We start from the raw sequence: 54,205 nt of genomic DNA on the forward strand, positions 1-54,205 counted from the left end.
CTACAGGGTTAACCGTCATTGCATAACGATATGCTATAATAATGACATCCCTTCGGGATTACAGAATCAATATTTTGTTCACCCATAGTGTTTGTGGGCGAAAGTACGCTGAATAGTTACGAATTTTCAAGCCCTGACGAAAAATAATGGCCGTTGAAAACGGAACTGCATGTAACGGTTTGGCGCTTTGAAAAATAGATGCAGCGGGAATCCCCACAAAAATATACCCCGCAGCTCGGCCGAACGATCAGCGCCACATTCTCAAGGAGATAAATTGTTGCAGTTGCATAAAGGAAGCATCTTCGCCGTTTCGCTATCCGTGTGCGAATTTCTCAAGATTACAAAAAATTAATTTTGCGTTCATCCCCTGTTCATGCATGGTTTGGTATACTCAACCGTATAAAAACTGTGAAAAGAAAGCACCTTACAAGGGTATTGCAACCTGTTCTCTTTTGGTTCGGCACGCATTCCTTGTTTTGTTAACAAATTGAGACAGGAAGGATACCCCATTCAGGAGGCGACGTATTCAGCAGGAAAGGTCCGGATGGGACCGGTCTTAATAACTGCCATCACGGCGATTGCAGACGTGGTTCCCTTGCTATAGAAGTGCGTGCGATCAACAGCCCATAGCGATAGTCCTTATTGACGGCCTTGCCACTTCTGGAATCATCATTATCCTTGTCTTTCCTGGTGTGTATGGAATTATAAAAAATTTATTGAAGTCAGAAGCAGGAAGCCAAATGAAGAGTGTTGCTGATTCGCTCATGTTCAAATACAGGGGATTCGTTGGAGTTATTTGCCTGCTACCGGTAGGGATTGCTGTAATTTTTAGCACTCCCTTTATTGCGAAAAACGCTTACATTTATTTCATTGCAGATATTCTGGGATGGTTGTGTTTTGGGCTCTATGTAACCTTTCGCATATGGGCAACCTTGTATGTCGGCGGACGCAAAGACAAAGAATTGCAAACCCAGGGACCCTATTCGATCACCCGCAACCCGCTATACTTTGGGACATTTTGCTTTGCGTTATCCGTCTCATTCTTTTTGGAGAGTATTTCATTGGTGGCAGCAACGGTTATAACGATGATAATTTATTTTCGTTGGGTAGTTGCGGTTGAGGAATGCGTTCTCCTGAAAACTTTTGGGAGTGCGTATTCAAATTATAGGAAAAATACGCCCCGCTTCATTCCACGGTTTTCCCAATATTGTGCGGCAGGCTTTGTCCAGGTCAATCTTGGGGCACTAAAGACAGAAACAAAACGCTTATGGTTTGCAGCAACATTGCCGGTCATTGCCGAACGAATTATGTACCTTCGGGCTGCTTCGTGGTGGCCGCACTGGTTTACCCTTCATTAAAGGGGGGAAGACAGGTGTTCGGCACAACTATTTAGTTTTATAGATTACCGTGTAAAATCTCTCTTTTTTTGCGAGTTTTTACTACCTCTCGGCTTCGTCGTGATGGGTCGACAGGCTCACGATCACGACGAAGTCCATGCCACCCTGTAACCGAAAACATAACTTAAAACTTTAAAATTACGAACAACACGAGAGGGCATTTGTATATGAGAAGATGGAAATATCTTGTTGCATTTCTGCTGCTGATTCCCGGAATTGTTAGCACATTACGGGCAGAAACATCTGCTTCCTTATCAAAGACGCCTCCCAATTTCAAGGTTGCTTTTATAGGCGATCAGGGATTAGGAGAAAATGCAGAAGCAGTTTTGAAACTTGTTAGATCAGAAGGCGCACAGGCAGTATTGCATCAGGGAGATTTCGACTACGAAAACAACCCAGATGCATGGAATGCACAAATTAACGAAATTCTTGGTGAAGATTTTCCTTATTTCGCATCCGTGGGAAACCACGATGTAGAGAAATGGAATGGGAAGGATGGCTATCAACAATATCTCAAGAATCGACTTAATCGGCTAGGTGTTGAATGGGATGGTGACTACGGGGTAAAATCATCGTTGCAATACAAAGGCATTTTTATTATTCAGGTCTCACCGGGTGACTTAGGATCTTTTCATGCGGATTACCTGCGCGAACAACTTGCCAAAAATAGGTCAATTTGGAGAATCTGCTGTTGGCATAAAAACATGCGGCTTATGCAGGTGTCTAAAAAGACAGACGATACTGGATGGGATGTATATGAGGAGGCAAGAAAGGGCGGTGCAATTATCGCAACAGCACATGATCACTCTTACGGTCGCACACATCTTATGGATAGTTTCGAATATCAGACTGTTGCCAGTCAATCAAACACCCTAGTCATTACTGAAGGCAGGACATTTGCCTTTTTTTCCGGGCTGGGCGGCAAAAGTATTTATGGTCAGGAACTGAGTGGTACCTGGTGGGCAAAAATCTATACGAAAACACAAGACGCTCATTATGGCGCTCTTTTTGGCGTATTTAACGTTGGCGGCGTGCCAAATGCTGCGACGTTTTACTTCAAAAATATCAAAGGAGAGGTTGTGGACCGGTTCGATGTGATTTCCCGTGTTCATACCGGTAGTGCGGTTGAGCAACATCGCTCCTCGCGGTAATTGATTAGCGGAAATAAGGTTAAATAAAGGTTCATCAGAACAAGTAATGTTAGCCGTTGATTTTTTTAAATTATTTTGTACAATAGTTCGGCTTATTTTTTGAGTTATACCGGGATTTATTTATAGAATACAGAGCACAGCGTAGCCAAAATCAAATAATACCCCTTACCTCACTTTGCCTTGCTAAAGGATGCCAGGAGGGGCGAAGGGGGGGTAAAAAACCTGCAAAAAAAGAAAGATGTTACACGGTAACATTACAACGGTGTGCTCAGATTGCCCGGATGTTATTTTTTGATTTGTACATAACGGAGAAGCTATGAAGATCAGGGTTTTGCTATTGGGTGTCGGACGGTGGGGGGTAAACCATTTGCGATTGTTGCATTCGTTGCCTGTGGAGCTTTTTGTCGCAGAGATTTACCCGGAACGGCTTGCACAAGCCCGTGCACTGGGCATTCCTGATACTCACCTGTTTCATAATTACCGTGAAATTTCCGCTTCGGTAGATGCAATGGTGGTGGTGACATCTGCCAACACCCATTTTGAGCTCTGCCGGGAATTTTTAGAGGCGGGCAAGGACGTGTTTGTTGAAAAACCCATTACTTTGCAGTCAGAAGAGGCGCGTATCCTTGTGGCGCTCGCGGAGCGGCATAACCGCATCTTGCAAGTCGGACATATCTTTCGGTATGACCCTGCATCGCAATGGTTACGGAATTCGATCCAGCAAGGAAGTTTCGGAAGGATCAAAATTTTGCGCGGGAATTTCAGCGGCTTTAAGCGTCCCCGTAGCGATACCGGCGTAACTTTTGCCGATGCCATTCATTTCATTGATTTGTTTAACTATTTTATGGGGCGATCTCCTGCACGGGTTAATGCTATCCTAAAAGATTTCATGGGCCGCAGCATGGACGATGCTTCCCTGGTTACGATGGACTATGATGGTGATGACGGAACAACCTGGGCTACGGTGGAGAGCAGCTACTATCCTCCTGGTAAATACCGTGAGGTAGTCGTTGTGGGCGAGGAGCTGAGCGCCGTTTGTGATTACAATATAGCCCAATATAAGATTAAAACATTCGGGAACAAACACATAAAAGATGGTGGGGATTCCAAAGCCATAGAAGGGGCAGTGCATCAGATTGAGTTTCCGCCAGAAGAGCCGTTGCGCATGGAATTGCGGGCATTTATTGAGTCGATACAAACACGAAAACATCCCCTGGCAGACGGCAGATCAGGTTTCGAAGCCGTGCGTATTGTTGAGGCGGCTTTGAAATCTGCAAAAGAAGGGCGAACCATAGAATTAAACAGATAAGGGAGTAAAAGAACGTCATGCAAAAAATTTCGCTTTCAAAAAGTTTTGTAGATACCGAAGTCAAACAAGCAGCGCTAAAAGCCCTGGAGTCGGGGTGGTATATTCTTGCCAAAGAGTGTGAGGCATTTGAATCTGAGTTGGCTCAATATGTGGGCACGAAGCACGCAGTACTCAGTTCCTCTTTGACGGCGGGTATGTTTTTGCTGCATACGGTGATGGATTTGCGCCCGGGCGATGAGGTAGTGGTGCCGTCGCATACGGCCTTTGCAGGCATAGAACCGATGATTCACTGTGGGGCACAACCAATTTTTGTGGATGTGGATGAAACGTATTGCCTGGACATCGACCAATTAGAAGGTGCTATTACATCACGTACCGTGGGAATTATGCCCGTACATTTATATGGTCATCCTGCAAATCTGGATCGCTTGTTCGAGATTGCACGGAAACACCATCTATGGGTTGTCGAGGACTGTGCTCAGGCGCAGGGAGCGAAATACAAAGGCAAAATGGTTGGTTCGATGGGCGTAGCAAGTGGTTTTTCATTTTTCCCGTCAAAAAATCTGACGGTGTTGGGCGACGGCGGCTGTATTTGCACGAACGATGACATGATTGCCGACAAAATACGCATGCTTCGGAATCACGGGCGCAAAGAAAAATACACCCACGAAATGATTGGTTTTAATTTACGCTTTAACGAAATTCAGGCGGCTATCGGCCGGGTAGCCTTGCGACACCTTGATGCTTTCAATCTTAACCGGCGAAAAATTGCCGCACGGTACAATGAACGTCTCCGTGATATCGTAAGTACGCCTCTGGAAATGACGTGGGCAACGGCGGTCTATCATATGTATGTCATTCGCACCAAGAGACGCGACGAACTGGCGAAGTATTTACGTCAGCACGGTATTGACACCGGTATTCATTATCCCGTGCCGAATCATAAGCAACCTGCAATTACTCAAAAATATCGTAATTTGCCTCAATTACCAAATACCGAACGAATGGTTGATGAAATCCTATCGTTGCCTATTTATGGCGAAATGCCCCTCGAAGAAGCGGACATCGTTTGTGATTGTATCTCAGATTTTTTTGGCAAAAAATGAATCAGACACCACCCGAGATCAGCCTGGTTGTTCCTTGTTATAACGAAGAGGGTAATTTACAAGCCTTGGCAGATGCCATTACCGCCGCACTTGATCCGTTGAGTATTTCCTATGAAGTGGTAATTACCGATGATGCCAGCACAGATAGTTCCTGGACACTCCTTAAAAAAATAGCAGCAACCGATCCGCGTTTTCGTATCCAGCGGTTCAAAGATAATGGAGGCGAATCGGCCGCAAGCTGGGCAGGTATGAAGGCGGCGCGTGGCCGTTACATTATTACACTGGATGCAGACCTGCAAAATGATCCCAGAGACGTGCCAAAATTCCTGCAAGCACTTGATCAGTATGATTGCGTATGCGGCACCCGGGTTGCCACACGCGGCAAAGGAGACAACTTTGTCCGGATTGCCTCCTCACACATTGCAAATTGGGTTCGCAATAAATTATCAAATGAAAATATCAGTGATGCGGGGTGTACCTACCGGGCATTTCGGCGCGAGTGTCTCACAAACATAAAATTTTTTAAGGGTGCACACCGGTTTTTGCCAACCTTGATTAAAATGGAAGGGTTTCAGGTAACAGAAATTCCGGTGACCAACAATCCCCGATTCTCTGGTCAGAGTCATTACGGGGTATGGAATCGGTTATTCAAATCGTTCTACGATCTTCTCGCCGTGAGATGGATGAAAAAAAGGATGATACGGTATGAAATCGTTGAAAAACTCAATTAAATAAGGAGTCTGTGCATGTTTTGTCATATTGTGCTAGCCGTTACGTGGTTTGGTCAGGAACATCGTTTGTTTGGGCTGAATTGGAGCTATCTCACCATCCTTGGATTCCTTGGTAATGCGATATTTTCCACCCGGTTTTTAATCCAGTGGATTGCTTCGGAAAAGACAGGGAAAAGCGTAATTCCTGACTCTTTCTGGTATTGGAGTATAGCGGGGAGCGTAATTATGTGTATTTACTGGATCATGGAACGCAACCCGGTTGGAATCCTGGCCTATCTGCCAAACACCTTTATTTATATGCGCAATTTACACTTGATCAGGAAACATACAATCGCTGCGGCAGCATTGACGTCTACTCAAATTTCACATGAAAAGAGATGAAAGGTGATACAGAAGTCGAGACCGCTGATTTTACACAAATTTTGAGGGTGCCCGTTTATGTCAAAGGATGAAATATTCAGAGAAAATTTGACGACCATAGCAGACTTTAACTTTGGGAAGAAAGTCGTTTCGGTATTTGATGACATGCTGGACCGGTCCGTTCCGTTCTACCAGGAGATTCAAAGAATGCTTGTGGAAATGGCATCTGAGTTTGCCGTTGAAGGAACGAATATTTATGATCTTGGATGTTCTACCGGCACTACCCTGCTCAATTTGGGTCAAAATATCCCCGGTAAAGTAAAGTTTATTGGCATCGATTACTCGGAGGATATGCTTGCCAGATGTAAACAAAAACTTGCGGAGCACCCTTTTTCCAGGGAGCATGAACTGACCCGTGCCGATTTGAATCAGGGCGTGCACATCGAAAATGCATCGGTTGTGGTTATGGTTCTCACGTTGCAATTTATCAGGCCGTTGAATCGGGACACGCTGATCGGCAGTATCCTGAGGGGATTGAATGAGAACGGATGCCTGATCCTTGTGGAAAAAGTCTTAGGGGAAGACTCTCTTTTTAACCGGCTCTTCATAAAGTACTACTACGACTTTAAGAGACGAAATGGGTACAGTGAATTAGAAATCGCACAAAAACGGGAAGCCCTCGAAAACGTATTAATCCCTTACAAATTATTGGAAAACAGGGAACTCCTCATCAAAGAGGGGTTCCGGTATTGTGATGTATTTTTCAAGTGGTACAACTTCTGCGGGATGATAGCGGTAAAATGATGGTCAAAATAGGCGACTTCTTTTTTCGATACCGGAATGCCCTTTTTCCCTTTGTCTTTGCCTTGCTTTTTTTTGAGGGGACATGGCCGATATGTAACAAGGAGATTGTGGAGACGTGGGAAATGGTTGTCGGTATCCTTGTGGCGCTGAGCGGTCAGACATTGCGGGCGCTTACCGTTGGGCTTGCTTATATTAAACGGGGCGGCAAAAAAAAAACAGGTTTATGCGGAAAGGCTCGTTCAAAGCGGAATTTTTGCACATTGCAGGAATCCTCTCTATTTAGGGAATATTTTAATCCTTCTTGGGGTGGGGATTGCAGGAAATTCTCTCCCTTTTGTTTTGTTTGGAATTCCAATTCTTCTCTTTGCCTACGCAACGATTATATGCGCAGAGGAGAAATACCTGGAAAAAAAGTTTGGTCAGGAGTTCAAAGATTATTGCAAGCGAGTTAACCGTATTATTCCCAACGTTTCAGGGATAGGGAATACCATCAAAGGTATGGAATTTAACTGGAAACGATTGATTGTCAAAGAATATGCGACACCCTTTGCGTGGATAACGGGGTTATCGCTGTTGATCATGAAGGATGCATACCTGGACTACGGCTATGCGTCCAGTAAGTATATCACGTGGTCGTTGTCAATTCTGATTTTGATCGTTACCAGCGCATTTTTTACTGCCTGGTATCTGAAAAAAAATAAATACCTGCGATTGAACTGAGAGGACTAATTATACAAAGAGAGAGAGAGCCAAATGATCAGCAATTTTATCGAACGACGAACACAATTTTTTGATTTATTAGCGCTGATTGCGCTTTCCGCTGCGGTTATATTTCCAGCCATTGGTCAGAACACCCACCTTGCGAGTCGTGAGATCCACCACGCAGAGATTATTCGCGAAATGGTTGAAAGTGGAGATTACTTGATACCAAAACTATTTGGGAAAACCTATTGCGACAAACCACCAGTAATGCATGCAGCCGCTGCTTTCATCACTCGCATGGTAGGCGAACCAAGCATTGCTATTACACGCATACCCTCTGCTATTGCCGGCATACTGGGGGTGCTGGCCACCTATTGCGTGGGGCTATTGCTTCTCGACCGACTCTCGGCATTAATTGGAGCAGTAGCGCTACTCGGTATGCCTGGTTATAGTCTTATGGCGAGTCGCGCCAGGCCTGACATGATTCTGTGTGCCTCGATTTTATTCTCATGTCTTTGCCTTGGACTTGGAATGCGTAAGCAAGACCGACTACCAAGAATGTTTTACTTTGTGCTTGCAGGTCTATTTGCCGGTGTTGGAGCAATAACGAAAGGTCCCTATGGAGTGCTTGTCCCCATCTTTTTTATAGTTTTTGTACCATTCCGCAACCATGATTTTACTCGGCCTCGATTCGGTTGGACTGGTTTCTGCCTCGGGATCCTGACTGCTATAGCTATCTGGGCCACTCCGGCTTACCTTCGTGACGGCGGTGAATATCTCCGTGGCGTGTTATTTCAGCCGGATTTAGATGTACGCGAGGGAGGGGGGAGCGGAAAATCGTTTTTCTATTATATTCAGCATGGACTTCTACTTACATTACCACTTTCTCTTTTTCTCCCTCTTGCAATTATTGATCTGCGGCGCCGTGGCTATTCTGCACTACTTGCAATTGCTGGGGCTATTTTTATTGTTATCACGTGCATTCCCAAAAAACGACAACACTACCTTCTTCCAATCGACCCATTTCTGGCGCTCGGAATTACCGCATCGATCGTTCGCCATAGTGTAACAAGCCATATAATACGACGGACAGCTTGGATACTCATTCCAATTTCGGTAATTGCAATGCCATTCTATTTTATCATTATCCAACCAATAGTGCAGCCTTATAAAAACTCACAAATATTCTTTGCAAAAGAAGTATTTAAGGCTATCGAGCCAAACCCCCGTATATACACTGTGACTAGTATCGATGAGGTGCTGGCATGGGTAGAACGACGATATGAAGGAATTTACAAACTCGACCGCCAGGATCCCTCTGTAGACATGATTTTACGCAAAGCTGAAGCAGGGTCTTATCTGGTTATCAGTGAGCAGGACCTTGCGTCTTTTTTTAAAGGCAAAGAGCCGCTCCCGTGCGAGTTGATCCTTAGTTGCAAAGTCGATCATGAAAAAATGATGCTATTCCGCCTCAAGGGAAAAACATCTGAATTACCCAGAGAATGATAATGTATACGCATCCGGACAATTCAATATTTGAAGCACTTTATATTTATGAACTTCGGACCCATAAAATATCTGCAACACGTAATAGAATATGCTACAAATCTATCCATGATTGAGCGCCCCTTTGGTTAATATCGGTGAACTATACCTCGATTCCTTTAAAAAAGGGTTCTTCTCCCAATTAGTTTGCAAAAGCTTGTATAATTTTTAATGAAAAGTACCGTTCGTCATGAAATCCATAAGCTTTTCTTTTGATACCTTTGATCTTATTATTAACCCCTTCGAGTTTGCTGGTATGAATTTTATAGTCACCGTGATTCAAGATTCCGTAGCTGTATTTTGTAAGCATATTTGCAAACGTATTCATGACAGAATAGTTTAGCGTGGCTCCATTCATCAATGGCTTTTCTCGCCCACGTCCGTGAGGTATAGGTCCAAATATGTTTGAGCTTATCTTTAAGAATCAGAACGGTATTTATTGTTTCATTGAGCGACAAGAGCTGTTTTCGATGTTCTCGGTGTTTTTTCCTGCGAATATTTCGTTTGTTTTTTAACAAAAGATATTTTGAACCCTTGAGGACGTCCTTATCCTCCTTCGATGCTTTTTGGTATTCAGCATTTCGCACCTTGTCAATAACTTTACCAAAGCTTGAAACCCCATGAAACAGGTCAAAGACTATCTTAACATGAGGCACGTACTTTTTTACTGCATGAATATAAGGATCCCACATATCCATGGCAATGGCCTCAAGCGCCTGCCTTTGTTCCTCTGTCATACCCGCAAAGAAGGTTCCCGGGGTTTCTTTTGTTCTTTCCTTTCCCACCCGGACTACGCGGCCACTCCGATAGTCCAGAACAACGGTCAAATAGCGCTGTCCCTTCTTAACAGAGATTTCGTCTACTGCCCGTATGCGAAGATTCTGATACTCTGTCTGCGCGTATTGTCGTTCCAGAAAAAACGTATCGATTGTTTTTACGGTTTTCCAGTTAATTCCAAAATGTTTTGCAACTTCGGTTACGGTTAACACTTTACACCGTTCGTGAATATACGCTGCTAAACGATGCGTAACACGACTGTAGGGTTGAAAAAAACCCAAGTCTTCAACTACGATTCGATTGCATGGCTCACAGGCTATCTTACGATACGAACAAGTTATCCATACGCGAACGGAACCAAGATTCAGATCCCGCAAAGATCGTTTGTCATGACGGTAAATGCGCTGTGCTTTGCTGCCACACGCATGACATATTGGGCGAAATCGTTCATCGGGCACTGCAGTAAGCTGAGATATCTCAGCTTCAGGAAAAACACTTTGCTTCGTAATTCTTACCCGCTGAAAAGGAAAATAGGGTAATATACTTAACGTGGACATTGCTGGTCTCCTGTAAATAGTTTATATAGCGGTATATATCTATCTATAGGAAACACCGAATGTCCACTCTTTTCAATGATTGAAAGGAATTTCTTCTCAATTCTTATTGACTAATTGGGAGAAGAACCTTAAATTGTTTAACTGCATGCATCGGTTTTTGCCCACGCTGTTCAAGACGAAAGGGCTTGTCGTTGCTGAAATCGTCGTAAACCATTATCCCCGGAAATTTGAAAATCAAAGTACGGGATATCCAACAGGGCATTCAGGGCGTTTATAGATTTGTTGGCTGTGAGATGGATGAAAAAAAGGATGATACGGTATGAAATCGTTGAAAAACTCAATTAAATAAGGAGTCTGTGCATGTTTTGTCATATTGTGCTAGCCGTTACGTGGTTTGGTCAGGAACATCGTTTGTTTGGGCTGAATTGGAGCTATCTCACCATCCTTGGATTCCTTGGTAATGCGATATTTTCCACCCGGTTTTTAATCCAGTGGATTGCTTCGGAAAAGACAGGGAAAAGCGTAATTCCTGACTCTTTCTGGTATTGGAGTATAGCGGGGAGCGTAATTATGTGTATTTACTGGATCATGGAACGCAACCCGGTTGGAATCCTGGCCTATCTGCCAAACACCTTTATTTATATGCGCAATTTACACTTGATCAGGAAACATACAATCGCTGCGGCAGCATTGACGTCTACTCAAATTTCACATGAAAAGAGATGAAAGGTGATACAGAAGTCGAGACCGCTGATTTTACACAAATTTTGAGGGTGCCCGTTTATGTCAAAGGATGAAATATTCAGAGAAAATTTGACGACCATAGCAGACTTTAACTTTGGGAAGAAAGTCGTTTCGGTATTTGATGACATGCTGGACCGGTCCGTTCCGTTCTACCAGGAGATTCAAAGAATGCTTGTGGAAATGGCATCTGAGTTTGCCGTTGAAGGAACGAATATTTATGATCTTGGATGTTCTACCGGCACTACCCTGCTCAATTTGGGTCAAAATATCCCCGGTAAAGTAAAGTTTATTGGCATCGATTACTCGGAGGATATGCTTGCCAGATGTAAACAAAAACTTGCGGAGCACCCTTTTTCCAGGGAGCATGAACTGACCCGTGCCGATTTGAATCAGGGCGTGCACATCGAAAATGCATCGGTTGTGGTTATGGTTCTCACGTTGCAATTTATCAGGCCGTTGAATCGGGACACGCTGATCGGCAGTATCCTGAGGGGATTGAATGAGAACGGATGCCTGATCCTTGTGGAAAAAGTCTTAGGGGAAGACTCTCTTTTTAACCGGCTCTTCATAAAGTACTACTACGACTTTAAGAGACGAAATGGGTACAGTGAATTAGAAATCGCACAAAAACGGGAAGCCCTCGAAAACGTATTAATCCCTTACAAATTATTGGAAAACAGGGAACTCCTCATCAAAGAGGGGTTCCGGTATTGTGATGTATTTTTCAAGTGGTACAACTTCTGCGGGATGATAGCGGTAAAATGATGGTCAAAATAGGCGACTTCTTTTTTCGATACCGGAATGCCCTTTTTCCCTTTGTCTTTGCCTTGCTTTTTTTTGAGGGGACATGGCCGATATGTAACAAGGAGATTGTGGAGACGTGGGAAATGGTTGTCGGTATCCTTGTGGCGCTGAGCGGTCAGACATTGCGGGCGCTTACCGTTGGGCTTGCTTATATTAAACGGGGCGGCAAAAAAAAAACAGGTTTATGCGGAAAGGCTCGTTCAAAGCGGAATTTTTGCACATTGCAGGAATCCTCTCTATTTAGGGAATATTTTAATCCTTCTTGGGGTGGGGATTGCAGGAAATTCTCTCCCTTTTGTTTTGTTTGGAATTCCAATTCTTCTCTTTGCCTACGCAACGATTATATGCGCAGAGGAGAAATACCTGGAAAAAAAGTTTGGTCAGGAGTTCAAAGATTATTGCAAGCGAGTTAACCGTATTATTCCCAACGTTTCAGGGATAGGGAATACCATCAAAGGTATGGAATTTAACTGGAAACGATTGATTGTCAAAGAATATGCGACACCCTTTGCGTGGATAACGGGGTTATCGCTGTTGATCATGAAGGATGCATACCTGGACTACGGCTATGCGTCCAGTAAGTATATCACGTGGTCGTTGTCAATTCTGATTTTGATCGTTACCAGCGCATTTTTTACTGCCTGGTATCTGAAAAAAAATAAATACCTGCGATTGAAATAAAAGTTAAAATTCACACAAGTTCTATGCCATTTCCCGGAGTGTTGCCATTTCAGTTCAGCAATTATTAAAAACATGGAAATAAAATCGAATCCGCGGATAACAAAAAAGGACATTCCCTTTCTCTCATGCTTAGTTCTGTTTGGCTTGGTCTTGTTTCTCTGGTATACATGGGCTATACCGCTCATTGATCCTGATGAACCCCGTTATGCTGCTACAGCGAACGATATGGTGCGCAACAACCATTGGATTGTACCACACTTTAATGGCGCTCCGCGTATTAATAAACCACCTCTCTTTTATTGGACCATTGCCATAGTCTATAAAATTTTTGGGACAAACGAGTTCACAGCACGATTACCCTCAGCCCTGGCGGCCCTTGGCACGGTGCTGATTGTCTATCTGTGGGGGAAAAGGCTTGAAGACAGCAAAAACGGATTTTGGTCTGGCATGATGCTGATGGCCAGCCCGCTATTCTTTTTCATTTCCCGACTATGTATCACGGATATGCTGCTGACATTTTTTGTCTGTGCCAGCCTTTACTTTTTCTTTATCGAATATACGGGAGCTCACAGAAGCAACCTCAGGAGATTATTCCTTTACGTTCTCCTGGGGATGATCTTTCTCGTAAAAGGACCGGTAGGTATCTTGTTGTTTATTCTGATTACCATGGGTTTCCTCTTATGGATGCGCGACTTTCAAAACATCAGGAGGCTTTGGTATCTGCCGGGATTCCTGGTTTTTCTTGGTATTATCTGTTCCTGGGGTATTCCTTTCTGGCTATCCCTGGGTACAAAACAAATCGTTGCATTGCTTTCGCAGGAGATGTCCGGCAGGTTTGTCAGCGGTTATGCCCATCCCAAACCTTTCTATTATTACGTACCGGTATTTTTCATGGGATTTTTTCCCTGGTCGATGTTTATCTTTATCCCTTTTATCCATATTCTAAAACAAACACAGGGTATGTCGGGGGAAGAAAAGAGATCGGGGTATTTTTTTCTTTCATGGTTCATCCTTACGGTAACCTTTTTTTCTCTTTCACATTCGAAGTTGATGACCTATATCCTTCCCGCTTCCCCCTCCGTTGTTCTGCTAACCAGGTCATTTTCCCGATGGAAAACAGAAGACTCCTTTGGGAAAATATACGTATGGATAGTGTGGCTTATTCTGTTCGTGTCTGCAACGATTCCCCTGGCGCTCATTTTCGTCATACTAAAGGTGACGCCGGTCGTGCATGGTTTATCCACAGCTCATATGGTTATTCCGATCATTGTCCTTTTCGCCGGTGCAGTGGTATCGCTTTACACTTTTTTCAAGAGCAGACAGTTTCTCCACATAATAAAGATCTTTTGCTTCGCGAACTGCCTCGTTCTCGGAATAACCACGTCGTATGCAGCAAAATACCTGGGAACTTTTCGGTCAACAAAGGATATTGTGGGACACTGTCTTTCAGAAAAGAAGCATTATGTGCTTTACAGTTACGGAAGAACTGAGCCAAGCCTTGTCTTTTACAGCGGGAAAAAGGTGCTGGAAATAGAGGCGGATACCAGATTAGAAAAACTTATTTCTGACCATGAATGTTCTCTTTATATCGTGATGAGCATGCATGATTATCAGAAAAAGCAGGAATGGATTCATAAAAATGCGTTATATGCCGTATGCCAGAATAAAACGCATGTTATCTTAGAAAAAGACTGGTAATTTCACCCATTTTCGTTTAAACTATCCGTTTAAAAAAACCAGCATTTAAAATGCAATTTCCCATCATCTCCTACGATCCATCGCAGTTAATAGTCGTGTTGGTTTCGATCGGAATTCCTCCGGCAAAAATCCAGGACGAAGGCCGTTTGAGCATAGTTTATTGAGTTCCAGATTTATGAATAGAGAACAGAACACCTTAACTGAAAGATACGAGCGGCTCGATATGGCAATACTCGTCCTGGCCTGCGTGCTTGTATTCTTTGCCCTCGGCGGCCGCGCGCTTTGGGGCGCGGAGGGACGGTGGGCCACGATAACCAGAGAAATGATGCTCACCGGCGACTATTTTCATCCGACCATAAACGGCGAGCCGTATTTTGACAAACCGCTGCTCACGTACTGGCTCATTGCCGCGTTAGCCTTCGTTTCCGGCGCGTTGAACGAGCTTGTTGTCCGCCTGCCGAGCGCGATTGCCGGCGTAGCGGCGGTGTGGGCGACACTCAGGCTTGGCCGGCATCTGTGGTCGCCTGCGGTAGGCCGCATTGCCGCAATGCTGCTGCTGACAAGCTACGGCCTCATATCCCAGTCGCGTATGGCTGCGGCCGACACGGAAAATCTCGCAACTGTGATGCTGGCAATACTCTGGTACTGGTTGAGGCGCGACAAAAACAACTTCATCACGTTCATAGTTCTCTACCTTATCGTTTTTGTCGGTTCGCTCTGTAAAGGCCCGGTGGCGGCGGTTGTAACTGCCATAGCTATCTTGCCCGACGCCATAGCCGGCAAGAGATGGAAGGCATTCCTCCGTCCCGCGTCGCTCTTTGCTCTTGCCATAGGCATTGCAATTTACTTTGCGCCCTTCATCTGGTCGTCAGGGACAACCCCGGCGTCTTACGCTTCCAGCGGGCTGGCCCTTGTTTGGCAGGAAAACGTCCAGAGATTCTTCTCGCCCTTCGACCACAAGGCGCCCTTTTACACGTATATTCATTCGGTGCCTGTGCTTATCCTGCCGTGGGTGCCTCTCTTCATCGCAGCCCTCATCACCGGAGTGAAGTACTTTGCAAGACTGGACAAAAATACACACTGGCTGATCAAGGTCATTGCCCTGATATTCGTTTTCTTTACCCTTTCCGGTTCACGGCGTAGTTACTACATCCTGCCGATTATCCCTTTCTGTGCACTTCTGACCGCCGTTATCCTGACGCGCATGAAGGAGTTTCGTCCTTCATGCATTATTCCTGCAGGGTTCACTATCCAGAAGTGGATTCTCTTCGGCGCGGCAGCCCTTGAGCTGTTAGTATTCCTGGCGCTTCTTATAGTCCCACCCAGAAGCGCAGGGGTTTCGCTTGCTGGTATTAGCCTTGCCGGTATACTCGTAGCCCTGGCCGCAATAGCGGCTGCAATAGTTGCATCAATGGCCGCTCATCGCCTGGCCGTGCAGCCGGAAGAGAAGGCATTCCTCCCACTGGCGGTAGTGGCGTTTATTTTGATGGGCGGATTCTTCTGTGTACAGCAAAACGTTTTTGAGGAAAGCAGGTCTGAACATCAGTTTATCAACAAAATTCAAAGCGCTACGGCATGGATACCGCCAGACCGCATCGGTCTCATGTATAAAGGAGAGGTCGATGCAAAAATGGTATTCTATCTGGGCAAAGGGACGCCCGTGACGCTTCTTAGACACGAGGACAAGTACGCTGACAAAAAGGACCCCGACAAAAAGACCATCATGTCATTCCTGCAAAGCGATCAGCTTGGGGTGTTTATTGCTCAGATGAGATATGTGTCAGCCTTTCCCGCCGAATTATCAAGCCTTTTGCCTGCTACGCCTACGTTCGAAGAAAAGCCCGTACCGTTTGAATCGAAGAAGGCGCGAGAGGAAAGATGGGGGGTATGGCTCCTGAATAGTCAGAATACAACGCCAGGTACCGGAGGAAAGACGACCAATGAGAAGTAAGTTTCTACCGTTTTCAGCGCCGACTATTACCGAAGACGACATCGCTGCGGTAGCGGAGGTCCTTCGTTCCGGCTGGATAACTACAGGCCAGAAGTCGGCCGATTTTGAAAAGAAATTCGCGGAGTACATCGGCTGTCCTGCCGCAGTCGTGCTTACATCGGCGACAGCTGGCATGCATGTGGCTTTTAATGCCCTCGGCATCGGACCGGGAGACGAGGTTATTACGCCCTCAATAACGTGGGTGTCGACGGTGAATCTTGCAGTTCTTGCGGGGGCCAGACCGGTCTTTGTTGACGTGGACCGTGACACCCTGATGGCTTCCGCTTCATCCATCGCGGCAGTTATGACCCCGAAGACAAAGGTAATAATTCCCGTTCATTTCGCCGGCTCTGCTGTCGATATGGACCCCATAATGGAGCTGGCGAAGAAGCACGGTGTGGCTGTCATCGAAGATGCGGCACATGCAGCCGGCACACGCTACAAGGGCAACCATGTCGGCAAGACAGGCACATCGATATTCTCTTTCCACCCGATAAAAAATATGACTACCGGCGAGGGCGGTATGTTCTGCTCTGACGATGCTGCGCTGGTTGAACGTATCCGGCGGCTGAAGTTTCATGGCCTCGGCGTCGACGCGTTTGACAGACAGATGCAGGGGCGCTCCCCGCAGGCGGAGGTGCTGGAGCCTGGGTATAAGTACAACATGACAGACATTTCTGCGGTGCTGGGACTGAGACAGCTTGCCCGGCTGGAAGAATTCAATGCCAAACGTACTGACCTGGCGATGCTGTATCGCAGGCGTCTGGCAGAGATAGACGAATTGATCCCTCTTACGGACGCGAAATATCCCGTCAGGCACGCATGGCACCTCTTTATCGTGCGCCTCGATACGGATAAGGCAGGCATGAGTCGCGATGATTTTATGATGGAACTGAAGGCGCGCAATATCGGCACGGGCCTTCATTTTCGCGCCGTGCACCTGCAGAAGTATTACCTCGAGAAGATGGGAATGCGACGCGGCATGCTCCCTAATACCGAATGGAATTCCGACCGTATCTGCTCGCTGCCCCTTTTTCCCAATATGACCGGGCAGGATGTTGACGATGTGGTTGACGCAATCAAGGAAATTCTCAAGAAATAATGCAAGCTATTAAAGAAAGGCAGACGTGGATTCGTTAGTTTCTGTTGTTATCCCGGTGTATAACGAGGAACACAACCTCGAAGAGCTGATCAGGAGGTGTCTTGACGCCTGCTCGCAGATGAAAAGGCCATTCGAGGTCATACTTGTGGACGACGGTAGCCGGGACAAATCTGCCTCGATGATCTCGGAGGCAGGCGCCAGACACGTCGGCAAGATCGTTGGCGTGCTCCTCAACAGAAACTACGGCCAGCATTCAGCCGTCATGGCAGGATTCTCCGAGTCACGGGGCGAGATCGTAGTAACGCTCGATGCCGATCTGCAGAACCCTCCGGAGGAGATACCGAGGCTCGTCGCTAAAATGGAGGGAGGCTACGACGTGGTCGCCAGCCAGCGGGAGAACCGTCACGACCCGCTTTTCCGCAAGCTCGCATCGAAGATCATCAACAGGGCTGCACAGAAGTCAACCGGTGTAAAGATGACCGATTATGGCTGCATGCTCCGCGCATATCGCCGCCATATCGTCAATGCTATGCTCCAGTGCCATGAGCGAAGCACGTTCATCCCCATCCTGGCCAACAGCTTCGCCCGCATGACGACAGAAATACCCGTCGGACACTCCGAACGCCTGAAGGGCAAGTCAAAATACAGCCTGTGGAAACTCATCAATCTGCAGTTTGACCTGTTGACGAGCATGACGACGTTCCCTCTTCGGATGCTCAGCATAATGGGTGTGGCAGTTGCCGCTCTTGGCATAGGTTTCGGTATGTTGTTGCTGATACTACGTTTGGCGTATGGGACTGAATGGGCTGCACAGGGTGTCTTTACGTTGTTCTCAATTCTCTTCATCTTCATCGGCGCTCAGTTCATAGGAATGGGGCTGCTGGGGGAGTATATTGGCCGTATCTACAGCGATGTCCGCGCCAGACCTCGCTACTTTGTGCAGCAGGTCGTCGGCAGGGAAAAAGATAAGGATGTTCCAGAGGCCAAGAAAGGTTATGATGTGATACTATGAAAGCAGTTGTTCTGGCATATCACAACATCGGCTGCATCGGCATCGAGACGCTGCTGAAGCACGGTGTTGAGATAGTTGCTATCTTCACCCACAAGGATGATCTGGCTGAGAACGTCTGGTTCAGATCAGTGGCAGAGTTGGCTGCTTCAAAAAACGTCCCCGTCTTTGCCCCTGACGACATCAACCATCCCATCTGGGTGCACAGGATACGACAGTTCAATCCCGACATCATTTTCTCGTTCTACTATCGCAACATGGTCAAGCCCGCCATTCTCGACATCCCCCCCAGGGGTTGCCTGAACCTGCATGGCTCCCTCCTGCCGAAGTATCGTGGTCGCTGCCCTATTAACTGGGCGCTCATTCACGGCGAGAAAGAGACCGGCGTCACACTTCATTACATGACCCCAAGTCCCGATGACGGCGACATCGTCTGCCAGAAGAAATTCGCCATCACGGAGAACGACACGGCAAAGAGCCTCTTCGAAAAGTCCGCCGGGGCAACGGCCGCTTTGCTCGATGAGATGCTGCCCAGGTTAAAGAACGGCAATGCCCCCCGTCATCCGCAGGATCATTCGAAGGCGACCTATTTCGGAGGACGTCGCCCTGCCGACGGCGAGATAGTCTGGCAGAAGCCGGCACACGATATAAGGAATCTTATCCGCGCAGTCACCCGCCCGTACCCCGGGGCGTTCAGTTATATCGGCGAGAACAAGTACTTTTTCTGGGTGGCTTCAGCGATAAAACAACGCCGCAGCAGCAATGTTGTTCCGGGAACCATACTCTCCTCCGATCCACTGGTGATTGCCTGCAGCAAGGATGTTCTGCGTATCGATTACGGTCAGGCTGATAGCGGCATCTATATGAGCGGCGCCCAGATGGCACGTGATTTTAATCTCGTTGAGGGTCTCAAGTTCGGTCCCAGCGCCAGTCGCCGCATTGAAATGATAACGAAAAAGAGGGTGCTCATCCTCGGTGTTAATGGCTTTATAGGCAATTTCCTCAGCGAACGGCTTTTGCAAGACGGCAGGTATGAGGTTTACGGTATGGATCTCTATTCCAATCACATTCAGAATCTTCTGAACAGGCCAGGCTTTCATTTCGAGGAAGGCGACATTTCTATCCACGGCGACTGGATAGAGTATCACGTCAAAAAGTGCGACATCGTGCTGCCTCTGGTGGCTATCGCTACTCCCATCGAATATACGCGCAACCCGCTACGGGTCTTCGAGCTTGACTTCGAACAGAATCTCCGCGTCGTCAGGTACTGCGTTAAGTATAAGAAGCGCATCATCTTCCCATCGACATCTGAAGTTTACGGCATGTGCGACGACCCGAATTTCGACGAAGACAATTCCCGGCTCATCCTGGGACCCATTCGCATGCAGCGATGGATATACTCGTGCTCCAAGCAGCTTCTGGATCGTGTCATCTGGGCCTACGGGACAAAAGAGGGTCTGAGGTTCACGCTCTTCCGCCCGTTCAACTGGATAGGGCCGAAGCTTGACAGCCTCAAGAGCGCCCGTATCGGCAGCTCACGAGCCATTACGCAACTCATTCTCAACCTCCTGCAGGGCACGCCCATTCAGCTCATCGACGGCGGTCTCCAGAAACGCTGCTTTACGGACGTCTCAGATGGCATCGATGCCCTCTTCCGCATTATAGAGAACAAGGAGCACAACTGCGACGGACGCATAATTAACATAGGTAACCCGGAGAACGAGGCGAGCATCAGGGAGCTTGCAGAAATGCTACTTGAAAAATTCAAGAAGCACCCGCTGCGGGCAAAGTTCCCGCCGTTCGCCGGTTTTCGTATCATCGAAAGCGGCTCGTACTACGGAGACGGGTATCAAGATATGCAGCACCGCAAACCTAGCATCAGGAATGCCAGGAAACTTCTCGGCTGGAACCCCGTCGTAATGCTTAATGATTCCGTCGGGAAGACGCTGGATTTCTTCATCAGGGAATACGTTGAATCGGGTGAGATAGAGATGGACAATGGCGACTGAGGTGGATGCCCGGAACGAGCGGACTGCCATGTTGCCCTGGAGATGGATGTGACGATAAAAGTTGGTCTCAGAATTGATGTTGACACGCTCCGGGGGACGCTTCTCGGCGTCCCGGCTCTCTGCAGACTCTTTAATGAGCACACAGTAAAGGCATCGTTCTTCTTCTCTGTCGGCCCGGACAATATGGGGCGTCATCTCTGGCGACTGCTCAGACCCGTATTTTTTTGGAAGATGCTGCGAACGAGAGCTGCGAGCCTTTATGGCTGGAATATCATCTTCAGGGGTACCTTCTGGCCAGGCCCAATCATCGGAAAGAAGCTGTCTTCCCAGATTCGCCTCGCCGCACGGGGCGGCCACGAAATAGGTCTGCACGCATGGGACCATCAGGCATGGCAGGCACACATCGATACCATGTCTGAGGAGGATGTCCGTCTTGTCCTCCGGAAGGGATTCGACATGCTTGCCGGCATAACAGGCGCTCCGCCGACCTGCTCGGCCGTACCGGGGTGGAAATGCACGGATGGCGTCCTGCTGGCAAAGGCGGAATTCCCATTTGTGTATAACAGCGACTGCCGGGGCAGCAGCATCTTCCGGCCTGTCGTGGGTGGTAAAACTCTCTTGCAGCCGCAAATACCCGTTACGCTGCCTACCTATGACGAGACCATTGGCAGGAACGGCGTCACTCCGGCCAACTATAACGAGTTCATCCTTTCACAGGTCAAACCCGGCGGCCTGAATGTCCTGACCATACATGCCGAGGCCGAAGGCATCGCCTGCGTCACGTTGTTCGCGAACTTTCTCAAGGCTGCTAAAAAACGGGATATATCGTTCGTTCCGCTTGGTGAGCTTCTCAGGGATGCGGGGCATATTGTTTCCGGAAGGATAACCAAGACTACTTTCCCTGGCCGTGAAGGTTGGGTCTCTTTTCAGGGTGATATCTGTAACAAGGAAGGCCTGCTATGACCGGAGACAGTGGGACATGGGTCAAGTAAAAATCGCGCACCGATAATTGCCCTCCTCTTTGTGTCAGTCTACAGAGTAACGCATAGCCATAAAAACTCTTTGCAAATCAAGGAGAGTAAACGATGGCATATGGCAATAGATTTGTAAAGTCTGCATACCGTCATTAACCACACGAGAGCGGGATGTTTGTTTTTCAGGGGAATTGAAAAAGTATTAAGATAAAAGGGTCTTCTAAGTTTTGTGTGGGTAAACTTTCATAATTCTGGCAAGAAAGACGATAGTATTTTCAGTTTTAGATATTCACGATCTTTAATACCATAGGCTCCGCGTTGAATAACACGGACTTTGTTATTGATACCTTCAACCAGTCCAGGAGAGACCTTATTGCTGGGATTACAGTAACTCACGATACTGTCTCAGTGTCGTTCAATCATTTTTACAGATTGGTGAAATGATTTAAGCCTTGACCATCGAAGCTGGGATTTCCCGTTGGTAAAAGAATCTTTCAGCGTTGCCGGAGCCTTTGTAATCCCAGAGCTTACCAAAGGATTCTTTCAAGCGGTAAGCCCTGTAGTTACGTTTATTGGCTTTGAAAAGCAGCTTTAATGCCCGCTTGCCCTTTATATCCAAATTGGCTTTGTGTGACAGAAGCGTATACTTCTGTCCCTTGATAAATATTCGTTCTTTCTCACTTACACGGCGATATTCCTGTTTACGGACTGTGTCCATAGCGTCACCGAGATGGCGAAGGATATGAAAAAGGATATGAAATTTGTCGTAGATGATTTGAGCATGGGGAATGTGCTTGAGAGTGGATTTCCTAAAAGGCTTCCCCATGTCCATGATGACAAGGGAAATGTTTTTCTTTTGACTCTCAGAAAGCGTATTATAAAACAAATCCAGGTCTTCTTCTCTACGGCCCTCACCGTCTATCCATAGGGGGCATCCTTTGTCTAAATCACTGACACAGGTCATATGGGTGTGTCCCTTACGGATAGAAATCTCATCTATTCCTATGGCTCTTAGTTTGGTAATTTTGTCAAAACGACTAACAAGCTCGTTCATGTAGTTTATTTCTATTTGCCTGACTTGATACCAGCTAAGCCGTTCTAGCTTCGCTACTTGTTTTACCGTAAGTTCACGACAAAGTCTGCTTTTTTTGACGGCGTACCAGTTTGATGACCCGCGCATAGGGATCACCATAAACGCCGGTTAATTTACTTCGTGCTCGAAATCCATGATGGGAATATAATCCTGATAAGGTTTCTCAGGTTTTCATGAACTGCAGGCGTGGGTAGGACAGCGGTCTGAAGGAATACACAAACTCGATCGCAATAATCTTCCCTCTACGTACCGGATTTTGCGCAAAGCAGAGGCCGGATCTTCTCTAGTTACGAGTGAGCAGAATTTCAAATCTCTTCTGAAGAGTAAAGAATCTATTCCAAGCGAAATCCCAGGGTTGACCACGAAAAGATGATGCTGTTTCGTCTTGCAGGGAAAACATTATCGGATGCCAGCTTTCAGCAAGCGCCAAATGCGTTGGTGCCAAAATGATAAAACGCCAGTGAAGATCGGTATTTTTGAGCAGTGTTATTTGATGAGAAAATTGAGCGTCTTTTGTCCGTGCTCTCGAGGTGTCATCCCGCATGTTTTTTAGCGGGAATCCAGCGAGTCCTGAACTTCCCGGATTCCCGCTAAAACTGTTTACGTATAACAAAAACCGTACAGGTAAATTTTAACCGGACAGCGCTGGATATTTTGGGAATTATTTCAAAATGTCTTTTAAAATATTACCAATAGGTGATTCTTTTCGTTTCTGATCTTTGTCTCCGCTCGGTTGATCTTTGCCTCCTTTTTCAGAACGCCCTATCTTTTCACCCAATTTTTCCAATTCCTTTCTGCCGTAATATTTAGCCGTGGCACTGGTTACATAGGGAATGTCGAGAATAGGGGTAGGTTTACTGAGACTTCCGATGATCGTAAACGGCAGAATCATGCGCTTTTCCGGGTTAAGAATGGCATTGAGTGGTTCCGCTTTTTTTGTCAGCCTTGCAGAATATTCCTGGGAGAGAACAAGTTTGCCCTTGAGGTCTAATTTATCAGATGCGTAGTTAATTAAACCGTTTATGAATGCATCCGAACTTGTTATTTCGACCGTATGAATATTGTGTAAGGCGACTGTTTTTAAATTTATTTTATTATTGGCCATAGAAAAATCCCCATCCATGGAATCGAACCGCGTAATCTTTTGTTTAGCCAATTCGCTGTCTTCTGTTTCCAGGAACGTGGATATCCCCTTGATCCCGGAAAGAGATTCCAGAATGGTATCCACCAGGTTTACATTCATAATTTCTCCCTGATCAATCTGGAACGATCCGGTGACATTCAGGGCGCCTTTTTGGTTGTTGTCTCCCGAGTTATCTGCTGAAAAAGCTCCGGAAAATGTTCCTTTAAACAAATTCTTGTATTGAGTAAATTTATCAACGGCTTCTGCCAGATTGATATTTTTAACTACCGGTTTCACACTCCATTGCATTTTCTTTGTCTCCACAGTACCATTCATGGAAATGTCCCCATCCAGGGTGTGAACATGAAACTCTCGTATACCAAGAATGTCGTTCTGGTAGTCAAATTGTGCCTGCATCTTGTCAAAACTGGCGGATTGAATCTCTCCTTTTTTTACGTCGAGAGTACCGGCGCCCTTTACGGCGTCGTTCTTTTTTACTGCTTGAACTTTCAAGTCCATGTATTCAAACCTCCCCTTTTCTGGTGATGTCTCTTTGCCTTTGTCTGCAGACGGAGAAAGCTTGAATGCAAGACTTGGGGATGAGAGCTGCAGATCTGCAGCGATGTCTGCGAGGGTTCCTTTTACGGAAGTCCGAAGAATAAAATTACCATCAGGCTCGTATTCCTTTATGGCGGGAATCAGTGTTTCCCAGCCTTTCAGAGATGTTTCTTCTGTTTCAAACAAAAGATCGATTTGCGGGTTGTTAAAACCACGAACTTCTCCGGAGCCGGTAAGGGATAGGGTGTGCAGTGTGATGGTGCTGGGATCTAATTGAATATTCTCTCCGGTCTTCCTGGCCTTTATGGAAATTTGGCACGGGACAAGTCTCGGTTTGCGGAATGATTCCCCATACGCAATATCAATGCCCTTTAAATCTATGGAACACCGGGTATCGAGATCGTCGATATTTCCCTTTGAAACTATTTCCATGCCCAACAAACCTGAAAAACTTGTATCCTTTGGCAATATTTCCGTAATTGCAGGGTATAAAGTGACGATCCGGCCCGCATTAAGATCCTTTGTCCGAAGGGTAATGTCCATAAAAAGCCGTTTCGTGTCTATAGTTTTGCCCAGGGGACCCATGGTGCCGCGTATCATGAAATTTTGCTCCGTTCCGTCCGGCAGACGGGCAGCCATATAGAAGTGGATCGGATTGTCCACTGACACATCGGTAAGTTTCATGTCCAACTGGTCTATCGTGGTTGTGGTAGAAGTTCCCTGCTGGGTAAATTTATCGACAAAATCGATTTTGCCATGATGCAAAGTCAATGTAGACACTGCAAGTCCTGCCAAAAGGGCGCCATCGCCTTTTCTCTGCGTAGTGCCGGTGTTTACAGGCTCCTCGGGTTTTTTGGTTTGCGCGCCCATCAGGTCATTGAAATTAAATTCTCCTTGTGCGTTTTTTATCAGTTGTATGGCCGGTCTATCCAGAATCAATTCCTTGATCTGAATTTCTTTTCTTAAGAGAGGGAGTAATTTTACTTTTATTCTCAGATGTCCCATGTTCAGAAAATCGCCCTTCCCAAATTCCGGATTTTCTGCAATTCTGAGTTCATCAATCTCTGCTCCCAACCCTTTCATTATGGTAAGTTTTATGCCGGCAAAATCAAAATCTCTTGCGAGATATGGTCTCGCGAGCTCGATGATTTTTCCCTTATGCTTGTTTAAATCGATGACGAACGGGGCGATTGCGGCACCTGCAAAAAGAATAAAAATTACACTCAAAACTATAATAATAATTTTTTTCATGCTTTGCATCCTTTATAGATTTCCATTACGCTTATATGGCTTTTGTTAAGTATATACATCGATGTGATGTAGAGCAGTATAGCAAAAGCAAGGCATGTTATCAAGAAAAACGGAATCTTCTCTACAAAATGATTGACTGTGCCGGGAGTTTTTTTGTATAGTCAGTGTAATTTCGTAGATATAACTTAAGAGCGATTCACCTATTGTCCTTTTGCTATACCCGTTTATTCATGAGGAGGTTTTGTTATGTTTAAATGTAGATTTTTAGCATTACTTATCACGCTGATGCTTTTCGTTAGCTGTTCAACAGTGCCAATAACAGGGAGAAAGCAAGTCTCTTTTATACCACAGAACCAGCTTGTTGCTTCCAGTATCGATGCGTATAATCAGCTATTATCTCAATCAAAGCTTTCTACAGACACGGCAAAGAAGCAGATGGTAGTCGATGTTGGTACTAAAATAGCATCATCGGCGGAGCAGTTTATGCGTGAAAACGGGATGGAAAAAGAGATTGAAACGTATCATTGGGAGTTTAACCTCATTGAGGATGATAAAACGATAAATGCCTTTTGCATGCCGGGGGGAAAAATTGCCGTCTATACCGGTATTCTTCCGGTTACTCAGGATGAAAATGGCCTGGCAGTTGTACTGGGTCATGAGGTAGCGCATGCACTAGCCAACCACGGGGGCGAAAGGATGAGTCAGATGATGCTTGCGCAACTGGGGGCAACCTCTCTGTCCGTGGCGCTCAGCAGCCAACCTGCGCTGGCCAAGGATCTGATAATGCAGGCATATGGGGTGGGAGCAAATGTGGGTGTTCTTTTGCCGTACAGTCGCCGTCATGAACTGGAGGCAGATCGTATAGGCCTTATCCTTATGGCGAGAGGCGGCTATGATCCCAGGACGGCTATTCCATTCTGGCAAAGAATGAATAATGTGGGCGGGGAAAGGCCTCCTGAATTTTTATCCACTCACCCGACGCCGGAGAAAAGAATCGAGGATATTCAAAAAGAAATTCCTGAAGCGATGAAATATTATAAACAATTCTAACTATGTGGTAAGACCAAGCCGCTGAGATTATTTGCCTGCAGTGTTGGAGGATACCGAGTAATTTCTCTGCGGAAAAACTAGTTCGCCGCTAAATACCTCCGTTGCGGAGCCGGTCATATAAACGTTATTGTCCTCTAGCCATTCCAGGTTCAGGTCTCCGCCCGGTAAATGTACAAGGATGTCTCGATCCGTCTTTTTATTAAGCACACCTGCAACACAAACCGCAGAGGCACCGGTTCCACAGGCCATGGTCATTCCCGAACCACGCTCCCAGGTCTTCATCGTAACCTCCTTGCGGTTGTGGATCCGGACAAAGTGGACATTCGTCCGTTCCGGGAATATCTGATGGCGCTCAATTTCCGGGCCACATTTTGAAATGTCAATCCCATCGAGATCGTCAACAAAGATAATACAATGAGGGTTTCCCATAGAGACACACGTAATCCGGAATGACTCGTCCCCGTTGACGGTCAGGATTTCATTAATCACCGGCGTTTCACTGCCAAGCATGGGGATTTCTGATCGCAAGAGTCCTGGTTTTCCCATATTGACACGGGCCTTAGACACCCATCCATTTTCTGTAAAAAGATGGATTGTCTTTATACCCGCCAGGGTCTCCACGGTGAGCGGATTTTTTTGCGCGATTTTATGATCATATACATATTTCGCTACACAGCGGATACCATTCCCACACATCTGTGCCTCACTGCCATCAGCATTGAAGATGCGCATTCTGCAATCGGCCACGGTTGATGGCAGAATAAGGATCAGTCCATCAGACCCCACCCCATAATGCCGGTCGCTTAGTATCGGGGCGAGCTTTGCGGGTTCTGTGATCTTTTCTTCAAAACAATTGACATAGACATAATCGTTGCCAATACCGTGCATTTTTGTAAATTTCATAAGAGTATTCCCCGGTTTTTTCAAATGATTTCCTTAAGTTTTTATATTTTTCATTGTTTATTTTACTGGTAATTTCAAATGATTCAAGTCTATGTTACTATTTAGTTTTTTTAAAAACCCTCTATATGAATAATGTTGTCTTGTAGGGGCAGGTTTCAAACCCGCCCCTACTGCAGGTAATGCCTGGTTTTTATTGGGAATTTTCAAAAAACGAAATGGTTACGTTTTTTTGTATTCTTATGGTTTTTATAATATTTAGAAAAAGGCAAAATCAGGATTTTCACAGGGAGGTAAGGTTTTAAAAAAACCATGCCTTTGATGTCCGTTATCATACCCAACTGCAACAGCAGACAATTCTTGTAAGTCTGTATATCGGCAATCCGCATGATAAGCTGAAAAGATTTGGAATTTGAGACCAGCAGGATCGGGATGTCTTCGTCAGTTTTTACGACAGACCCTGTACCATTTTTTTAATGCTCTGAGACACACGATCATCGGATGGAAAATTCCCAGGAATCTCCTTAAAAGCCTTATAAGGAGGAAGGTGGCTAAGAGACCCATGATTATTGCAATAATTACCGGATTAATTCCTGATAGCCAGGCGAGCGCCTTTACGAGGCCGGACAGAAATGCAAGAGGATGCGTTACAAAGGCAATCAGGAGTGCGGCTGATAATCCGTACCTGGTAAACCTTGCAGCTTTTGTAAATATTTTTGGAGGCATAAAACGCATAACAAAAAGCCCCGTCTTTCCTTTTTTAGCCAGCGCAAGTCCATCGTCTCCATACCTGCCAACATACCGGATGACATCATCTCCGTGCTTTTTTGCAAGACGGATTACATCATTTCCATACGTTATGATGGACCGAACACCGCTTGAACCGTATTTTGATACATACAAAATAACATCATCACCGTAGAGTGCGGACAATTTAATTACCTCATGGCCATAAACGGAACTCAAAAGCACGACATCCTTGCCATACTTCTGAATGACCCTGATGCCATCATCCTCGTAAAGCATAATGTACTGAATAACGACGTCACCATATTGATGCGCCAGGGACAAGGCATCATCACCATATTTTTCAATTGTTTTCCCGGCGCCGGCACCATATTGGGAGACGTATCGAACAACATCATCCCCATATTGTTGTGAGAGATGGATGATTTTTCCGTCAGTTGCCTTCAGGGCTTTTATACCGTCGTCACCGTGTTTTGCCACAAACGGAATAACGTCGTCCCCGTACGTTGCAACAAGATCTTCTGTCAAAAGGGTCAGCCCTTTGAAACCCTTCGTAGTCTTTGCAAACCGTATCCCTCGGACCGCTAGCTTTGTCCCTTTGGAGACAACGCTTCCAACGGGAATAAGTCCCAGAATATCCAGTCCGGCAAATAGTTTGTCCTCAAGGTTAATGTCTTCCTGCCGAATCCATTTCCGGCTGGTCCTTTCTATATCGGAAACAAAGAAATTCCGTAATTTATTCGAAATGATGGTAACGGCCTCTTCCCTGACATTGTTGATATCAAGGATTTCAAATCTGTCCATGAAATCATTTCCTAATTCATAGATAAGGTTGATAGCCCTTCTGGCATTTTCACGTTGCATAGTGGCATTGTTTATTGTGTTTACGGCAGGAGTGTCTGTGCCATACCACCAGGCGGACAACCATTCATAGGCGCTGGTGGTCTTCAAACAGTTAAAAAATTGACTGCTAAAGTCTCTGTTTTCATAGAAAAGATAGATGATGGGAATTGTTTGCTTGTGTCCGTATGTCTTTATTACCTGGTAAAAGATGTCGTCGTCGATAAAAAGGGTGAATAGGGTTTTCGCCTTCTCGCCATATTCTTTTAAGGCGAGAAGACCGTCATCCTGAAATTTAATAACGATTTGCAATACATCTTTGTCGTAAAGCCTTACGAAACTAATTCCATGCTTTCGTGCCAGGGGGAAGACAATATCTCCCTTTTCATTGGCCAGGTTGATCAAGTCCGTTCCTCTGTCCTTGCTCACATTGATAAGAAAAAAGTTTTCTGGATCATTGACAATATATTTTATTCCTTCGCTTCCGAAAGTCTTGTAAAAAACAGAAAGGGCTTGGGGAGAGAATGTGTTGACATTAGGTATATTATTGCCATGATCGCTGTAGAGAAGAAAGATGTCATGGCAATCGAGGAGTGGATGTAGGCTGGCCATTTCTTTGCCGAATTTTTCGAGCAATGCGAGTCCTTCAACTTTATACTCTTCCAAAAAATCAAGAGCAAAGGCGCCATACTGCTGACAGAGTCGCTCCGCATTATTTCCGAATTGTTCAAATACGTCTTTGTGATTTAAGTAAGCCGTGTCAGCATGATTCCTTTGGGCAGGTAAAGGTGCAATTGAGATGTCTCCTGTCAACCGGGAATCTGGATTCTGTGAGGCTAAAACGGTTAAGCAGTTAATAAAAAAAAGAAGGAAAGATACGGAAATCTTTTTGTTTATGAAGGATTCAATCCGGAAACAACGTTTCATTGAGGATTTTTGCTGCTATCTTCCTTGCTTATGAAGAACTCACCATGGGTGTAAATTCTATGTCTTTGAATCATACCGTTTGTGTACCGGCACGAGACAAGGCATAGCCTTGAAATGGTTCAATAAAAGAGCTTTAGGTGAAGAGTTTAGCACACGAAATGAGGAAATGCAAGTATCATACACTAGCCAGAATGCTTCAGAAGAGATAAAAAGTGTGAATAGTACCGATTTATGCCTTAATCATCTCGACGTTTGCCCGTGGTACAATTGCTGTGGAACCATCAGGAAATTCAACTTCAAGAATGCGCACCATTGCCTCGGTTTCTATTTTTTGTGGGGGGAAGGGGAGTTCCTTGATCTTACCAATTTTTCCAAAATAGGGTACACGTATAATTCTCACAAAATCCCCAATTTCCATGCCTCTGTCGACGGGTTTATCCGTTTCTTTTCCGGATAGCTTGTTTGTCTCATAAGGGATAACAATTTCTGGTCTTACTACGCCCGCCCGAATCTGGGTAGCGCCGTTCATGGAAGCTTTAGCGCCTGCGCGTGATTTTAACAGCTCGAATGTTTTGTATGCCATGGGTATCTGTCCAAAACCCTCAGTTAAGATAAGGGTGATACCGATTTCTTCCGATCCGGTAATTGCCACTCCCAGGTCATACCCAAGCAGTTTTTTCAGATCTTCGTCATCAAATCCACCAACAATGATGCCTTTGACACCTACCTTCTTTGCCTTATCAATAACGTTGTGTTGGATAAATGCACCACCAACAATAATCTTGTCCTTATATGCGGGTTTGATGTGATCGTCGGTAAGCACATCATCAGGCTTATCTACCGCAATGGCCAGTTCACCCGCGATTTCACCTCCCACACCGAAGATGCCCTGAATAAAGGTAGCAGTGGTTTCCATGACCACGCCTTCTTTTTCCATAACCTCTGTGACAGTACCGTCAATATAAGCAAGCACCTGGATCGGTTTTGGTGGCTCCCGCAAAAGGACTTGTCCCGTGACGGTGGATATCGTTTCGATCGTACCTGTGATCGGTGCAAGCAGGACGGACTTTAACATCTTGATCCACGGTTTGGTCTCTGCAATAATTTCGTCTTTCCGGACAGGCTCGCCCTCCTTCTTCAGCATATATTCCCTGATTTCCTTGGGCTGAATGCCCAGACGGTTCACTGCATTAATGGCGTGCACCTTGCCGGGCAAATGGGCACGGGCTACCACATCCTCCGCCTTCAGGACGTCGCCTTTTTTGACAATAACATCACCCAATAAAGGCAAGATGCGTTGGCTTGTCAGCTTCGTCCTTTCAGCTATGCGTAAACCCGGAGTATATGCGTGAGTCATGGCTTGCTTGAAATTAAATGCGTAAAATTATGACACGTATTTTTCATAGATGTACAGACACCGGGTAGGCATCGACTGCCTTAGCCCATTGCTGGAGCTGCTCTACCCGCATTGCCTTATCCTTTGCTAACGCGATCGGTTTCCCGCGGGTGTCAATAACCAATCCTACAACCCCGCCAAAAACCTTCTTTGTTATGGGCTTGCCCCTTCCAGCGCCGGTGTCAAAGTTTTTTGCCGGTAAAACCTCAATTTCCGCTACCTGATCGATACCCAGTGGTAAAACACGCAGCTCCCCAAAGGGAAGGGATTCTTCCGTCTTTTTGCCATCGGGCATCGTTATCTTGTACGAGATACATTTTTCTTTGGGCTTTCCAATGCTCCCTTTCACAAGAGAAACACATGTACCCAGATGAATCAGGCAGTCCTTCTCAAAGACTTCTGTGGCGGCCTGTTCGTTTACCGTTGAAAGGACTCCCAGGTGCGGCATCATGAAGATGCTATCGACGGCGATCCTCGTGATTCCCTCTGGCTGAAAGGCATCCATCATCATGAGCATTGCCTGTGACCTGCGCGGTGCGTGGGAAAGCACGCCTCCACTACCTACTAACAAGTCTAATTTTAACATATCTACAAGTGTCTCACCTTCAATCTCCTGTTTAAATGCCTCAGAAATATCGCGTTCCCGCTGTACCCCCTTGAGCCCGACTGCAAGGGACTTGTGCTGTTCGAATGATACCCTAAGGGCTTCACGTGAAATGGCCTGCTCAATCTTCAACTCTTTTAAAGTCTGAGGAATGGTTGTGGGACGAATCATTTTGTTTTTAATCCTGTTCCGCAGATCGGATTCATCGATATCAAATGGCACCCACCTGAGAATGTTTTCAAGGCCAGCCTCTGCCAGCACATTGGAAATGCTGTAACTCATTCCAAGATTGGCGCTCACCGTACGGTTAAAGATTTCGCCGTATACAGAAAAGACGTCTGTAGTGGCGCCACCGATATCCACGCCCACCACATTGATATTATTTTTTTTAGCAATAGTCTGCATAATGAGGCCAACTGCACCGGGGGTTGGCATAATGGGAGCTCCTGTCCACGACATGAGTTTTTTGTAGCCAGGCGCCTGGGCCATAACGTGTTCGAGAAAGAGCTTCTGGATTTCCTGTCGTGCCGGGAAGAGATTTTCCCGTTCAAGCGTAGGCCGGATATTATCCGTAATGTCGAGAGCAGTCTTTTGGCTTAAAATTTCTTTGATTTTTCCTCGTGCTTCTTTATTGCCGGCATAGATAATGGGGAGTTGAAAGGTCATGCCGAGCCGGGGTTTTGGATTGGCGGCTGCGATATATTCAGCCAGTTCTACTACATGGGTAACGGTGCCGCCGTCTGTACCACCGGAAAGGAGTATCATGTCTGGCCGAAGATGCCGGATACGGTCAATCTTCTCGTGCGGAAGGCGCTGGTCGTTTGATGCGATGACGTCCATAACGATAGCACCCGCTCCGAGTGCTGTGCGCTGTGCGCTTTCTGCCGTCATAGTCTTTACGGCGCCTGCTACCATCATCTGCAAACCGCCGCCGGCGCTGCTTGTGGAAACGTATACATCGACTCCGGTATTTCCACGGGACGGTGTGATGATTTTTTCTCCATCCAATATCTTACGGCCAGAGAGTTCTTCGACCTCTGCAAAGGCATTTAAAACGCCACGGGTCACATCCTCAAAGGGAGCTTCCACCGTGGTGGGCGATTCTCCGCGGAATGTTTGTCGATACTCCCCGCCCTTTTTTTCTATTAAGATAGCCTTTGTTGTGGTGCTGCCGCAGTCTGTTGCGATAATAACTTCCAAATCATTATCCCCTTTTTTCTAATTCCTCAATAATCCTTTCGATGCCATCTCTCTTTTCGAGGATTCCTTGAAGCAGGTCATATTCTGCGGGTGTAAAGAAAAAGGTTAGAAATGGTCTGAAAAACACCATCATCTGGCTCCCAATATAATTGAGTGGTTGTGCACATTCAAGAAACAATGTAGATGGAATTATGAGCCGTCTTTTTTGAATTACCGCTGCCAGCCTTTGGATTATTGCTACTTCCTGTTCATTTAGCGTTTTATTATTCTGCGACGTTGCTATGCTGAAGGCATGTCTGAACTCACGACGGAAAGACTGTTTGTCCAGTTTGGAAAAGCATGAGGATATTTTTGATAAAAATACGTGTACCTTCATATGCTTGGAAAATCATATCAAAACAGAGGGGTTTTTGTCAAAACCAAAATGCCCACAACATCTTCGATGGCGTATATTTCCCTTGTAATTATCTGTCCGTATGCCTATAATAAAACTCTTATTTAATAACGGGCTTTTCGCAGTTGCAAATAGGAGATAAAAGGCGCAAACTCTATGTGTTGTTATCGTGGTAAGCTTGTACTGATGCTGATCGTTGAGAGCTTGTGCGATAATGTTTAATGGGGTCTTGAAAGGAGAAGCATCTCATGCCATACAGGGCATGGTTTCAATGTATATCTGGCTGTGATGAGAAATACGAACTAAACGAGATCGTCTATCAATGCAAAAAGTGTGGTGATTTGCTGGAGGTTAAACATGATATGGATAAACTCCGCAGGCACTCATCTGAACATTGGAAGAAGTTGTTTGACGAACGATACCGGCGTACCAGGTGGCCGTACGGGAGTTCCGTCTGGGGTAAGAAAGAATGGGTTTGCCCCAATGTCGCCAACGAAAATGTGGTTTCCTTGTATGAAGGAGGCAGCAACCTCTTTTGGGCTGAACGCCTGGGAAAAGAACTCGGCATCGCCGACTTGTGGATTAAACAGTGTGGAAATGCCCATACCGGCTCATTTAAAGATCTCGGGATGACGGTGCTTGTTTCCATGGTCAAACAGATGATTGCCGAGGGAAAGAATATCCCCGCAGTTGCCTGCGCTTCTACCGGAGACACTTCTGCTGCTTTAGCATCGTATTGCGCTGCTGCCGGTATTCTCGCGATTGTTTTTCTGCCAAAAAACAAAGTGTCTCACGCACAACTTATCCAGCCTATTGCTAACGGGGCTCTTACCTTGTCTATTGATACAGATTTTGACGGTTGTATGAAACTGGTAAGAGAGATATGCAGTAAAAACAACATCTATCTGGCGAATTCCATGAATTCTCTCCGTATCGAAGGGCAAAAGACCGTAAGCATGGAAATAGTCCAACAGTTTGATTGGGAAGTGCCTGATGTCGTGATTGTCCCGGGTGGAAATTTGGGAAATACCGCCGCACTGGGGAAGGGATTTCTCATGATGAAAGAATTGGGGTTGATTCGTAAGCTGCCGAGGATTGTGTGTGCACAGGCGGCTAAGGCCAACCCTCTCTACCTAAGCTATTTGAAGGATTTTAAAGAATTTACACCTATAAAAGCGCAAAAGACCCTTGCCAATGCCATTCAGATAGGAGATCCGGTGAGTTACAAAAAGGCAATTAATGTTTTAAAAACCTTTAACGGTATAGTAGAGCAGGCCACAGAGGATGAGTTGGCGAATGCTTCTGCACAAGCAGATAAAACAGGCCTCTTTTGTTGTCCGCATACGGGAGTAGCACTGGCAGTACTGATAAAATTACTGAAGAAGAATATGATACGGCCAGACGAAAAGGTCGTTGTTATTTCTACGGCACACGGTTTAAAATTTACTGAATTTAAGATATGTTATCATGAAAACAAACTGGAAGAAGTAAATTCACGGTTTGCCAATCTTCCTGTAGAGGTATCACCCCAATACGATGCGGTAAAGACAACCATCTGCCGTAAACTCGAACAAATGTCTTCTTAAGGTAAAGAGGCTGTAGACACTATCAACAACCTTCATAGAACAGCACGCCTCGTGCCTCAAACAATAATCAAATTTCCGTTTTTATAACACCATTGCTGTCCGTGAATCTACAAGGTTTTCACTGATGATTGCGGGGATTAAATTCCTTGACAAAAAATAGGCTATACTTATAATAACTTTTCAGATGCGGAAACACTTATAAAATAATAAATTTTTTATAACCGGGTTTCTCCTGAAAAGTTTTTTTAATTAGTTTTTTGCGGAGAAGATTGCCTATGAATTATTTTAAAACAACGATCCTGCTTATAGCCTTGACGCTTCTGCTTGTTTGGGTGGGAGGTATGGTTGGAGGACGTCAGGGTGCTACCGTTGCCTTTGCTGTAGCAATGGGAATGAATTTTTTCAGTTACTGGTTTAGCGACAAGATTGTTCTTAAGATGTATGGAGCCAGAATCGTTTCAGAGCAGGAATCGCCTGACTATTATGCGATGGTTAAAGAATTAACAGGTCGTGCAGGATTGCCTATGCCTAAGATATATGTCATTCCAACGAATGCGATGAATGCCTTCGCAACGGGCAGAAATCCAGGGCATGCTGCGGTAGCAGTTACCGAGGGGATGCTCAATTCATTGAAACGTGAAGAACTTAAGGGGGTATTAGGGCATGAACTTTCTCATATTCGCAATCGTGATATCCTGATTTCCACTATCGTTGCAACGATTGCTGGCGCTGTTATGTTGCTTGCCGATATGGCCAGATGGGCGGCACTCTTTGGAGGGTATGGAGGAAGGGATAGCGAAGAAAACCGGGGGAGCGGTATAGCCATGTTGTTGTTGGCCGTTTTGGCCCCCATTGCCGCGCTTATCATCCAGATGGCAATTTCCCGTTCTCGTGAATATGCTGCTGACAGGGGTGGGGCGTTATTGACCGGGAATCCATTGGGATTGGCCAGCGCCCTTGAAAAATTACAGCAGACATCCGTGGTTAGACCCATGGATGCAAATTCGGCGACATCCCACCTTTTTATTGTGAACCCCTTAAGCGGGCGTTCGTTTGCTACAATCTTTAGTACTCATCCGCCGATAGAAGAACGGATTAAGAGGCTCAGGGCAATGGCTTAAAGAAAAATGGGCAAAGCCCGGTAATGTGGAGATTCGCTTCTGTTACAAGGATGCGAACGCTAGGACGCAGGAGATGGTGCAGTTTATACACGCTGACCACCGCAGCCGAAACCTCCCCAGAAAAAGATAAAGAATGTTGTAAGTACAAACAAAAAAGAGGCGATTTCGTGTGTGGTGCGATAAAGAAAGATTTGTGGTTTGTTGTGTTTCCATAAGTTTGAACTGTTGCCAAAAAACAAGTCGTTTTTACAAAAATGGCAATTTACTTGGAGGGGCATAAATGGTGCACTATACGTGCGATATGTGCGGAAGACCATTGTTGGCAAATGAGGATATTCGGTATGTGGTAAAAATTGAGGTATATACTGCATGTGACGCTATGGAAATGGATGATGATGAAGCTATGGAGGAAGAAATTTGGGAGATGGAAGAAAATAATGACCAGGGTGAGAAATCAAGTCTCGAGGAATCATTTGAAGATGGAGAATATAAGACGTTCCGCTTCGATTTGTGCACCAAATGTCACAAAAAATATTTACACGACCCGTTGTTTTTAAAATCATGGAACAGAACCAGGTTTTCAGAAAATTAAATTTCTATTCAAATATTGAGTGTTTTCTGGTGATTTTGTCTTGAGAAGAAAGGTACAAGTTTGTTGCTGTAAAAATGTATGGGGATGACAATAACCGAGAAGATCATTGCCGATCATTCTGGCCTCAAAGAAGTGCATCCGGGACAATTTGTTTATGCAGATGTTGATATTTGTCTTGGTAATGATATTACGGCACCTATTGCTATTGAAGAATTTGAAAAGGCCGGTATATCAAAAGTTTTTGATCCAGAGAAGATTGTATTGGTTCCAGACCATTTTACTCCCAATAAGGATATTAAGTCTGCCCAGCAATCAAAGTCGCTAAGGGTTTTTGCTGAAAAGCACCATCTAAAGCATTACTTTGAAATTGGCCGTATGGGGATTGAGCACGCGCTCCTGCCTGAAAAAGGGATTGTCGGGCCTGGTGATCTTGTAATTGGAGCCGATTCTCATACCTGCACCTATGGCGCCCTCGGCGCATTTTCTACTGGCGTGGGAAGCACCGATCTTGCCGCATGTTTTGCCACAGGAAAGGTATGGCTCAGGGTGCCAGAATCGATAAGATTTGTTTTCCATGGAAAGGCAAAAAGTTGGACATCCGGAAAAGATTTAATCCTTTATACAATTGGAACGATCGGTGTTGATGGCGCTCTCTATAAAGCGATGGAGTTTGAAGGTAGCGCCATATCAAATTTGCCTATGGACGATCGTTTTGCTATGTGTAATATGGCTATCGAGGCTGGGGCCAAGAGCGGTATCATCGCTCCTGACAAAAACACGGAAGAGTATATCAAAGGCAGGTTCAAGAGAAAGCCCGTAATGTATCATAGCGATCCCGGTTGTAACTATGTAAGAACTTACGAATTTAATGCTGACAAAATAACACCTCAGGTAGCTCTTCCCAGCTTGCCGGAAAATACAAAACCCGTGGAAGAAGTTTCGGGAATTAAGATTGATCAGATAGTTATCGGTTCTTGTACCAATGGGCGAATCTCGGATCTCAGGATAGCCGCGGGAATCCTCAAAGGGAAAAAGGTGCATCCTTCCATTCGGCTCATTATTTTCCCGGCAACTCAGGAAATTTACAAGAAAGCTTTGCAAGAAGGCCTGATCGAGACATTTATTGATGCTGAGGCAGTCGTTTCGACTCCGACATGCGGCCCTTGCCTTGGCGGACATATGGGAATCCTTGCAGAAGGTGAGCGGGCGCTCTCCACAACCAACCGGAATTTTGTTGGTCGCATGGGGCATCCGAAAAGTGAGATATATCTTTGCAGCCCAGCCGTTGCGGCTGCATCTGCAATCACGGGAATGATTACACCACCAGATGAAATTATAAAGAATTGATAGAGAAAGTGAGTTAGGCCATGTCTCAGAAAAAATATATAGGACTTGATATTGGTTCTGTAAGCGTAAAGGCGGTATTGATTAACGAGCATAAGGAAATCCTGGAACATCACTATGTTCGTTCGCACGGACAACCAGTAGAAACCTTCATCCTTATCTTACGAGACATGTTTAATCGAACCCATATTGACGATATTGATGGAATAGCCATTACCGGAACCGGCGGAAAGCTTGTTTCTGAATTAATGAATATTGCCTTTGTTAACGAGGTTGTTGCCCATAGTCAGGCCACGACAATTTTATACCCGGAAGTGCGTACCATCGTTGAAATAGGTGGCGAAGATTCAAAACTTATGCTTATAGAAAGGGACGCAGCTACCCGACAAATAAAGGTCTCCGATTTTTCCATGAATACCATGTGTGCTGCGGGGACGGGCTCGTTTTTGGATCAGCAGGCAACACGGCTCGGCATCGCTATAGAAAAAGAATTTGGGGAACTGGCGTTAAAATCAAAAAATCCCCCGCGCATTGCCGGTCGCTGTAGTGTTTTTGCCAAGACGGATATGATTCATTTGCAGCAGGAAGGCACCCCCGTGCATGATATTGTTGCCGGACTCTGCTACGCCATGGCCAGAAATTTTAAAAGTAATATAGGAAAGGGAAAGGAGTTTTCTACGCCTGTTGTTTTTCAGGGTGGAGTGGCTGCGAATGCGGGTATGGTTAAGGCCTTCGAGGATATTTTAGAGCTCAAGCCGGATGAGTTGATCATACCGAAATATTTCAATGTGATGGGGGCGATCGGTACCGTTTTTACGCTTATGGACAAAGGTATTCATTCACCCTTCCGTGGATTGAAAGAGGTTGAAGAATATCTGAGAAATCGTGGCGCAAAAGCATCGAACCTTGAACCCCTCCAGTCTGACGATTATAAAATTATTGAAAAAATACATTCGATCGCGGGAGACGAAAAGATCGAGGCATACGTCGGGGTTGATGTGGGATCGATCAGCACAAATATTGTCGTTATTGATAAACACAAAAATGTCCTTGCCAGGCGCTACCTCATGACGGCGGGAAGGCCACTTGAGGCTGTAAAACAGGGTCTCTATGAGGTGGGACAGGAAGTTGGAGATAGGGTGATTGTTTACGGAGCCGGAACGACAGGCTCCGGGCGTTACTTAACAGGAGATTTTATCGGCGCAGATATTGCGAAGAATGAGATTACTGCCCATGCGACTGCAGCCGCACAGGTGGATAAGAATGTGGATACTATCTTTGAAATTGGCGGACAGGACTCAAAATTTATTCGTCTGGAAAATGGTGCCATTGTGGATTTTGCCATGAATAAAGTCTGTGCAGCCGGCACCGGTTCATTCCTGGAAGAGCAGGCAGAAAAGCTCAGCGTGAGCATTAAGGGGGAATTTAGCAATCGGGCGCTTTCATCGTGTTGCCCCTCCCATCTTGGTGAACGATGCACTGTGTTCATGGAGTCTGACCTGAATCACCATCAGCAGCGCGGCACATCCAAAGACGACTTGCTTGCCGGGCTGAGTTATTCCGTTGTGTTGAATTTCATCAACAGGGTTGTCGAGGATAGAAAGATTGGAAATACAATTTTTTTCCAGGGAGGCGTAGCGGCCAACCGCGGAGTAAAGGCTGCATTCGAAAAGATAACAGGGAAAAAGATTATTGTTCCACCGCACCACGATATCATGGGTGCCATCGGATCAGCAGTTATTGCAATGGAAGAAAGGGCATGGGAAAAATCCCGTTTCAAGGGATTTGACTTACGGTATAAGAAATATGAACTGTCTTCCTTTGTTTGTAAGGATTGTTCGAATATTTGTGAGATCAGAAAAGTAACCATCGATGGAGAGAATCCGCTTCATTACGGAAGCCGCTGCGGCAAATTTGATGATGAAAAGACCCTGAAGAAAGGGAAGCACCTCCCCAGACTTTTCCGTGAAAGGAAGGACGCCCTTTTTAATACCTACAAGAAAAACAAGCCGGATCAACCGGTCGGGAAAAAGATCGGGATACCGCAAGTTTCCACTTTTTATGACTTTTACCCGATGTGGAAAGCGTTCTTCACGGAATTAGGTTTTGACGTAATCACTTCCAGCGATACCAACAAAGACATTATCTATAATGGCGCGGAAGTAATTACTGCAGAAACCTGTTTTCCTATCAAGGTTGCGCACGGACACGTAATTGATATGCTGGAAAGGGATATAGAGTATCTGTTCTTGCCCAGCGTGATTAATTTAACGCACAGCAGTGAGAAACTTACCCATTCATATGCATGTCCGTATGTGCAGTGTATACCCTATCTCGTACGTTCGGCTATCGATTTTAAAGAGAAGAAGTTTGAAGTTTTGTCTCCCGTCATTCATTTTGAATATGGAGAGGAATACGTAAGCAAGACCCTGCGTGATATTGCCAAAGGCATAGGAAAAACGGGCGAAGTTGTTGAGTCGGCCATAAAAACTGCACGTGCGGCGCTACAGGATTTTAACAAAACGCTTGAAACAAAAGGCAGAGAGGTGCTGGAAAAATTAGGAGAAAATGAAAAGGCGTTTGTGATGATCAGTCGTTCCTATAATGGTTGTGATACCGGAATGAACCTGGGTTTGCCTGAAAAACTGCGCGATTTGGGGATAATGACGATCCCTCTGGACTTTTTGACCCTGGATATTGAAGAAGTGTCTCATGATTATTCGAATATGTATTGGAAGACCGGACAAAAATTTCTAGCTGCGGCGCGGATAATTGCACGAGATAAGCGCCTCTACCCATTGTATATCACCAACTTCGGCTGTGGCCCCGATTCATTCATATCGAAGTTTTTTGCCAAAGAATTGGCGGGAAAACCCTGTTTAACCATAGAGATTGATGAGCACAGCTCGGATGTTGGAGCAATCACACGGTGCGAGGCATTTATTGACAGCCTGAAAAATGTGAAACCTTCGTATCCGGGGAAAAAATTAAGAAACGATGTCCCGATCCGCACCTTAACAAAGGAAAAGAAGCGTACGATTTATATCCCATACATGTGCGACCACGGCAGAATGATAGCCTCATCGATGAAAGCTAACGGAGTTATGGCAGAGGCTCTGCCGATGGCGAACAAACAGTCGGTTGATGTCGGAAGAAAATTCACTTCGGGAAAGGAATGCTATCCGGCAATCCTTACAACAGGAGACATTGTGAAAAAAGCCCTAAGCCAGGACTTTGATCCGGAAGCCAGTGCCTTTTTTATGGCAACGGCTTCGGGTCCCTGTCGATTTGGCCAGTACAATAAATTTCATCGTATGGTGCTGGATGATCTGGGATTTCATCATGTACCTATCTACACCATGGATCAGGGAGAAAATTACGATGAAGATACGAAAAATCTTGGCAACCAATTTCGTAAACTGGCGTGGAATGGCATAATGTACGTTGATCTCCTGCAAAAATTGCAGAGAGAGACGAGACCCTATGAATTACAGAAGGGTGAAACTGACAGCCTTTATGAAAATTATTTGAAAAAGGCTGAGATGTCACTCGAAAAGAAGCAGAGTTTGGTTGAACACGCACGGGAGGCTAATGCGGACTTTGCAAAGATAGCAGTAGACCGGAGCAAGCCGCGACCTTTGATCGGCGTCATTGGGGAGACCTATGTCCGCTGTAATGAGTTTGCAAACAATTTTCTTGCACGAAATATTGAACGTCTGGGCGGAGAGGCCTTTATCCCACCTTTTTCTGAATGGATTAATTATATTGCACACTGCCGCAGAGAGTCGTGTCTCTTTGAAAAGGATTACAAGGGGCTTTTGGGCGAAATCATCTCTGCCGCCATCCAGCGATACGATGCTTACAAGCTTACGAAGATTTTTAAAGGGAGAATCAGACATTTCCTGCATGATGCGTCGATTAAGGAACTCATCAGGAAGGGAAAGCCCTATATCGATGATTCCTACAAAGGCGATCCGGTGCTCAGTATGGGCAAAGCGATTGAGTATGTGGAGGAAGGATTTGACGGTATCATCAACGTGATTCCGTTTCACTGCATGCCGGGGACGGTAGTAAATGGAGTGCTTGAAAGGTTTCAGAAAGATTTTTACGGAATGCCTTGCCTGAAGTTGTCTTTTGACGGACAGGAACAATCAAATGAGGAGACCCGGCTGGAGGCATTTATGCATCAGGCATATCAAAGGATGGAAAGCAGATTGCGTTCCAAAAGATATGACACGATAAGTCATAGAAGAAAGGGCACAGAGAGTAGTAGGGAGTTGGTAGCAGGAAGAGAGATAGGCGGATAGTTCCCACAAAGCAGTTGAAAACATCTTTTGGAAATTTGCACCAACGTAACTCCTGTATTTTTATCGCCTATAATCCGTAAAGTAAGCAGTAACCTTGTTCCCTTTGGTAAAGGAATGAAGGGGTGCAAATACTTTCTAAAGAAGAAGAGTGTATAAACGAATACGATAAGAGAGGACGGTAATGAAGGGTAAATGCTGGAAGTTTGGGAATAATATCAATACGGACGAAATTATACCAGCACGATATTTAAATACCACGGATGTAAAAGAGCTTGCCTCTCACTGCATGGAAGATGCTGATCCGAATTTTATGAAAAAGATTAAGGTGGACGATATTATTGTTGCAGGAGATAATTTCGGGTGTGGGTCTTCCCGCGAGCATGCCCCCATTGCCATCAAGGCGGCAAAGATTTCCTGTGTTATTGCAAAGTCCTTTGCCCGCATCTTCTTTCGGAATGCCATTAATATCGGGCTGCCCATTTTTGAATGTCCTGATGCAGCAGAGCAGATCCGGGAAGGTGATGAAATAGAAGTTAACCTGACGGCCGGTGAAATTCTCGACCACACTTTAAAAAAGAGATTCAGATTCGAGCCATTTCCCAAGGAAATGCAGGAGATCATTCAGGTCGGTGGACTGATGAATTTTGTCAAAAAAAAGATGGCAGTTGGGTAAATCCCCAAACACGAATGGCAGATTTCAAATGTCTTCCAACGAAAGAAATCACCGTGAAAGGGTTTGGAAGTGGGGAATTTGATGTCTGAATTTTTGCAATATTAAACCAAATTTACATGCGATGGTAACGCTGTTATGCAGACCTTGGAAATCACCAAAGATATTCATTGGGTAGGGGTGTTGAATGCAACTCTTAGGGCGTTTGATGTAGTATTTCAGCCCAGGTTCGGAACCACCTACAATTCCTATCTCATACGTGCAGATAAACCTGCCATCATTGATTGTGTTCATGAAAAGTTTGCTCAGGAATATCTTGAAAAACTCCGGTCGTTAATTAACCTCAAAGATATTTGTTATATTGTGGTAAATCATACCGAGATGGATCATACCGGGGCTTTAAGTCTTTTGTTGCAAGAGACCCCGAATGCCCAAATCCTTTCCACAAAGACAGCAGCCCTTTTTCTGAAAAATATTTTGCATATGGATGTGAAGGGAAAGACGGTTGAAGATGGTGAGTGTGTCAGCCTCGGCAATAAGCAATTACAATTTATTCACGCGCCATACTGGCATTGGCCGGATACGATGTTTACTTATTTGCAAGAAGATCGTGTGCTGTTTCCGTGCGATGGTTTCGCCACCCATTTTTGCGATGAACGGCTTTTTAATGACCGGGTAGACGACTTTACCGAAGATTTTCGGTATTATTTTGAGCATGTCATGGGCCCCTTCCGGAAGAAGATCCTTGAGGCAATAGAAAAGATCAAAGGGCTGGATATCCGCCTGATTGCTCCAAGCCACGGTCCTATCCTGCGGACGGATCCATGGAAATACATTCATGCTTATAAAGACTGGAGTATGGTGCGAAAGGATCCCTATAAAAAATTGGTTCTGGTGTTTTATGCATCCATGTACGGAAACACGAAAAAAATGGCGGAGGCAGTAGCAAAGGGTGCCGCTACGGTTCATACCGAAGTCAAACTATTTGATGCTGCCAGCATATCGCCTGAATCCGTGAGGTGCGAGATGGAAGCTGCCGATGGCATCCTGATAGGCTCGTCGACGATAAATGGCGATGCGCTAAAACCCTTGTGGGATATTATTAGTGTTATGTTTAGCGTCAACGTAAAGCTTAAAAAATGTGCCACCTTTGGAGCCTATGGATGGAGTGGAGAGGCAACAAGACTCCTGGAAGAACGACTGAAAGGTCTCAAGCTTACAATTGTTCAGCCTCCCATAAAGGTTCTTTTGATTCCGACAGAAGAAAACCTGAAAAGGTGTTCCATCTTTGGATATGATTTTGCCACATCCCTGACAGCAGCCCAATGACGTGAAATAGTGTCTTTGAAGAAATTGAGGGCGATATGGAAAAAATAGTATGGGATGAAGGTTTTAGTGTCGGTGTTCGGGATTTAGATGAGCAACACAAACGGATCATTACCATAGTAAATACCCTGATTGACATGAAAGATGCAGAAGTTGATTCGGAAATTATCTCAGACACGTTGACAAAAATGACCCAATACGCCGGTGATCATTTTAAAGCAGAAGAGCAATACATGCTCAATTATGAATATCCTGAGTATTCGTCACAAAAAAAACAACATCAGGAATTTAAAAAAAAGACCGTTGATTTTTGCGTGGGAACTATGGTGCATAAAATAACGATTCCAACGGAAATGTTTGCGTATTTAAAGTCTTGGTGGACAAATCATATCCTGAAAGAAGATATGAAGTACAAAGAATTCTTTCATGCAAGAGGACTCAAGTGATCGGAAATTTGATTTCTCAAAGTTCTGACGAAAACACGAAATATCCTTGCAACGTCACGTGATGCACTTTCTCCGGATTAACTTCATGCGAAACGTGGTGTTTTGTACACATCGATTGTCCTCTCATTGACCGTTTTCAACTCACATGTCATCGTATTGGTATGCATGACCACATGTTATGTCTTCGGTTGCAGGGTGACATAAACAAACTTGTTTGTCCCTGTTGTTTGAACATACACACGGATTTGGAATATATCACACTGACAAACAGGGTTTGTCAGTGCCACCCTGTAACCCGCTTAAATAACATGAAAATTCCTATACGATCACGTTAAAACAAGACGTAATATAGAAAATCATACCTCCAAAAGATTTGACTACTTCAGCAATTTTGATGTCGTCTTGAGATATGACAACAGTTATTCCCTTTTTAATCAGCCTGTTTCTCTGGTGTAGTTTCTTAATTTTCTTGACTGAAAATTTTATAATAAGTACAATAATCAATTCCGATTTTTAAAAATCTGCATTTTTCAGAAAGGATGCTTCTTTGAAAAATATCACAATTGTTGCAAGGCATTTGGATATAACAGAAGCTATTAAAAATTACGCCTTGCTAAAGACGGAAAAGGTAAACAAATTTTCCGGACGGATTTTGCAAATACAAATTACCTTAGACATCGGTGGCGATAATAGCCATATTGTTGAGATGGTTGTTTCAGTTTCAAGGGGGCCTACGCTGGTTGCTGAGGTGTCGAATCCGGATATGTACCGGGCAATTGACCTTGTTGTGGATAAGATTGAGGCTCAGCTCAAAAAGCATAAGGGCAAAATCCAATCCAGGATCATCCGCAGAAAAAAATCTGTGGCTGAGGAAACAGAAGGTTTTGAAGGTATTCCAGAAGGATGATAGATAACAATTCTACAGGAGGGGTTTTATCGTATGAAGTTGACTGATTTTGTTGTAGAGGAAGCTATTATCACAGAAGTTAACGCTACGGAAAAAGAGGCTGTTATTCGAGAAATGGTAGGTTCGTTGAAAGATGCACAAAAAATCAACAGTAAGGATGTTGAAAATATTATTAAATCTCTTATGAAGCGGGAGGAGTTGGGCAGTACTGGCATTGGAAAAGGTGTAGCGGTTCCTCACACAAAACATGATTGCATAAAAAAAATTATGGGAACTATTGCTCGGTCAACAAATGGTGTTGATTTCAATGCCCTTGATGGAGAACCTGTGTATCTTTTCTTTCTCCTCCTTTCCCCGAACGATTCCGCTGGGGCTCACCTTGCTGCATTAGAAAGAATATCCACCGTTATACGAGATAACGATTTCCGCCGATTCATGAGAGAGGCAAAAGGTAAAGACGGTATAATTGAGATATTGCGTGAGGTTGACGGTATTCAGGTTTAATCTAAAAGCAATTTTCTCTCTCCTCAACAACGTGAAATTAAGGAAAAGTAATTCATACCTTTTGACCTAACAAAACAAAAAACACGGAAATCTTTTCCCATTTTATCGTATTTTAAAAGCAGTGGTTTTTGTATACAGCAAGAAGCTTCTGTACAGCATGTTTATTGAAATATGGATATTTACGCTAAAAATTTACAGTTATTAAAACGAAAGATAAAGATCTCGAACTCTAATGGATTGCATGCGAGGCCTGCTACCAAATTCGCAGAGATTGCCAATAAATATACGTCAGAAATCCGTTTAAAAGCAAAAAATAAAGAGGTTGACGGAAAAAGCATTATTGAACTTTTGACGCTTGGCGCAGAGAACGGCACAGAAATCGTTGTTAGTGCAAAAGGATCTGATGCGGCGGAGGCTTTAGATGCTCTGGAAGGATTAGTAAAAAGTAAGTTCGAAGAAGAATTCATGGAAATTCGAAAAGGAATTGCCGTTTCGCCAGGAGTGGTTATCCGCAATGCTTTTATGTTTGAGAGCGAAGGGTACCGTATCCCTCGCCATATTATAAAAAAAGATGAGGTCGAAGGTGAAATCCACAGACTTGAAAAAGCAATTGAAGATTCAAAAAGAGAAATTCATGATTTAGAGCAAAAGGTCTCAGAAAACCTGAGTTCTGAAATTGGGTCAATCTTTGGCACGCATCGGATGGTATTACAAGATGTACGTCTAAAAAACGAGATCATTGACAAAATTAAAAGAGCAAATTTTACACCAGAATTTGCGGTATCGCTTGCCTTGCGTGTTTACATTAGGAAATTTCAAGATATCCACGACTCGTATCTTGCAGAACGGGTAAGTGATATTTTTGATATCGAACGGCGACTATTAAAAAACTTGTTGGGTGAAAAGAGAGAGGAACTGAAAAATCTTGCCGAAGAAGTGATCTTGGTAGCCCATGATCTTACCCCCTCTCAAACGGCTTCGCTCGATACCGAGAAAGTTAAGGGATTTGCTACTGATGCAGGTGGCCGGACGTCTCATACCGCTATCGTTGCCAGGGCATTAGGTATACCCGCTGTAGTGGGGCTTGGAACAATTACCGCGGATGTCTTTGGAGGTGATACGGTCATTGTGGATGGTAATAGTGGTGTTGTTATCGTTAGACCAGATGATGAAACACTGGCGGCATACCAAACCAGGGTTAAAACCATTCATGTCTTTGAAGAAAGACTAGCCACCGAGCTAAGAGATCAACCCTCGACCATGGGCGATGGTAAACATATTTCTATTTTTGGAAATATAGAATTTCCAAAGGAAGTCAATATAAATGTAAGATATGGTGCGGAGGGGATCGGTCTCTACCGAACAGAATTTCTTTATCTGGGTGCGCCCAAACCTCCGACAGAAGAGGAGCATTTGGAGGCATATGCAACAGTTGTACAGGAATTACAGGATAAGCCTGTTATTATCAGAACACTGGATCTTGGCGCTGACAAATTTGACTATTTAGATAACAGAAAAGAAGGAAATCCCTTCTTGGGGTGTCGTTCTATCCGTTACTGTTTTGAAAATCCATCCATATTTAAAATACAATTGAGAGCTATTTTGCGGGTGTCTGCCCAAGGTAACGTAAAGATTTTATTTCCTCTGATCTCTTCTCTCCAAGAATTACAACGAGCAAAGCAGATGGTTTGGGAAACTATGGAAGAATTAGAAAAGGAAAATGTCTCTTTCAATAAAAATATTGAGATGGGCGTAATGCTTGAAGTCCCCTCTGCGGTTATAATTGCAGATCTCTTGGCAAAAGAGTGCGATTTCTTCAGTATTGGCACGAATGATCTTATCCAGTATTCCCTGGCTGTTGACAGAAATAATGAGAGGGTCGCTTATTTATACTGTCCTGTCCATCCGGCGATATTAAGGCTTTTAAAAGTAGCGATCAAAGCAGCAGCAGACAACAATATCCCTATTGGGATATGTGGTCAGATGGGAAGTGAGATTGAATATACTGCGCCGCTTATTGGTATGGGACTTACTGAGTTTAGTGTGGCGCCTGCGACAATTATACCGGAAATAAAAAAAATTGTACGATCAATTACCTTTGAAAAAGCAAAGGAGATAGCCGAAACAGCATGTCAATTTGAAGATCCGGAGAAAACAATGGCTTACCTTAGAAAAATTGCTATTGATATTCTGCCAGAGGTATTTGACGGACAAAATTATTCTTGACACCAATATGTGTCCTTATTAGAATTTCTCGTAACTCTTTTAATTTATTATAGTTGAAGTTTTTATGTAAGGTTGGCATATTAAATCAAGAATACGTATTCGATTCAGCAAATCAGGCGACATTCGCTTTATTTCTCATCATGATTTAATGAAGCTTTTTGAGAGGGCTATCAGAAGGGCAAATATTCCAATAGCGATGTCCAAAGGCTTCAATCCGCATCCGAAATTGTCCATTCCCATTGCATTAGGTGTTGGAATATCCGGCAATGATGAAGTTTTGGAACTGGAATTGCTTAGGCCGATGTCCGTTGAAATTTTAGTTGAATGTTTGTGTCTTCAATTACCAAAAGAAATTTATGTTCTTTCTGGAGAAGTCATTGCTGACAGCGAGAGATGCCCGGTTCGTGATGTGATCTATGAAGTGGTATTTAAAAACCCGGAGTTTTTAAATACGGTAAAGGTTAGCGAATTTTTACAACAGCCGTTTATTGTTGTAAACCGCACCAAAAATGAGCACCAAAAATCTTTTAATATTCGACCGTCTATTCAGGGAATCACAGTAAAGTCGGGCCGTTTAATTCTATCTATAAAAGTAGAAACCGAAGGTATGGCGAGGCCCGAAGAAGTGGTCGGTGCTTTGCTGGAGAATGGGAGAAAAGAGATCTTTGAGATTATCAGAACAAAAATCAATTTGACTTCTTCTGCATAACTGAGGGAAAAACATGGACAAGAAGATGCTTATTAACGCAGTAGAACCTGAAGAATGCCGAATTGCTATTTTAGAAAACAATATTTTGGAGGAGCTCTACATTGAAAGGAGTTCCCGCGGACAGATTGCGGGAAATATTTATAAAGGAAGAGTCGTTAATATTGAGCCTAGTATCGAAGCAGCATTTGTGGATATCGGACTCAAAAAAAACGGATTTCTCCATGCATCAGATGTTTTAATTCCGTCAGAAAACGGGAGCCAGTCATCTGACACTGATGCTCATGGCAAACCGCATCGGGAATTTCGCAAAATACGGGATCTTCTGCATCCGGGCAAAGAGGTGCTGGTTCAGGTAACAAAAGAAAGCATTGGCACTAAGGGCCCTAGTCTTACAACGTATATCAGCCTGCCAGGCAGATTCCTGGTTTTAACGCCCGATGTTCCGCGTCACGGAGTTTCCAGGAAAATTGCAAGCGATGAGGAGCGGCTAAGATTAAAAAAAATTCTTGCAGGATTAACACCCCCCGCAAATATTGGCTTTATTATACGAACAGCAGGAGAACAGCAGACAAAAAAAGAGATCCACAAGGACTTTCACTATCTCTTAAAGCTCTGGAAGAATATAGAGAAACAGACAAAAGACGTCAAAGCCCCTGCTACCATTTACCAGGAAAGTGATCTGGTTATTCGCGCTATTCGGGATATTTTTTCGACAAACATACAAGAAATCATCGTGGATACGGAAGCTGTTTATGGAAGAACCCGTGACTTTCTTCGTATGATTATGCCTAAATCTGAAAAGCTGTTAACCCTCTATAGCGAGGATAAGCCTCTATTTCATAAATATAATATTGAACAAGAGATTGAGGCAATAAACTGTAGAAAAATCCGTTTGCCTCGTGGAGGCTCAATTGTTATTGAACAGACCGAGGCATTGGTGGCAATTGATGTCAATAGTGGTAAATTCAAAGAGGAGTGCGATCCGGAAGAAACGGCCTTTAAGACGAATCTCAAAGCAGCCAAGGAAATTGCACGCCAGATCCGGCTGCGAGACTTAGGTGGTGTGATTGTAATTGACTTTATTGACATGAGAACAGAATCGCATATTCATGCTATCGAAAAGGTCGTTACGGATGCGTTGAAAAGAGATAAGGCGAGAACAAAGATGCTCAAGATGTCGAAATTTGGCACCATCGAACTTACCCGGCAACGGATTCGGTCAAGTCTTCGGGATGTTCTTTTTGAAGAATGCAAATTTTGTGGCGGTACGGGATATGCTAAAACCGTTGAGAGCCTTTGCTTAAATGTCATGAGAGATCTGAAGTTTGCTATCCATTCATCACAAATTGCGAAAATTGAGATTGTTGCGAATCCCGCGGTTGCAAATTACCTGCAAAATCAAAAGAGAAAACAGATGATAGAGATTGAAGAATCTTATAATAAAAAGATACACATTTTTAGCACAGCGAATCACGAATACGGCAAGATCGATATTCGTTATTTAAACCAGAAAGACGAACCTGTTGAGATCTAAATATATTAGCAAAGATTTGCTTGCTGCCGATAAATATGGTAAAGTAACAGATGCAGCTTTTTTGTAGATACGTATCACAAGAAACGGATAAAGAAAGGAGAAGGTAAATAATGTATGCAATTGTAAAAGACCGGGGTAAGCAGTATAAGGTAAGGGTTGGCGAACGCTGTCTCATCGATCTGAAGGCCGATGCACAAACTGGACAAATCCTGGAGTTTGATAATGTATTAGTTTGCTCAAATGAGGAAGGTAAAACGACTTTAGGGGCTGATACCAATAAAAATGCGAAGGTTATTGCAGAAGTTGAGGGCATAAAAAAGAGCGCAAAATGTATGACCATAAAATTTCGCAGAAGAAAAGAATCTCTGACAAGAAGAGGACATAGAGAAAAATATACCCGTATAAAAATTAAGGAAATTATTTGCGACTAGTCGGCAATGAATGATGCAAGAACTTTAATTGAAAAGAGCAAAGTGAAAAATTGAGTTGTTTTCAGCCGATACAACGGGTGTTTTTTATACATCAACAGGATTTTAATTTTTTGAAACGGAGGTTAGCAGTATGGCTCATAAAAAAGGGCAGGGTTCGTCAAAAAATGGAAGAGACAGCAATCCTCAAAATCGTGGGGTAAAAAGATATGGTGGACAATTTGTAACCGCTGGCTCCATAATAGTACGCCAATGCGGGACAAAATTTAAACCGGGAAGAAACGTCGGAATCGGCAGGGATGATACTCTTTTTTCGATGATAGACGGAACGATAAAATTTGAAACGAGACGTCGCGTGAGTGTTTATACAACACCCAGATCATAAGGTCTTTTCCCTTTCCCGTTTTTTTACGGATTCATGGTACTTCTTTCAATTGGGTCTTTCCTGAAATATGTGTTATTAGTTTCTTTGATGTTGACCGCAGCAGGTTAAACAATGTTTGTCGACGAGGCAGTTATATTTGTAAAGGGAGGCGATGGCGGAAACGGATGTGTGAGTTTCAGAAGAGAAAAATACGTCCCTTACGGAGGTCCAGACGGAGGGGATGGAGGTAAGGGTGGCGATATTATCATCCACGTCAGTGATAAAATAGACACCTTGCTGGATCTCACTTCCCGGGTAAAATATATTGCAGGAAACGGTGCACATGGAAAGGGCTCTACCAAAAGAGGTAAAGATGGTAATGACCTTAGTATTAACTTACCACGCGGCACCGTAATCAAGGATAGAGAAAGTGGCCGTATTCTCAAAGACATGGACACGGCTGGGGAGAATCTCGTTATTGCGCGGGGAGGAAGAGGGGGAAGAGGAAACAAGTGTTTTGCAACCTCTATCAATCAGGTTCCTCGACAGGCGGAAAAGGGGAGACCCGGCGAAGAACGATGGCTGATCCTTGAATTAAAATTACTTGCAGATGTTGGTCTTATTGGAATGCCAAATGCCGGAAAATCAACCTTGCTTTCTCGAATATCAGCTGCCAGGCCTAAAATTGCCGATTATCCGTTTACCACATTACAACCGCAATTAGGAATTGTGGAAGTAGAGGATTATCGAAGATTTGTTGTTGCCGATATTCCCGGGCTTATAGAAGGGGCACACCGGGGGGTAGGACTTGGAGATGAATTCCTCCGGCACATTGAAAGGACACGGTTGTTGGTCCATCTCTTAGATGTCTCACCGTTTGCTACGGTGGCTCCTGCAGAAGCATATTTCATCGTACGGAATGAATTAAAACAATATAATCCTGTTCTTGCTGAAAAGGCAGAAGTTGTTGTTGCCAACAAAATAGATCTTCTTGATTCTGAGGCTGGTATGAAATGCATTCAAACTCTGGAAGAGAAAATATCCAGGCCTGTTTGTCCCGTCTCTATGGTTACCGGCAATAATATCAGCCTGCTGATAAGTCTGATGGTAAACGCATTACAAGAGACGCAATCCGCTCTCCATGCATCTGTATGCAGTTAGCAATTGATATTGGCAACACCAACATCCATATTGGAATATTCGAAGAAGACATTTTGCGCTCCACGCATACCGTTGGAAGCGGATCTCTGCATCAGACAAATTTTACGAAAATTCTCACTCCCGCCATTTTTTTCAAAACACAGGCTGTTATTCTCGCATCTGTTAATCCTCAGGCAGAGGCATGTGTCATAGAATATCTCGGAAAACATAGCCCAGTACAACCCTGTCGCATCGGGAAAGAGATTCCAATCCCTATGCCGATTTTGACCGAATCTCCCGAAATGGTAGGTATTGATCGACTGGTAAATGCAATCGCCGCATTTGAAAGGACGAAAAATCCGGCGATTGTTGTTGATGCAGGTACCGCAATAACCATTGACGGAATAAATGAGAAAGGGGCTTTTTTGGGAGGAATTATTGCGCCGGGGATAGGGATGTCTTTAAAGGCGCTACATCATGCTACGGCGCTTTTACCCCTCGTATCTATCAGCAAACCAAAAAATGTCTTTGGAAAAAACACGGAAGAAGCAATAAGGTCGGGTATTTTCTGGGGGACGGTCGGAATGATACACCAGGTGATTGATATGATGAGCAACGAAATGAAATGCCAGCCACCGGTAATTGTAACCGGAGGAGATGCGTCTGTATTGGCACCAGAGCTTCCCGTCGCTACTACAGTGTTACCGTATCTGACGTTGGAGGGAATTCACCTTGCGTATAAAATTAATATTGCATCGCTGCTGCCGTATTAGCTAAATTTTAATTTTTCAATCAATTTTTGGTATCGGACATCTTCTCTCAGATGAGCCAAATCCTCATCCCTTTCCAAATGATAAATGTCTTTATAGCCTAACATAATTGCCCTTTTCAGCGCTTCAAAAGCAGCGTTAATGTTTTTCAGTAGTGCATAACTACAGGCAAGATTATAATGAACCAGGGGGGATTCCGGTTTAAGACGGCACAATTTTTGATCCGTGAGAAGCCCTTTTTCATACATACCCTGAGCGGTATACGTATTAGCCAAATACATGAGACAATCAATATAATTGGGGTTCCGTTCAAGGATGCCTTCAAAAAACCAAATGGTAAATTCCTCCCCTTCCTTTTTAAATTCAGGGGCGTTCAGGGTGAAATCATAATTTGGCAAGGTGATTGAATTGAAGGATCTGCTTTTCGTTTCCATTTTCATTAGTTGATTACTCGTTTTTATCAATCATGATTGTTGCTCTAAATTAAATATATTTATAAAATCTGCACTTGTCAAGCTTCGGGATAAATATTTTATATCACGGAAGTAGTGGAGGGAAGAAAAACGCCTATCGATAAGGAGGTTATAAAAAACAGGATCAACAGCAAGGAAGATATCTCACTGAAGGCTATTGCCGATATTATGTAACTATTCAGCGAAACGGATGGTGAGAGAGAATATTTTCTCGGAATAGTTAGG

At 44.6% G+C, this 54,205-nt stretch carries 47 protein-coding genes; 36 read left to right on the forward strand and 11 right to left on the reverse strand.

The genetic code is table 11. The features are described 5' to 3' along the window. Positions 1 to 578: 578 nt before the first annotated feature. From BIY37_RS02325 to BIY37_RS02365, 9 genes are all read left to right on the forward strand, one after another. Positions 579 to 1,358, forward strand: a complete 780-nt coding sequence (locus BIY37_RS02325) for a methyltransferase family protein (protein ID WP_143299131.1) — start codon at positions 579 to 581, stop codon at positions 1,356 to 1,358. A gap of 206 nt (positions 1,359 to 1,564) precedes the next feature. Then, entirely contained in the window at positions 1,565 to 2,548 is a 984-nt protein-coding gene (locus BIY37_RS02330) for a metallophosphoesterase (RefSeq protein ID WP_070066236.1), read from the forward strand. Between the two features lie 316 nt (positions 2,549 to 2,864). After that, the gene (locus BIY37_RS02335; protein ID WP_070066237.1) at positions 2,865 to 3,857 is read left to right on the forward strand and encodes a Gfo/Idh/MocA family protein; all 993 of its coding nucleotides are present in this window, start codon (positions 2,865 to 2,867) and stop codon (positions 3,855 to 3,857) included. A 17-nt stretch (positions 3,858 to 3,874) separates the two neighbouring features. Continuing rightward, entirely contained in the window at positions 3,875 to 4,963 is a 1,089-nt protein-coding gene (locus BIY37_RS02340) for a DegT/DnrJ/EryC1/StrS family aminotransferase (RefSeq protein ID WP_070066238.1), read from the forward strand. Next, the gene (locus BIY37_RS02345) at positions 4,960 to 5,694 is read left to right on the forward strand and encodes a glycosyltransferase family 2 protein (RefSeq protein ID WP_070066273.1); all 735 of its coding nucleotides are present in this window, start codon (positions 4,960 to 4,962) and stop codon (positions 5,692 to 5,694) included. Before BIY37_RS02340 ends, BIY37_RS02345 begins: the two co-directional genes overlap by 4 nt. Positions 5,695 to 5,709: 15 nt before the next feature. Next, positions 5,710 to 6,075: a lipid-A-disaccharide synthase N-terminal domain-containing protein gene (locus BIY37_RS02350; protein WP_070066239.1), complete on the forward strand. Its 366-nt coding sequence runs from the start codon at positions 5,710 to 5,712 to the stop codon at positions 6,073 to 6,075. Positions 6,076 to 6,132: 57 nt separating this feature from the next. Further along, a complete protein-coding gene (gene cmoA, locus BIY37_RS02355) occupies positions 6,133 to 6,858 on the forward strand; it encodes a carboxy-S-adenosyl-L-methionine synthase CmoA (RefSeq protein WP_070066240.1) in 726 nt (241 codons plus the stop codon). A gap of 183 nt (positions 6,859 to 7,041) precedes the next feature. Beyond that, on the forward strand, positions 7,042 to 7,578 hold the full coding sequence (locus BIY37_RS02360; RefSeq protein WP_179129228.1) for a methyltransferase family protein: 537 nt from the start codon (positions 7,042 to 7,044) through the stop codon (positions 7,576 to 7,578). Positions 7,579 to 7,611: 33 nt separating this feature from the next. Then, on the forward strand, positions 7,612 to 9,066 hold the full coding sequence (locus tag BIY37_RS02365; protein ID WP_070066241.1) for an ArnT family glycosyltransferase: 1,455 nt from the start codon (positions 7,612 to 7,614) through the stop codon (positions 9,064 to 9,066). A 181-nt stretch (positions 9,067 to 9,247) separates the two neighbouring features. Here the strand turns inward: BIY37_RS02365 and BIY37_RS14240 are convergent, their stop codons facing one another. Together BIY37_RS14240 and BIY37_RS02375 are read right to left on the reverse strand one after the other, a co-directional pair. After that, positions 9,248 to 9,463: a transposase gene (locus BIY37_RS14240; protein ID WP_080324785.1), complete on the reverse strand. Its 216-nt coding sequence runs from the start codon at positions 9,461 to 9,463 to the stop codon at positions 9,248 to 9,250. Beyond that, a complete protein-coding gene (locus BIY37_RS02375; RefSeq protein ID WP_070066242.1) occupies positions 9,375 to 10,439 on the reverse strand; it encodes an ISL3 family transposase in 1,065 nt (354 codons plus the stop codon). The genes BIY37_RS14240 and BIY37_RS02375 overlap by 89 nt, the downstream gene beginning before the upstream one ends. A 360-nt stretch (positions 10,440 to 10,799) precedes the next feature. On the opposite strand from BIY37_RS02375, the gene BIY37_RS02380 reads away from it, so the two are divergent. From BIY37_RS02380 to arnD, 9 genes are all read left to right on the forward strand, one after another. Then, entirely contained in the window at positions 10,800 to 11,165 is a 366-nt protein-coding gene (locus BIY37_RS02380; protein ID WP_070066239.1) for a lipid-A-disaccharide synthase N-terminal domain-containing protein, read from the forward strand. A gap of 57 nt (positions 11,166 to 11,222) precedes the next feature. Next, positions 11,223 to 11,948, forward strand: a complete 726-nt coding sequence (gene cmoA, locus BIY37_RS02385; protein WP_070066240.1) for a carboxy-S-adenosyl-L-methionine synthase CmoA — start codon at positions 11,223 to 11,225, stop codon at positions 11,946 to 11,948. A 183-nt stretch (positions 11,949 to 12,131) separates the two neighbouring features. Next, positions 12,132 to 12,668 carry a methyltransferase family protein gene (locus tag BIY37_RS02390; protein ID WP_179129231.1) on the forward strand — a complete coding sequence of 179 codons (537 nt, stop codon included), beginning with the start codon at positions 12,132 to 12,134 and terminating at the stop codon, positions 12,666 to 12,668. Between the two features lie 72 nt (positions 12,669 to 12,740). After that, positions 12,741 to 14,366 carry an ArnT family glycosyltransferase gene (locus BIY37_RS02395; protein ID WP_070066243.1) on the forward strand — a complete coding sequence of 542 codons (1,626 nt, stop codon included), beginning with the start codon at positions 12,741 to 12,743 and terminating at the stop codon, positions 14,364 to 14,366. Between the two features lie 325 nt (positions 14,367 to 14,691). After that, positions 14,692 to 16,317, forward strand: coding sequence for an ArnT family glycosyltransferase (locus BIY37_RS02400; RefSeq protein ID WP_230402414.1), 1,626 nt, complete (start codon positions 14,692 to 14,694; stop codon positions 16,315 to 16,317). Then, positions 16,307 to 17,458, forward strand: coding sequence for an aminotransferase class I/II-fold pyridoxal phosphate-dependent enzyme (locus tag BIY37_RS02405; RefSeq protein ID WP_070066245.1), 1,152 nt, complete (start codon positions 16,307 to 16,309; stop codon positions 17,456 to 17,458). The genes BIY37_RS02400 and BIY37_RS02405 overlap by 11 nt, the downstream gene beginning before the upstream one ends. A 25-nt stretch (positions 17,459 to 17,483) precedes the next feature. Further along, positions 17,484 to 18,470, forward strand: a complete 987-nt coding sequence (locus BIY37_RS02410) for a glycosyltransferase (protein WP_070066246.1) — start codon at positions 17,484 to 17,486, stop codon at positions 18,468 to 18,470. Next, positions 18,467 to 20,476: a bifunctional UDP-4-amino-4-deoxy-L-arabinose formyltransferase/UDP-glucuronic acid oxidase ArnA gene (gene arnA / locus BIY37_RS02415; RefSeq protein WP_070066247.1), complete on the forward strand. Its 2,010-nt coding sequence runs from the start codon at positions 18,467 to 18,469 to the stop codon at positions 20,474 to 20,476. Before BIY37_RS02410 ends, arnA begins: the two co-directional genes overlap by 4 nt. A gap of 42 nt (positions 20,477 to 20,518) precedes the next feature. Further along, positions 20,519 to 21,439, forward strand: coding sequence for a 4-deoxy-4-formamido-L-arabinose-phosphoundecaprenol deformylase (gene arnD / locus BIY37_RS02420; RefSeq protein WP_070066248.1), 921 nt, complete (start codon positions 20,519 to 20,521; stop codon positions 21,437 to 21,439). A gap of 254 nt (positions 21,440 to 21,693) precedes the next feature. On the opposite strand, the gene BIY37_RS14245 is transcribed toward arnD, so the two are convergent. The 3 genes from BIY37_RS14245 to BIY37_RS02440 all read right to left on the reverse strand — a co-directional run bounded on the left by BIY37_RS14245 (position 21,694) and on the right by BIY37_RS02440 (position 25,475). Beyond that, positions 21,694 to 21,846 (reverse strand): transposase, encoded by a 153-nt coding sequence (locus BIY37_RS14245; RefSeq protein ID WP_179129233.1) that lies wholly within the window; start codon positions 21,844 to 21,846, stop codon positions 21,694 to 21,696. A 49-nt stretch (positions 21,847 to 21,895) separates the two neighbouring features. Further along, positions 21,896 to 22,642, reverse strand: coding sequence for a transposase (locus BIY37_RS02430; protein WP_070066249.1), 747 nt, complete (start codon positions 22,640 to 22,642; stop codon positions 21,896 to 21,898). 562 nt (positions 22,643 to 23,204) lie between these two features. Then, complete coding sequence (locus BIY37_RS02440) at positions 23,205 to 25,475, reverse strand: AsmA family protein (protein WP_070066251.1); 2,271 nt, start codon at positions 25,473 to 25,475, stop codon at positions 23,205 to 23,207. A gap of 246 nt (positions 25,476 to 25,721) precedes the next feature. Between BIY37_RS02440 and BIY37_RS02445 the strand changes: the two genes are divergently transcribed. Continuing rightward, on the forward strand, positions 25,722 to 26,525 hold the full coding sequence (locus BIY37_RS02445; RefSeq protein WP_070066252.1) for a M48 family metallopeptidase: 804 nt from the start codon (positions 25,722 to 25,724) through the stop codon (positions 26,523 to 26,525). Between the two features lie 27 nt (positions 26,526 to 26,552). Here BIY37_RS02445 and dapF read toward each other — a convergent pair whose 3' ends face one another. The 5 genes from dapF to BIY37_RS02470 all read right to left on the reverse strand — a co-directional run bounded on the left by dapF (position 26,553) and on the right by BIY37_RS02470 (position 33,515). Next, positions 26,553 to 27,428 carry a diaminopimelate epimerase gene (gene dapF / locus BIY37_RS02450; protein ID WP_070066274.1) on the reverse strand — a complete coding sequence of 292 codons (876 nt, stop codon included), beginning with the start codon at positions 27,426 to 27,428 and terminating at the stop codon, positions 26,553 to 26,555. Between the two features lie 438 nt (positions 27,429 to 27,866). Continuing rightward, positions 27,867 to 29,939, reverse strand: coding sequence for a hypothetical protein (locus BIY37_RS02455; RefSeq protein ID WP_070066253.1), 2,073 nt, complete (start codon positions 29,937 to 29,939; stop codon positions 27,867 to 27,869). 229 nt (positions 29,940 to 30,168) lie between these two features. Further along, positions 30,169 to 31,296: a hypothetical protein gene (locus tag BIY37_RS13345; protein WP_070066254.1), complete on the reverse strand. Its 1,128-nt coding sequence runs from the start codon at positions 31,294 to 31,296 to the stop codon at positions 30,169 to 30,171. A 43-nt stretch (positions 31,297 to 31,339) separates the two neighbouring features. Beyond that, a complete protein-coding gene (locus BIY37_RS02465) occupies positions 31,340 to 33,139 on the reverse strand; it encodes a glutamate mutase L (RefSeq protein WP_070066255.1) in 1,800 nt (599 codons plus the stop codon). A gap of 4 nt (positions 33,140 to 33,143) precedes the next feature. Continuing rightward, positions 33,144 to 33,515 carry a hypothetical protein gene (locus tag BIY37_RS02470; RefSeq protein WP_070066256.1) on the reverse strand — a complete coding sequence of 124 codons (372 nt, stop codon included), beginning with the start codon at positions 33,513 to 33,515 and terminating at the stop codon, positions 33,144 to 33,146. A gap of 266 nt (positions 33,516 to 33,781) precedes the next feature. On the opposite strand from BIY37_RS02470, the gene thrC reads away from it, so the two are divergent. The 17 genes from thrC (at position 33,782) to BIY37_RS02555 (ending at position 53,510) form a co-directional block, all read left to right on the forward strand. Next, entirely contained in the window at positions 33,782 to 35,119 is a 1,338-nt protein-coding gene (gene thrC / locus BIY37_RS02475) for a threonine synthase (RefSeq protein ID WP_070066257.1), read from the forward strand. A gap of 275 nt (positions 35,120 to 35,394) precedes the next feature. Continuing rightward, entirely contained in the window at positions 35,395 to 36,240 is an 846-nt protein-coding gene (htpX, locus tag BIY37_RS02480) for a zinc metalloprotease HtpX (protein ID WP_070066258.1), read from the forward strand. Positions 36,241 to 36,520: 280 nt separating this feature from the next. Next, the gene (locus BIY37_RS02485; RefSeq protein WP_070066259.1) at positions 36,521 to 36,832 is read left to right on the forward strand and encodes a hypothetical protein; all 312 of its coding nucleotides are present in this window, start codon (positions 36,521 to 36,523) and stop codon (positions 36,830 to 36,832) included. 78 nt (positions 36,833 to 36,910) lie between these two features. Next, positions 36,911 to 38,179: a 3-isopropylmalate dehydratase large subunit gene (gene leuC / locus BIY37_RS02490; protein WP_070066260.1), complete on the forward strand. Its 1,269-nt coding sequence runs from the start codon at positions 36,911 to 36,913 to the stop codon at positions 38,177 to 38,179. 20 nt (positions 38,180 to 38,199) lie between these two features. Then, entirely contained in the window at positions 38,200 to 42,483 is a 4,284-nt protein-coding gene (locus BIY37_RS02495) for an acyl-CoA dehydratase activase (protein ID WP_070066261.1), read from the forward strand. Positions 42,484 to 42,664: 181 nt separating this feature from the next. Beyond that, on the forward strand, positions 42,665 to 43,156 hold the full coding sequence (locus tag BIY37_RS02500) for a 3-isopropylmalate dehydratase small subunit (protein WP_070066262.1): 492 nt from the start codon (positions 42,665 to 42,667) through the stop codon (positions 43,154 to 43,156). A 135-nt stretch (positions 43,157 to 43,291) separates the two neighbouring features. Beyond that, the gene (locus BIY37_RS02505) at positions 43,292 to 44,482 is read left to right on the forward strand and encodes an FprA family A-type flavoprotein (protein ID WP_070066263.1); all 1,191 of its coding nucleotides are present in this window, start codon (positions 43,292 to 43,294) and stop codon (positions 44,480 to 44,482) included. Between the two features lie 35 nt (positions 44,483 to 44,517). Further along, a complete protein-coding gene (locus tag BIY37_RS02510) occupies positions 44,518 to 44,925 on the forward strand; it encodes a bacteriohemerythrin (protein ID WP_070066264.1) in 408 nt (135 codons plus the stop codon). 547 nt (positions 44,926 to 45,472) lie between these two features. Next, complete coding sequence (gene hpf / locus BIY37_RS02515) at positions 45,473 to 45,832, forward strand: ribosome hibernation-promoting factor, HPF/YfiA family (RefSeq protein WP_070066265.1); 360 nt, start codon at positions 45,473 to 45,475, stop codon at positions 45,830 to 45,832. A gap of 33 nt (positions 45,833 to 45,865) precedes the next feature. Further along, positions 45,866 to 46,336: a PTS sugar transporter subunit IIA gene (locus BIY37_RS02520; RefSeq protein ID WP_070066266.1), complete on the forward strand. Its 471-nt coding sequence runs from the start codon at positions 45,866 to 45,868 to the stop codon at positions 46,334 to 46,336. 171 nt (positions 46,337 to 46,507) lie between these two features. Further along, positions 46,508 to 48,562, forward strand: a complete 2,055-nt coding sequence (gene ptsP / locus BIY37_RS02525) for a phosphoenolpyruvate--protein phosphotransferase (protein WP_080324788.1) — start codon at positions 46,508 to 46,510, stop codon at positions 48,560 to 48,562. Positions 48,563 to 48,659: 97 nt separating this feature from the next. Next, complete coding sequence (locus tag BIY37_RS02530; RefSeq protein ID WP_261340825.1) at positions 48,660 to 49,271, forward strand: TIGR03936 family radical SAM-associated protein; 612 nt, start codon at positions 48,660 to 48,662, stop codon at positions 49,269 to 49,271. A gap of 13 nt (positions 49,272 to 49,284) precedes the next feature. After that, on the forward strand, positions 49,285 to 50,805 hold the full coding sequence (locus tag BIY37_RS02535) for an Rne/Rng family ribonuclease (protein ID WP_070066268.1): 1,521 nt from the start codon (positions 49,285 to 49,287) through the stop codon (positions 50,803 to 50,805). Positions 50,806 to 50,915: 110 nt separating this feature from the next. Beyond that, positions 50,916 to 51,236: a 50S ribosomal protein L21 gene (gene rplU / locus BIY37_RS02540; RefSeq protein WP_070066269.1), complete on the forward strand. Its 321-nt coding sequence runs from the start codon at positions 50,916 to 50,918 to the stop codon at positions 51,234 to 51,236. 130 nt (positions 51,237 to 51,366) lie between these two features. Beyond that, positions 51,367 to 51,618 carry a 50S ribosomal protein L27 gene (rpmA, locus tag BIY37_RS02545; RefSeq protein ID WP_070066270.1) on the forward strand — a complete coding sequence of 84 codons (252 nt, stop codon included), beginning with the start codon at positions 51,367 to 51,369 and terminating at the stop codon, positions 51,616 to 51,618. Between the two features lie 111 nt (positions 51,619 to 51,729). Then, positions 51,730 to 52,758 (forward strand): GTPase ObgE, encoded by a 1,029-nt coding sequence (gene obgE / locus BIY37_RS02550; RefSeq protein ID WP_070066271.1) that lies wholly within the window; start codon positions 51,730 to 51,732, stop codon positions 52,756 to 52,758. Next, a complete protein-coding gene (locus tag BIY37_RS02555; RefSeq protein WP_070066272.1) occupies positions 52,749 to 53,510 on the forward strand; it encodes a type III pantothenate kinase in 762 nt (253 codons plus the stop codon). The genes obgE and BIY37_RS02555 overlap by 10 nt, the downstream gene beginning before the upstream one ends. On the opposite strand, the gene BIY37_RS02560 is transcribed toward BIY37_RS02555, so the two are convergent. Continuing rightward, a complete protein-coding gene (locus BIY37_RS02560; RefSeq protein ID WP_080324790.1) occupies positions 53,507 to 53,947 on the reverse strand; it encodes a TPR end-of-group domain-containing protein in 441 nt (146 codons plus the stop codon). The two genes, BIY37_RS02555 and BIY37_RS02560, sit on opposite strands and share 4 nt — an antisense overlap. Positions 53,948 to 54,205: the final 258 nt, after the last annotated feature.

This window comes from Candidatus Brocadia sapporoensis, assembly GCF_001753675.2.
GTDB classification, from domain to species: domain Bacteria; phylum Planctomycetota; class Brocadiia; order Brocadiales; family Brocadiaceae; genus Brocadia; species Brocadia sapporoensis.

Coding starts and splice junctions, on each gene's coding strand:
- BIY37_RS02330 (WP_070066236.1), top strand. CDS start 1,565: ATGAGAAGATGGAAATATCTTGTTGCATTTCTGCTGCTGATTCCCGGA.
- BIY37_RS02335 (WP_070066237.1), top strand. CDS start 2,865: ATGAAGATCAGGGTTTTGCTATTGGGTGTCGGACGGTGGGGGGTAAAC.
- BIY37_RS02340 (WP_070066238.1), top strand. CDS start 3,875: ATGCAAAAAATTTCGCTTTCAAAAAGTTTTGTAGATACCGAAGTCAAA.
- BIY37_RS02345 (WP_070066273.1), top strand. CDS start 4,960: ATGAATCAGACACCACCCGAGATCAGCCTGGTTGTTCCTTGTTATAAC.
- BIY37_RS02350 (WP_070066239.1), top strand. CDS start 5,710: ATGTTTTGTCATATTGTGCTAGCCGTTACGTGGTTTGGTCAGGAACAT.
- cmoA (WP_070066240.1), top strand. CDS start 6,133: ATGTCAAAGGATGAAATATTCAGAGAAAATTTGACGACCATAGCAGAC.
- BIY37_RS02365 (WP_070066241.1), top strand. CDS start 7,612: ATGATCAGCAATTTTATCGAACGACGAACACAATTTTTTGATTTATTA.
- BIY37_RS14240 (WP_080324785.1), bottom strand. CDS start 9,463: ATGAATGGAGCCACGCTAAACTATTCTGTCATGAATACGTTTGCAAAT.
- BIY37_RS02375 (WP_070066242.1), bottom strand. CDS start 10,439: ATGTCCACGTTAAGTATATTACCCTATTTTCCTTTTCAGCGGGTAAGA.
- BIY37_RS02380 (WP_070066239.1), top strand. CDS start 10,800: ATGTTTTGTCATATTGTGCTAGCCGTTACGTGGTTTGGTCAGGAACAT.
- cmoA (WP_070066240.1), top strand. CDS start 11,223: ATGTCAAAGGATGAAATATTCAGAGAAAATTTGACGACCATAGCAGAC.
- BIY37_RS02395 (WP_070066243.1), top strand. CDS start 12,741: ATGGAAATAAAATCGAATCCGCGGATAACAAAAAAGGACATTCCCTTT.
- BIY37_RS02400 (WP_230402414.1), top strand. CDS start 14,692: ATGCTCACCGGCGACTATTTTCATCCGACCATAAACGGCGAGCCGTAT.
- BIY37_RS02405 (WP_070066245.1), top strand. CDS start 16,307: ATGAGAAGTAAGTTTCTACCGTTTTCAGCGCCGACTATTACCGAAGAC.
- arnA (WP_070066247.1), top strand. CDS start 18,467: ATGAAAGCAGTTGTTCTGGCATATCACAACATCGGCTGCATCGGCATC.
- arnD (WP_070066248.1), top strand. CDS start 20,519: ATGGATGTGACGATAAAAGTTGGTCTCAGAATTGATGTTGACACGCTC.
- BIY37_RS02430 (WP_070066249.1), bottom strand. CDS start 22,642: ATGGTGATCCCTATGCGCGGGTCATCAAACTGGTACGCCGTCAAAAAA.
- BIY37_RS02440 (WP_070066251.1), bottom strand. CDS start 25,475: ATGAAAAAAATTATTATTATAGTTTTGAGTGTAATTTTTATTCTTTTT.
- BIY37_RS02445 (WP_070066252.1), top strand. CDS start 25,722: ATGTTTAAATGTAGATTTTTAGCATTACTTATCACGCTGATGCTTTTC.
- dapF (WP_070066274.1), bottom strand. CDS start 27,428: ATGAAATTTACAAAAATGCACGGTATTGGCAACGATTATGTCTATGTC.
- BIY37_RS02455 (WP_070066253.1), bottom strand. CDS start 29,939: ATGAAACGTTGTTTCCGGATTGAATCCTTCATAAACAAAAAGATTTCC.
- BIY37_RS13345 (WP_070066254.1), bottom strand. CDS start 31,296: ATGACTCACGCATATACTCCGGGTTTACGCATAGCTGAAAGGACGAAG.
- BIY37_RS02470 (WP_070066256.1), bottom strand. CDS start 33,515: ATGAAGGTACACGTATTTTTATCAAAAATATCCTCATGCTTTTCCAAA.
- thrC (WP_070066257.1), top strand. CDS start 33,782: ATGCCATACAGGGCATGGTTTCAATGTATATCTGGCTGTGATGAGAAA.
- htpX (WP_070066258.1), top strand. CDS start 35,395: ATGAATTATTTTAAAACAACGATCCTGCTTATAGCCTTGACGCTTCTG.
- BIY37_RS02485 (WP_070066259.1), top strand. CDS start 36,521: ATGGTGCACTATACGTGCGATATGTGCGGAAGACCATTGTTGGCAAAT.
- leuC (WP_070066260.1), top strand. CDS start 36,911: ATGGGGATGACAATAACCGAGAAGATCATTGCCGATCATTCTGGCCTC.
- BIY37_RS02495 (WP_070066261.1), top strand. CDS start 38,200: ATGTCTCAGAAAAAATATATAGGACTTGATATTGGTTCTGTAAGCGTA.
- BIY37_RS02500 (WP_070066262.1), top strand. CDS start 42,665: ATGAAGGGTAAATGCTGGAAGTTTGGGAATAATATCAATACGGACGAA.
- BIY37_RS02505 (WP_070066263.1), top strand. CDS start 43,292: ATGCAGACCTTGGAAATCACCAAAGATATTCATTGGGTAGGGGTGTTG.
- BIY37_RS02510 (WP_070066264.1), top strand. CDS start 44,518: ATGGAAAAAATAGTATGGGATGAAGGTTTTAGTGTCGGTGTTCGGGAT.
- BIY37_RS02520 (WP_070066266.1), top strand. CDS start 45,866: ATGAAGTTGACTGATTTTGTTGTAGAGGAAGCTATTATCACAGAAGTT.
- ptsP (WP_080324788.1), top strand. CDS start 46,508: ATGGATATTTACGCTAAAAATTTACAGTTATTAAAACGAAAGATAAAG.
- BIY37_RS02535 (WP_070066268.1), top strand. CDS start 49,285: ATGGACAAGAAGATGCTTATTAACGCAGTAGAACCTGAAGAATGCCGA.
- rplU (WP_070066269.1), top strand. CDS start 50,916: ATGTATGCAATTGTAAAAGACCGGGGTAAGCAGTATAAGGTAAGGGTT.
- rpmA (WP_070066270.1), top strand. CDS start 51,367: ATGGCTCATAAAAAAGGGCAGGGTTCGTCAAAAAATGGAAGAGACAGC.
- obgE (WP_070066271.1), top strand. CDS start 51,730: ATGTTTGTCGACGAGGCAGTTATATTTGTAAAGGGAGGCGATGGCGGA.
- BIY37_RS02555 (WP_070066272.1), top strand. CDS start 52,749: ATGCAGTTAGCAATTGATATTGGCAACACCAACATCCATATTGGAATA.
- BIY37_RS02560 (WP_080324790.1), bottom strand. CDS start 53,947: ATGAAAATGGAAACGAAAAGCAGATCCTTCAATTCAATCACCTTGCCA.